Here is a 56,679-nt window from a genome sequence, read left to right on the forward strand (position 1 = left end):
CACGCCGTGGAGTTCCGGGGTGCCGCGGCCGCTCGGGCCGACGAAGCCGACGGCGTGCGAGTCGTCGACCATGACCATGGCGTCGTACTGGTCGGCGAGGTCGCAGATCTCGGCGAGCGGGGCGACGTAACCGTCCATGGAGAAGACGCCGTCGGTGACGATGAGGCGGCGGCGGGCGTCCTGGGTGTCCTTGAGCTGCTGCTCAAGGTCGGCGAGGTCACGGTTGGCGTAGCGGTGGCGGCGGGCCTTGGAGAGGCGGATGCCGTCGATGATCGACGCGTGGTTGAGGGCGTCGGAGATGACGGCGTCCTCGGGGCCGAGGAGGGTTTCGAAGACGCCGCCGTTCGCGTCGAAGCAGGAGGAGTAGAGGATCGTGTCCTCCTGGCCGAGGAACGTGGAGAGGCGCTGCTCCAGCTCCTTGTGGATCTCCTGGGTGCCGCAGATGAAGCGGACGGAGGCCATGCCGTAGCCCCAGCGGTCGAGGGCGTCCTTGGCGGCGGCCACGACCTCCGGGTGGTCGGCGAGGCCGAGGTAGTTGTTGGCACAGAAGTTGAGTACGTCGCCGGAGGGGACGGTCACGGAGGCGCTCTGGGGGGTGGCGATGACTCGCTCGGGCTTGTAGAGGCCGGCGCTGCGGATCTCTTCGAGGGTGGTGCGGAGGTCGTCGCGGACGGAGGTGTACATGGGGTGGGCTCTCCTTGCGGTGCGTGCGTGCGTGCGTGCGTGGGTGCGTGGGTGGTGGCGGTCCGGGCTTCCGCTGCGCGGGGCTTTCCCCTACCCGCCCCTTCCCGAACTGGGGCTCCGCCCCGGGCCCCGCTCCTCAAGCGCCGGAGGGGCTCCATGGGAGCCCGTCCGGCGATTGAGGACATGCCCGTAGGGCGTCCGGGGGGGCAGGGGCTAGCTGGTCCAGTCGAGGATGATCTTGCCGCTGCGTGCCGTCGCCGCCTCGTCGAACGCGGCGTCGAAGTCCTGGTGCGCGTAGCGGCCCGTGATGACCGGGCTGAGGTCAAGACCGCCCTCCAGCAGCACCGTCATCGCGTACCACGTCTCGTACATCTCACGGCCGTAGATCCCCTTGACGGTGATCATCGACGTAACGATCTTCGACCAGTCGACGGCGAACTCCTCGGCCGGCAGACCGAGCATGGCGATCCGCCCGCCGTGCGTCATGTTCGCGACCATGTCCCGCATCGCCTCCGGGCGGCCCGACATCTCCAGGCCGATGTCGAAGCCCTCCTTGAGGCCCAACTGCCGCTGCGCGTCCGCGATGTCCGAGTGTGCGACGTTGAGCGCCAGCGTCGCACCCGCCTTCCGGGCGATCTCCAGGCGCGACTCACTCACGTCGGTGATCACGACATTGCGCGCACCGGCGTGCCGGGCGACCGCCGCCGCCATGATGCCGATCGGGCCCGCGCCCGTGATCAGTACGTCCTCGCCGACCAGCGGGAAGGAGAGCGCGGTGTGCACGGCGTTGCCGAACGGGTCGAAGATCGCGGCGATGTCCAGGTCGACCTTCGCGCGGTGCACCCACACATTCGAGGCCGGCAGCGCGACGTACTCCGCGAAGGCGCCGTTACGCCCGACACCGAGCCCGATCGTGGAGCGGCACAGGTGCCGGCGTCCCGCGAGGCAGTTGCGGCACTTCCCGCAGACCAGATGGCCTTCGCCGCTCACCAGGTCCCCGACCGCGATGTCCGCGACGTCGGCGCCGACCGCCGCGACCTCGCCCACGAACTCGTGGCCGAGGACGAGCGGCGTGGAGACGGCCTGCTGGGCCCAGCCGTCCCAGGACCTGATGTGCAGGTCCGTGCCGCAGATGCCGGTACGGAGCACCTTGATCAGCACATCACCGGGGCCCGTATCCGGCTCCGGCACATCCATCAGCCACAGCCCGGGCTCGGCGTACTGCTTGACAAGTGCCTTCATGGCTGCGGCTCCAGGCGGGATGCTAGGCGATCAGTGGTGACATGGTGAACGCGTACCAATCTGTCTCGTCGTCGCCGCGCGGTCCATCGAGGTTTTCTTAACCGGGCCGACAGCGGAGCTTCACGCGGCCCCTACGCTGGCCCGATGACCGACCACGACGCCCCCGTACTCCTGCGCACCGATGGGCGCGCCGCGTACCTCACGCTCAATCGCCCCCGGGCCATCAACGCCCTGAACCACCCCATGGTGAACCGGATCGCCGGCGCCCTCGCCGCCTGGGAGCGCGACCCGGCGGTCGCGACCGTCGTGATCACGGGGGCGGGGGAACGCGGCCTGTGCGCGGGAGGGGACATCCGGTCGATCTACGAGGACGCGCGGAGCGGCGGCACCGCCTCGGCGGCGTTCTGGCGCGACGAGTACCGGCTCAACGCGCACATCGCCCGCTTCCCCAAGCCGTACGTCGCCGTCATGGACGGCATCGTCATGGGCGGCGGCGTCGGGGTCTCCGCCCACGGCAGCGTCCGTGTCGTCACCGAGCGTTCCCGGGTGGCCATGCCCGAGACCGGCATCGGATTCGTGCCGGACGTCGGCGGCACCTGGCTGTTGTCGCGGGCGCCGGGAGAGCTCGGTACGCACCTCGCGCTCACCGGGGCGGCGGTCGGCGCGGCAGACGCGTTGCTGTGCGGGCTCGCGGACCACTTCGTACCGGCGGACCGGCTGCCCGCCCTCCTCGCGGATCTCGCGACGGACGAGGCGCGGGAGGTGCTGGGGTGGTACGCCCGCCAGGCGCCGGAGGGGGAACTCGACGCGCACCGATCGTGGATCGACCACTGCTACGCGGCCCGCACGGTCGAGGAGATCGTCGACCGGCTCTTCGACTGCGGCGAACCGGCGGCGAAGGACACCGCCGAAACGATCCTCGCTAAGTCGCCCCTGGCGCTCAAGATCACCCTGACCGCGATGCGCGCGGCGGCGGAGCTCGGCACGCTGGCAGAGGTCCTGGAGCAGGAGTACCGCGTTTCGTGCGCGGCGCTCTCCTCGCCCGACCTGGTCGAGGGCATCCGTGCCCAGGTGATCGACAAGGACCGCGCCCCGCGCTGGTCCCCGGCCACCCTCGCGCAGGTGACGGCCGACGACGTGGCGCGCTTCTTCGGGCCCTCCATTTAATTCGTACGTATGTTTGGGTCGCGGTAGAATCGGCCCATGGCCGTACACCTCCAGGGCTCGCTCTTCGACCAGGGGGACGAGATCGCACTCGGTCCGCTGAGCGGGCTGCGCCGTACGGAACTCGGGCACGGCGCCTGGATCGACGTGCTCCCGCAGTGGGTATCGGGAGCGGACGCGCTCTTCGACGTACTGGCGCGCGAGGTCGACTGGCGCGCGGAGGAGCGCGTCATGTACGAGCGCGTGGTGGAGGTGCCGCGGCTGCTGTCGTTCTTCGGCGCGGAGGACCCGCTGCCGCACCCCAGCCTCGAAGAGGCCCGTACCGCACTGAGCGCGCACTACGCCGCCGAGCTCGGCGAGCCGTTCGTGACGGCGGGGCTGTGCCTCTACCGCGACGGGCGCGACAGTGTCGCCTGGCACGGCGACAGGACCGGCCGGGGCAGCAGCGAGGACACCATGGTCGCGATCGTCTCGCTGGGGGCGCCCCGGCAGCTGGCGCTGAGGCCACGGCACCGCGACTCGGCAACCGTGCACAAGCCACTCGGGCACGGCGACCTCATCGTCATGGGCGGCAGTTGTCAACGCACCTGGGAACACTCGATTCCCAAGACATCACGCGCCGTCGGGCCGCGCATCAGCGTGCAGTTCCGCCCACAGGGCGTCGGCTGAGCATCTTTTGCGGTGCCCTTGCCCCGGACGGACAATAAGAGCACGGAACCGTACCCTTCCACCTCTCCCGTCCGGGAGCGCTCATGGACCGAGACGACCTTGAGGCCGCGTTCTACGGGGAAGGTCCGTTTCCCGTTCCGTGGGCCACCGACTGCCCTGTGCGCTTCGACGCCTGGCTCGCGCTCGCCCAGCCGTCGCCGGACGGACCCGAGCGCCGCGAGGACCTGATCCTCGCGATCAACGAAGAGCACGGCGTACAGCGGGTCCTCCAGCACTTCAGAGAGCTGCACATGACTGACTGCCAGCCCGTCGCGGCCGGCAGCTTCGTGGCGGCGCGGCTGACGCTCGGTGAGGTGGTACGGGCGGTGCTTCCCATGACGAACCTCCTCAGCCTCGTCCGCCTCGCGAAGGAACTCGCGGAACAACCGGAGCCAACAGGCATGGAGGCCGCCCTCCTGGGGCACTACAAGAGCCCGCCGACCAGCGACGTCCACGACAACATCGAACGGCGCGAGGAACGCAGCCGGCACCTCATGTGGTTCCTCAACCTGCTGCGAAAGGTTATCGCCGCGTCACATCCGGAGCTGAGCCGCACGCCGGCGGACGAACCGGCCCTGACCGCGGCCATGGCCGACATGCTGGCGGCCGTCGCCCTGGAGTCGTCGGCGGCGCGGCCCGCGGACGCGCCGCCCAGAGGCGTCATCGACCGCAGGCAGCGACACCCGGTCACCTCCGTGACGACGAACCGTCAGGCCACGCCCGCGGTCGTCCGGTCCAGGTCCACGATCAAGGCCGACGCCGCCGAGCAGGTCTTCTCCGTCGACTGCGGCTCGATCGGCTGGGCCATCGTCGACAGTGGCATCGACGCCCGGCACCCCGCGTTCTACGACTGGGACACGGCCGCGACCCCCGCGCAGCAGCTGGCCTCACGCGTCAGCCGGGCCTTCAACTTCGTCGGCGTACGGGGAACCCTCTCCGCCGACGCGCTCGAGAACGGCCTCATCGACTGGTCCCGTGCCCTGTCGTACGTCGAAATGGAGCTCCCCACGCCGCAGAGTCGCGCGGTGCGGGCCGACATGCCGTACACCACCCCGGGCGACCATCACGGCACGCACGTCGCGGGGATCCTCGGCGCCTGGTGGCCCGACCGTGAATTCCGTGGCATCTGCCCGCGGATCCGGCTCTACGACTTCCGGGTCCTCGACGACACGGGTGAGGGCGACGAGTTCTCCATCGTTACGGCGCTCCAGGCCGTCCGGCACATCAACGAGCAGGCCGGCCGGTTCGTCATCGCCGGGGTCAACATCAGTCTTTCCGTACCGCATGACGTCGCGACCCACTCCACCGGATGGACGCCCGTATGCGTCGAATGCGACCGCCTGGCGCGATCGGGTGTCGTGGTCGTCGCAGCGGCCGGGAACGCCGGGTTCAGCGGGGCGATGCGCACGCTGGGCGCCGACTACCGCAGCATCAGCATCTCCGATCCGGGCAACGCGGAGTCCGTCATCACCGTCGGATCGACCCATCGCAGCAACCCGCACCGCCACGGCGTCAGTTACTTCTCCAGCCGCGGCCCCACGGGTGACGGCAGACCGAAACCCGACCTCCTGGCGCCGGGGGAGGACATCGACGGCCCCATTCCCGGAGGGGGCATCTCCGCGATGCACGGCACGAGCCAGGCGGCGGCGCACGTCAGCGGAGCCGCGGCGATGCTGCTGGCCCGCAACCGGGAGCTCCTGGGGCGGCCCGAGCGAGTGAAGCAAGTCCTGTGCTCGACGGCGACGGACCTCGCCCGCGAGCGGGATTTCCAGGGACACGGCCTGGTCGATGTCCTTCGAGCGATGCAATCCGTCTGAGGCAGCAGCCTGGAAGGCAGGCCGCCACCATGCTCACCTTCGATTTTCTCGACGCCCGTCACGGAGACTGCTTCCTCGTACGGTGGGGAACGCAAGAGGGCACGCCCGGCCGGCGCGTCATGCTCGTCGACGGCGGTCCCCCCGGCGTCTACGAGGCGTCGCTGCGCGACCAGTTGGCGCAACTGACGCCCGACAGCGACGGCACCCCGAGGATCGACGTCGCCTGCCTCTCCCATGTCGACGACGATCACGCCGCCGGGCTGCTCAGGCTGCTCGCCGAAATGCGCCGGGCACGAAAGGACGAGCTTCCCGAGCCGTTCACCGTCAAGCGGCTCTGGTTCAACTCGGTGGAGGAACTCGTCGACCGGCGGGCCCCCGGACTGAGCGCGTCCGTCCAGCCGCTCATCGAAAGCGCGATGACCAACAGTGGCGCCGTGAGAGCGAGTTACGGGCAGGGGCGCGCCATCCGGGACGAGGCGACGGCGCTGGGCCTGGCCGGAAACCCGCTGTTCGACGGGCCGCTGACCGAGGGCGCCGAAACGACGCTCGACGACCTCCACGTCACCGTCGTCGCCCCCGACGAGGTGGCCCTGGAACAACTGGAGAAGCGCTGGCGAGAGGCGAAGAAGCGCGGCGACCCCGAGGTCATCTCGGCGTCGTACACGGACGGCTCGGTGCCGAACCTGTCGAGCATCGTCCTGCTGATCAGGCACGACGGCCGCACCGCGCTGCTCACCGGCGACGCCCGCGGGGACCGCATACTCACCGGACTTCGTGACAGCGGCCTGCTCACCGACTCCGAGCCGCTCCACGTCGACCTGCTGAAACTCCCGCACCACGGCAGCGAACGCAATGTGGAACGCGACTTCTTCGAGAACGTGCGGGCCGACCACTACGTGGTGTCGGCCGACGGAATCAGGCACCACCATCCCCACGAGGACACCCTGAGATGGCTCGTCGAGTCCCGCGATGAGGACGATGAGTACGTCATCCACCTGACCAACGACATCGCCTTCGCCACCGACGCGCTCACCGCCCTGGGGAAGAGGCGGAGTTTCGAAGTCGACGTGCGGCCGGCCACGGATCCCGCGCTCGTCATAGAGGTAGGTGAAGAGTCATGAGCCCGGCCAAGGACCCCTCCCGCGGCACGTGGGTCGTGGACTCTCCCGCCGTGGGTACGGGTCTGCAGGCGCGGCCGTGCGGCGACACGCTCCGCCCCGCCGAACCGCCCGCCGCGGCGCGGCCGGTCGCGGTCACCCTCTCCGGAGGCGGCTTCAGGGCCACGCTCTCCGCACTGGGTTTCGTACGCCTGCTGGCCGGCGCCGGGCTGCTGCCCAGCCTGCGGTACGCCTCGTCGGTGTCCGGAGGCTCGGTCGCCAACGGGTTCCTCGCCACCGCCTGGCCGGGGCTGAGGGAGCGGGGCTTCACGGCGGAGGCGGTCGACGAACTCGTCGTGAATCCCGTCGTGGAGCGCGTCTCCTCCCGGTCGTTGAAGAGGGCGATCGTCCGGGGCCTGTGGCGGACGCTGGGCCCGACGAACCGCACCGAAGTCCTGGCCAGGCGTCTGGACGAGTGGTTCTTCGACGGGATCGAGCTGAAGGACCTGGACCCGTGAGTGCGCTGGATCTTCAACGCGGCGAACCTCACCACCGGCGCCCGGTTCACCTTCGAACGCGATGTCTTCGGCGACTACACGACCGGACTGGCCCCGACCTCGGCTGCCGGACCGGGGCTGAAGCTGAGTCTCGCCGTGGCGGCCTCGGCCGCCGTTCCCGGCGCCTTCCCGCCCGTGGTTCTGGACGCCGCCCACTTCCCGTGCGCCACGCACCCGCCCGCCCTGCTGGACGGAGGAACGTACGACAACACAGGCCTGGAGGCCATCGACAGCGAACGCTACCGGCACGCCTTCCTGCTCGTCCTCAACGCCGGAGGCCTCCTGCGGCCCGGCGTGTACGGCCGCATTCCGGTCATCCGCGACCTCGCCCGCGCGAACTCCCTGCTGTACCGGCAGAGCACCGCGCTGCGGACCCGGGCGATCGTCGAGCGCTTCCAGCGGGACCAACGTGGCGACGGACAGGGGGAACCGCCGTCACCCGGCGCCCGTCGCGGAGTCCTGGTCGGGCTGGCCACCGACTTCCCGGCGGACGGCTCGGAGCCGCTCGGTCAGTGGCGCGACGCGTTCGAGGAGCACCGGAGTTTCGACGGCCGGGACCTGGCGCTCGTGCCGACCGGCTCGACCCGGGCCTGTGCCGGGCGCTGGTCTACCGGGGCTGGTGGCTGGCGGGCGCCGGGCTCGCCGCCTTCCACCCACAGTTGCTGCCGGACCCGGCATCGCTCGTACCGCCCCCACTGTGACGGCCGTTGTTCAGTCGCGCTCGCGCGCCTCGATGCGGAAGTCGAACGCCGCCGTCCCCGGGTCCAGCGCCGTCGCCCCGCCGTCGACCGTGAGCGTCGCGCCGTTGACGTACGACGCGGCGGGCGAGAGCAGCCAGGCGATCGCCTCGGCGACCTCACGCGGTTCGCCGGGGCGCCCCCCGGGCAGCAACCGGGTCGCCTCCTCGTACGCCGCTTCGACGGCGCCCTCGCCCCCCTGGCCCTCCCCGAGGCCCGCCTCCTGCGCGAACCGCGCCATCCGCCGGTCGGCCATCTCGGTACGCACCCAGCTGGGGCACACCGTGTTGGCGCGCAGACCGTGGCGCCCGTAGTCGACGGCGAGGGAACGGCAGAGCTGAAGCAGAGCCGCCTTGGACGTGGCGTACGCGGCGTTGCCGACGCCGTTGCGCAGCGCGGCCACCGAGGCGACCGCGACGACCGCGCCCCGTGCCTGAAGCAGGTGCGGGAGCGCGGCGCGCAGGAGGAGGAAGGGGCCGTTGAGATTGGTGCGCATGACGGTCTCCCAGTCCTCGACCGACAGATCGCCCACGGCTCCCGAGCGCCCGATCCCGGCGTTGAGTACGAGCCCGTCGAGCCGCCCGTACGCGGTGATGGCCGCGTCCACGAGGTCGCGTACGGCGTCCGGGTCGGCGGTGTCGGACGAGTGCGCCAGGGCTCCGGTCTCCTCGGCGAGGAGCCGCAGCGGCTCCGGCCGGCGTCCGGAGACGACCACGTGGTGCCCGGCCTCACGGAGCAGCCGGGCGGTGGCCGCGCCGATGCCCGTACCCCCGCCGGTCACGATGACAACTCGCTGATCCGCCATGGTCGTTCGGCCCTTCGTCGTCGTCGCGCACGCTCCGCCTGATCATAGGCGGGCGGGCCGCTCCCGTGCGGATCCGGGCCGCTCCGGCATCCGATGGAGGCATTTCCCGCCGTACGCCCCGTGCCGGCCACCACCCGGCCGTACCGTGAGGACGTCTTCGTCGGAGATCTTGCCGCTGGGAGGGTACGCAAGCCCATGGAAGCTGTGGTTCCACGGCAGCGCGCCGTGTCCGGCCGGATTCCGCTCGCCGTAGTCGTGGTGGGCGGTGACGGCCTCGTCTCGCACTGGAGTTCCGGCGCGCACCGGCTCTTCGGCCACCGCAGACAGGACGCCGTGGGGGCCCTCGCCGCCGACCTGCTGCCGGTTTCCGGCGCTTTGACCGCGCTCTACGAGTACGACGACTTCGCCGACCAGCTCACGGCCGGGCGTGCCAAGTGCCCCCGGCCGGACGGTGGTTCGCAGCAGGGTGCCGATTCCGGTTCGCTGGACGTGCTGTGGTGGGCGTACCCGCTGGCCGGACCGGGGCCGGAGCGGCTGCTGGTGCTGGCCGCCGACGCCTCCCGGCTCGGCGACGACGGGGACCCGCACGAGCGGGTCGCTCCCGGTTTCGCGCTGCACACCGAGTTTCCCGGGGCGGGCCTGCTCGCCGAGCGGCTGCCCGACATCCTTCCCCACATGGGGCCGGCCACGGCGGGCCGGATCGTGTCGCAGGTGCTCGAACTGGGCTACCCGGTCCTGGAGATCAGCACGTACGAACGCGTCCCGGTGACACCCGACTGGGGCGTGCCGAAGCACCGCGAGCGCCGGACACGGACGGCCCCAGTGCGCGGCGGCGGCCCGGCGGACCTCGGAAGGCCACCCATTGACGCGGACCTGGACAAGGACCTCGACCTTGAGTACGCCGCCGTCCGGGAGCGGCTGGAGTTCCTCAACGAGGTGAGCGGCCGCATCGGCAGCTCGCTCGACCTGGCCCGGACGATCCGCGAGGTCACCAGCGCCGCCGTGCCCCGCTTCGCGGACTTCGCGGGCACCCACCTGCGGGTCCAGATCCTCGCCGGCGAAGGGTTCCCGGACGGTCCGCCGGACGTGAACACCGACTGGCGCCGGGTATGGGTCGAGCACAACGACGAGCCGGGCCGCTGGGACGACACCGTCCCCGTCGGGGAGGAGATGACCTTTCCCGAGCAGACCCCGTTCTTCCAGTGCATGGTGACGGGCGAACCGGTGCTCCTGCCCCGCATCGGCAACGACCTGAGCGAGCGCATCTCCGCCCAGTTCGAGAAGCGGGACCTGCGCCCCCTGATCGGCGGCCGGTCGCTGCTCGTCGTACCGCTCACGGCGCGCAGGGTGGTGCTCGGGTTCACGGTGCTGATGCGCCGCCCCGGCCGTGAGCCGTTCACCGACATGGACCGTCGAACCGGCGCCGAGCTCGCCGCCCGGGCCGGACTCGTCCTGGACAACGCGCGCATGTACGCGTACCAGCAGCAGGTCGCCGAGACGCTGCAGGAAAGCATGCTCCCGCAGGTCGAACCCCGCATGGCCGGCTGCGACGTCGCCACCCGCTATCTGCCGGGCACCGCGCTGGGCCGGGTCGGAGGCGACTGGTTCGACACCATCCGGCTCCCCGGCTCCCGTACCGCGCTGGTCGTCGGGGACGTGATGGGGCACGGGCTGAACGCGGCGGCCATGATGGGCCAGCTGCGCACAGCGGTACACACCATGGCCGTACTGGACATCCCGCCGGCGCAGCTGCTGCGCAAGCTCGACGATCTGGCTCACCAGCTCGGCGACCACTATCTCGCCACCTGCCTGTACGCCGTCTACGATCCGGTCGCGGGTGAGCTGCTGATCTCCAGTGCCGGGCATCTGCCTCCCGTTCTCGTACGCGCCGAGAGTGGCCGCGGCGAGCTGATCGACGTGCCCGGCGGCGCCCTGATCGGCCTCGGGGGCGTGCCGTTCGCCACCGCCCGGGTGAGTGTGTCGCCGGGCGACCGGCTGGTGCTGTGCACGGACGGGCTGGTCGAGGTGCGCGGTGAGGACATCGGAACCGGCCTGGCGGCGCTGTGCGAATCGGCGGCGCACCCGGCCGCCTCCATGGACGAGGCGTGCGACACCATCATCCGGGCGCTGGCCGTGTCGACGGCCGGGGAGAGTGGCGGGCGCAAGGACGACATCGCGCTGCTGATGGCCCGCCTGAACGGTATGCCACCCGAGGACATGACGACGTGGCAGCTGGCTCCGACGGCCGCCGACGTGCGGCGGGCCCGGCAGCTCGTGGACGCCCAACTGGCGCGGTGGGGGCTGCCGGAGCTGGCCGACACCACCCTGCTGCTGGTCAGCGAGGTCGTCACGAACGCGGTCCGGCATGCGGGAGGCCGTCCGGTGGGGCTGCGTCTGGTGCGCGCGGACACGTTGCTGTGCGAGGTCTCCGACGAGGAGCACACGCTGCCCGTACTGCGGGAGGCGGGTCCGGACGAGGAGTGCGGGCGCGGTCTGCGGCTGGTGAGCCGGCTCGCCGACAGGTGGGGGGCGAGTCACATGGGGCGCGGCAAAGTGGTCTGGTTCGAGCAGCCCCTGCCACCCGGAGCGCGCTCAGGCGTGCGCGACGGATGACTGCCGCGCGGGGTGTCGGGACGGCGGGGTGTCGGGGACGGCGGTATCGGGGTAAGGAACGGGCGCGAGGCCTGTCCGTTCCGTCTGTCCGTCTGTACGCACCACCGGGGGCATCCGATGACTCTTGCCGGACGATACGTGCACGCGTGGGAGAGCTACTGGGGGGACACCCCGGACACTCCCGGTGAAGCGATCTGGGACAGCGATCCGTCCCTGACGGCCGCACCCCACCTGGAGCTGTTCGCCCCGCACGTCGACGCGGCATTACCCGTGGTCGACGTCGGATGCGGGAACGGGACACAGACCCGTTATCTGGCACGCCACTTCTCGCGGGCGGTGGGCGTCGACATATCCCACGCGGCGGTGGCCCACGCGCGGCGCGCGGACACCGCGAACGCGGTCGAGTTCAGGCAGCTCAACGCGGCCGACCCGGCGGCCGTGCACGAGTTGCACAAGCGGCTCGGCGACAGCAACGTCTACCTGCGGGCCGTCATCCACCAGAGCGAGCCGCCGGACCGGCCCCTGATCGCGGCGGCGGTCGCGGAGCTGGTGGGGCAGCGGGGGCGTGCCTTCGTGGTGGAACTGACCGCCGAGGCGAAGACCGTACTGCGGGATCTCATGCGGGAGCCGGGCGGACCGCCGCCGAAGCTGGCACGGGTCTTCGCGCACGGACTGAAACCGGCGGAGTCCGAGGACCGCGAAATACCGCGACTTCTGCGCGCGTCGGGGCTCACCGTCCTGGTGGACGGCCGTATCACCCTCGCCCAGACGGAGTTCCGGGCGGACGGCACCCGCATAGAGCTGCCCGCGCAGTGGCTGATCGTGGGGCGTACTGGCTGAGAATGCCCTGCGGCTGCCGTTGCGTGGGCGTACCGCGGTTGTGCCGGCCCTGGGCACGGCGGATTCTGTAGGTGATGAACCGGGCTGGTGTGGCGCCATGAGTGCGTGGAACGCGGCGCAGAGTGCCGACTTCCGTGGTCCCCTCGACGTCACCAGGGCGGCCACGGCGGTCGTCGACGCCCGGGACACGGTCATCGGATGGAGTCCCGCGGCCGAGAAGCTGCTCGGTTACCGGCCGCACGAGATCGTCGGACAGCCCCTGCGGGTGATCCTGCCACCGCGGGCGGACTCCGTTGTGCCGCCGGGCGACGGCCCGCCCCTCGCGACACCGCTGCGGGGAAACGAGATCCGCGTCGCCCGGCACCGGGACGGGCACGAGCTGCTTCTCGCGACCGCGGTGTGTCCCCTGCCGGGCCCCGGCACGGCGGAGCGCGTCCTGGTCGCGACGGAGCTGAAGGATCTCCGGGCGTGGGAGACCCGTCTGGCCCTGTTGCACGGGCTGGCCACGCAGTCACCCGTCGGCTTGGCCATCTACGACACCGATCTGCGCCTGACCTGGTGCAACACGGCTTTCGAACGGGAGATCGGACAGCCGTTCACCGAGTTCAGCGGTTTGCGGGCCGACGAGCTCTACGCCGATGGCAGGTTCGTCACGCAGGGGTATCCACGCACGCTCGACGCGGTCATGCACCATGTGCTCGACACCGGCGAACCCATCCTCGACCTGCACTTCCTGGGCCGGCCCCCCAGCGACCCGGAATCGGACCACCTGTGGTCCTGCTCCTATTACCGGCTCCAGGACGCCGACGGGCACGTGTTCGGAGTGTGCGAGGACGCTTTCGACATCTCCGACCGCTACAAGGCCCAGCAGCGGCTGGCCCTGCTCGTCGAGGCGGGCCGCGGAATCGGCACCGCGCTCGACGTACTGGTCACCGCCGAGAAGATCACCGAGGTGGCGGTCCCGGAGTTCGCCGGCACGGTTACGGTCGACCTCGCGAAGGCGGTACTGGAAGGCGAGGTCCCGGCCACCGGCGGCTCGGGGGAGATGGCGCTGGTACGGGTCGCCCGCCGCTCGGCAGCGGGGGAGGCCGAAGAGGACGGCCCCGGCGGGCAGGGCGGACCCCCTGTGGCCTACCCGCCCGGTTCGCCGCAGTACCGCTGCCTCTCCTCGGGCGGGCTCGTGCTCGACGACACCACGCTGGTCGTGCCGTTGCGGGCCGGGGACAGCACCCTCGGCCTGGTCACCTTCGTCCGGGGCACCGACACGGCCACCTTCGACAGCGGTGAAATCGAGCTGGCCGACGAGCTGGTCGCCCGTACGGCCGTATCCATCGACAACGCCCGCCGCTTCACCCGTGAACGCACCGCGGCCCTCGCCCTGCAACGCCAGCTGCTGCCGCAGCACGTGCCGCGCCAGTCGGCGGTCGATCTGGCCTACCGGTACCTGCCCACGGACGACCTGTCAGGAGTCGGCGGCGACTGGTTCGACGTCATCCCGCTGTCCGGGACGCGCGTCGGACTCGTCGTCGGGGACGTGGTCGGTCACGGCCTGCAGGCGGCCGCCACCATGGGACGGCTGCGCACGACCGTACGGGCCTTCGCCCAGATGGACCTGGCTCCCGACGAGCTGCTGACGCGGCTGGACGACCTGGTGGGGCAGTCGGCGGAGGAGCAGTGGGGCGAGCTCGGCACGCTCGACGGCAACTTCGACGATGTGACCACCGGCGCGACCTGTCTCTACGCGGTCTACGACCCGGTCTCGCGACGATGCGTCATGGCCCGTGCCGGGCACCTGCCGCCGGCGGTGGTGGACCCGGACGGCCGGCTGTCCTTCCCGGATCTGCCGGCCGGCCCGCCCCTGGGGCTGGGCGGCCTGCCGTTCGAGTCCATGGAGATCGAGCTGCCGGTGGGCAGTCTGCTGGCCCTCTTCACCGACGGCCTGGTCGAAGCCCGCGACCGCGACATCGACCACGGACTCGACACCCTGGGACGGGTGCTCAGCGACCGGCACGCGTCGCTGGAGGAACTGTGCGACCGGGCAGTGTCGGAACTCGTACCGAACGGGCAGACCGCCGACGACACGGCCCTGCTGCTCGTCCGCACCCGCGAACTGGGCGCCTCGCAGGTCGCCGAATGGGAGCTGCCGGCGGAACCGGCCGCCGTCAGCCATGCCCGGGACCTGGCCACCGGGCAGCTTCACGACTGGGGCCTGCGGGAACTGTCGTTCGCCACCGAGCTCGTGGTCAGCGAGCTGGTCACCAACGCGGTGAGGTACGCCGCCGGGCCGCTGCACCTGCGCCTCATCCGCGACCATACGCTCCTGTGCGAGGTCGCGGACACCGGCCACACGTCACCGCACCTGCGCCACAGCGGGGAGGACGACGAGGGCGGACGCGGTCTGTTCATCGTCGCGCAACTCGTCCAGCGGTGGGGAACGCGCTACACCCGCTCCGGAAAGACCATTTGGACCGAACAGGCCTTCCCGCCGGCGGGGTGAGCCCGAAGAAGCGGGGCCGTTACGGACGAAGGTGTTTCTCCGCCTCGGCCTGCTCGACCAGCCCGGGATGACGTTCGCGGGCGTCGGGATCCGACATGTGCACCATGGACATCGACCACGGGACCGGGCACGGCGGGGCGTGATCCGGATCCGGGCACAGCAGCCTGGTGATGCGTTCCTTGATCTCATCTGCCTGCTGCTGAGTGGCATAAATACCCAGCCGCAATTCATGGACACCGGGGTCTTCAGACATCGCTCACCTCTGCCAACTGCGCTTGGACTGTTACTGATACAGACGGTCTCGCACTGCACAGTGTCACCGAACCGGCCCGCGACAAGCGCGGAATAATCGCTGGTGCCGTCTTCCGGGGCGGAGTTATGGTTCTGCTCGTTTGGTTCGTCGAGGAAGCAGGAGGTGAGGACATTGATGACTGTCACGGTGACGGGCACTGCCCGCATTCAGGAGTTCATCATCGTTGCCACCCCTGTGGTCTCCGGCTGACACCCACACTTCTTCCGCGCGCCGAGCGCGCTGCCGGGGCCACCCTTCGAAGGGTTCCCCTTGTCCAACGCTTCCCTCAACACGTCTCGTTCTCCTTCTTCTCCTTCGGACGCTCAGCACGCCCTCGCCTCCTACGGCTGGGACGAAGGCTGGGCTGCCGAGTTCGCCCCGTACGCCGCGCAGGGTCTGCTGCCCGGCCGTGTCGTACGGGTCGACCGTGGCCGCTGCGACGTCCTCACCACCGACGGCGTCGTCCACGGCGACACGACGTACGTGACTCCGCACGATCCGCTGCGGGTCATCTGCACCGGTGACTGGGCGGCCGTCGACCCCGTCGGCGACCCGCGGTTCGTACGGGCGTACCTGCCGCGCCGTACCGCGTTCGTACGCTCCACCTCCTCCACCCGTTCCGAGGGGCAGATCCTCGCGGCCAACGTCGACCACGCGATCATCGCCGTCTCACTCGCCGTGGAACTGGACCTCGGGCGGATCGAACGGTTCCTGGCCCTGGCCTGGGAGTCGGGCGCCCAGCCGCTGGTCGTCCTCACCAAGTCCGACCTCGTGCCCGACGCCACCGGGCTCTCGTACCTCGTCGAGGACGTGGAAACCACCGCGCCCGGCGTGCGGGTGCTGGCCGTCAGCTCCACGACGGGTGACGGCATCGACGTACTCACCGCGGTCGTATCGGGCGGTACGAGCGTGCTGCTCGGGGTGTCCGGTGCGGGAAAGTCGACGCTGGCCAACGCGCTGCTCGGCGAGGACGTCATGGATGTGCAGGCGACCCGCGAAGTCGACGGCAAGGGCCGGCACACCACCACCACCCGCAACCTCCTCGCCCTGCCCGGCGGGGGAGTGCTCATCGATACGCCCGGACTGCGAGGGGTGGGCCTGTGGGACGCCGAGGCCGGTGTCGGGCAGGTCTTCTCGGAGATCGAGGAACTGGCGGCCCGGTGCCGGTTCCACGACTGCGCCCATGAAAGCGAGCCGGGCTGCGCCGTGCTGGCCGCGCTGGAGGAGGGCTCGCTGCCGGAGCGCCGGCTGGAGAGCTACCGCAAGCTGCTGCGGGAGAACCGGCGCATCGTCGCCAAGACCGACGCCAGGCTACGGGCGGAGATGGGGCGCGAGTGGCGGCTGAAGTCGGCGGAGGGCCGCGCCAACTTCGCCGCCAAGCGCGCGGGGGGCCGGCGCTAGGCCCCCGGCCCTTCGGGGGGGTGGGGAAAAGCCCCGCCGGGCATCCCACCCCACCCCCTCGGACGCCGTGTCCGAATCCCGCCAGCCCGCCGCTGCCGCACACTGGATGGCGTGATGGACGAGGAGAGCATGTACGAGGCGGTGACCAGCCGCGACGCGCGTTTCGACGGCGAGTTCTTCTTCGCCGTCGCGACCACCGGCATCTACTGCCGCCCGAGCTGCCCCGCCGTCACCCCCCAGCGCAAGAACGTGCGGTTCTACCCCACGGCTGCCGCCGCCCAAGGCAACGGCTTCCGGGCCTGCCGCCGCTGCCGCCCCGACGCCGTACCCGGATCCGCCGACTGGAACGCCCGCGCCGACGTCGTCGGCCGCGCGATGCGGATGATCGGCGACGGCATCGTCGATCGCGAAGGCGTGCCCGGGCTCGCGGGCCGGCTCGGCTACAGCACCCGGCAGGTGCAGCGGCAGCTGACCGGCGAGCTCGGCGCCGGCCCCGTCGCACTCGCCCGCGCGCAGCGCGCGCACACCGCGCGCGTGCTGCTCCAGACCACCGGACTGCCCGTCACGGAGATCGCGTTCGCCTCCGGCTTCGCGAGCGTGCGGCAGTTCAACGACACGATCCGCCAGATCTACGCCCGCACCCCCAGCCTCCTGCGGACGGAGTCCGGAACCAAGACCGCGGGCACGGGCGCGGCCACGGGCACCGGCGCGGGGCCCGCCCTCGCCGCCGGGATCCCGTTGCGACTCGCCTATCGCGGGGCGTACGCGGCCAGGGAGATCTTCGACCTGCTGGCGAGCGAGGCCGTGCCGCGCGTCGAGGAGATGACCGGCGAGCCCGGCGCCCGCACCTACCGGCGCACCCTGCCCCTGCCGTACGGAACGGGCATCGCCGCCGTGGACGAGGCCCCGCACACCGGCTGGCTCGACGCCCGCATCCACCTCACCGACCTGCGCGACCTCACCACCGCCGTCCAGCGGCTGCGCGGGCTCTTCGACCTGGACGCCGACCCGTACGCCGTCGACGAGCGGCTCGCCGCCGACCCGGCGCTGGCGCCGCTGGTCGCCGCCCGCCCCGGACTGCGTTCGCCGGGCGCCGCTGACCCCGAGGAGTTCGCGGTACGGGCGCTGGTGGGCCGGGAGGCGATGGCGGGCCTCATCGAGGCGTACGGGAAGGTGCTGGACCAGCCGTGCGGCGCGCTGACGCACGTCTTCCCCGAGCCGGGCGCCCTCGCCGGGGCGGACGACACCGCGCTGCGGTCGCTGGCGGCCGCGCTCGCGGACGGCGTCGTACGCCTCGATCCCGGCGCGGACCGCGACGAGGCGGAGCGGGCACTGCGCGCGCTGCCCGGGATCACCGCGAGGACCGCGGGCCTGATCCGGATGCGGGCACTTGGCGACCCGGATGTGGCACCGGACGGAGAGGCGGGTGCCGGCGCCTGGCGGCCCTGGCGGTCGTACGCGGTGCGGCACCTCTGGACGGCGTAACGCGCAGGCCCTGAGTCAGTCCAGACCCCAGCTGTGGATCTTCTGCGGGTGAATCCTGATCAGCTCCTCGCTGAAGTGCGGCCCGAGCTCGTGCGCCCCGGTCAGCAGCTCGGCCTCACCCCGGATGTCCACCCCGCGCACTGCCCACGGCTTCAGGCTCACGATGTCGTCGACCACCAGCGCGACCCTCGGGTTCGCCTGGAGGTTGCGCCATTTCTTGGTCGTACCGAGGGCGTGGCCGCCGACCAGGATCGTCCCGTCGTCCTGCGGGAAGAAACCGACCGGGTTTGCCTGCGGCCGGCCCTTCGGGTCGACGGTCGCCATCCGTCCCAGGCGCTGCGTCTTGAGGTACGCGCGTTCGGCATCGCTGAATGCGGTCATGGCGTCAGCCTCACACGCGCGACCCACCCCGCACATCGGCACGACGGCCCAGGACTTTCGCCGGATCCGCGGGAATTTCAGCCCCAGATCTGCACACCCGCCCACGTGCCGACCACCAGCAGGCACGCGAACAGCTCCACGAGCACCGGGTAGCCGACGGCGCGCATGACGGTACGGGTGGAGGCCCAGCCGCCGCCGTGACTGCCGAGCCGCGCCCGCTCCACCCCGTAGATGCCCCCGATGAATCCCACGATCCCGCCCACCACCGGCAGCAGGAAGAACCCGGCGATCCCGGCGATCCCACCCACCATGAGCGTACGCGGCGGTGCGCCGGACTCCTGGGGGCGGCGGGCCGGGAGCAGGGGCTTGAGCGCCTGGTTGAGCAGCAGCAGTGCGGTCGCGCCGATCAGTACGCCCCAGGCGAGCACCGTCTTGTCCTCCAGCGCCCACCACAGCACGGCCGCCCAGACGATGGCCTGCCCCGGCACGCCGGGCACGAGCACGCCGAGCAGGCCGAGCAGCATGACGAGGCCGACCAGGAGGAGCTGCCACACGCCCATCTGTCCAGAGTGCGGGAACAGGGCTGTCACCGCAGGTCCAAGAGGCCGTCGGGGCGAACGGTGGACGAGGGCGGGCTTCTTGCCGTGCGCGCTGCGGCCAGGTCAGCGTCTGGCCACCCAGCCCCTTTCGTACGCGTGCCACCCGAGCTGCAGCCGCGTCGTCACGCCCGCCAGCTCCATCAGCCCCTTCACCCGCCGCTGCACCGTCCGCAGACCCAGCTCCAGCTGTTTGGCGACGCTCGCGTCCGTCATCCCGGCCAGCAGCAGCGACAGCACTTGGAGATCCGTGGCGTCGGGGCCCGGCGTGCCGTCCTCCGACGCCGTCCCGTCCGCCCCCAGCCGCAGCGGCAGCGCCTCCCGCCACACCGCCTCGAACAGCCCGGTCAGCGACTCCAGCAACCCGCTCGCGTGTACGACGAGAGCCGCGGGCTCCGCGCCGCGCCCCGTCAGCGGCACCATCGCGATGGTCCGGTCCGCGATGACCAGCTTCGTCGGAACGTCCTCCACCACCCGTACCTGCTCGTCGCGCCCCAGCGCCGCCGACAGCTCGACGATGCCGGTGGGCAGCGTGAGAACGTCCCGTTCGAGCACGACCCGGTACGTCACGCCACGCGCAGCCGCCCGCTCCTGCGCCTCGTCGTCCATGCCGCTGATCGCCGTCGGATGCCCCGTGACCAGCGCGCACACCTCCGCGGTCGCGCCGAGCTGAAGCTGTACGAAGCGGTGCGCCACCGCGCTCGTGCCCGTCACCACCTCGACCAGATCGTGCACCGCGGGCTCGGCCGCCTCCGCCCGGTACTCCTGCGCCAGCAGCGCCGCAGTCAGCTCCGCCTGCTCCAGCTCGTGCCGCTGCTGGGTCAGCAGCGCGCCCAGTGCGACGCCGGGCGGCGCGGCCACCCAGCGTCCCGTACGGGCCGACGACTGCGCCGCGAGCCCCTGCCGCTCCAGGCGGCGCAGCGCACGTTCCGTATCGGCCTCCGGCAACGTCAGCCGGTGCGCGAGGTCGGGGACCTCCGCGGCGCCGAGCGCGACAAGCGCGCGGTACGTCGACTCCTGGGCCTCGTCGAGACCAATGGCTCCCAGCACCCCTCCACACCCTCCCCGGACGCTTTGATTCCGCGCGTTTCCGCACCGTCGCCACGATCTTGCCCACCCGGTCATGGCGGGAAGCGGCCACGGCGTAAACCCGCCGTACGCATCATTCCCGCACCACCCGTCACTCTGCCAACGTGGCGCCACCGCAGATTGATCTCAGCGTTTCGGGGCACTCGGGTCGCACGCCGGGCGCCGCGCCGGCCGAAGAGCCGTCCGCCGGGCGTCCCTCCCGTGGGGGGTGGGGTCGCCCGGCGGACTTGTTTTTCCCGATGCCCCATTTTCGTACGGCCGTTGAGGTGGACAATAGGGGCATGAGCCAGCAGGGGGAGAGGCGCACCAAGGACGAGGACGCGTGGTGGAGCCGGCTGTACGACGAACAGCGCACCCCGGACACGGGTCCCGCGCAGCCGGACGACACCCTGGACACCCGTTTCGACTCCGCAGCGAACACATTGTCCCCAGCGGCGAAGAAGCGCCCTTCGGCGGTACCACCCCTGCCATCAGCACCACCCCCGGACCCACCCGCCCCTCCGCCACCGGAACCACCACTGCCGCCGACCCCTGAACCGCCCGCTCCCGCGCGACCGCCCCGGCCGCCCGTCATCGCCCCGCAGCGTGCCCCCTGGGAGCCGCCCGGCGTACCGCAAGTGCCGTCCGCCCGCCGGGAGTCGGCCCCGCCGCCGGCCGGTCCGCCTCCGCCGCGCTCCGTGACGGCCAACGAACAGCCGCCCTCGCAACCTGAGCCGGCCCCGTACGACCAGGCGCGTCGGCCCCGCGCCGGCTTCGTCGGGGATCGGGCGCCCACCTACGACGCCGAGCCCAGTGCCCTGCCCGCCGCCGACCCGCGCGAGCTCGGCGCTCTCGTGGCCGACACCGTGCTCGACGGCGCCCGGTACGGCACGTACACCCTGCGCGCCGCGTCCATCCGCGGCGACTCAGCCCGCTACCGCGGCGAACCCCGCCGCGACGCCCTGCTCACCGCCCGCTTCGGCCGCGCCGAGGACGCACTCGTCCTGGTCGCGGTGGCCGGCGGGGTCCGCGCCGCCGAGAACGCCCACCTGGCCGCCGCCGACGCCTGCCGCTGGATCGGCGAAGCCGTCGGCCGCAGCCACGCACGCCTCTCCGACGACATAAGGGCCGGCCGCAGGGGCGACCTCAAGTCCGGCCTGCACCGCCTCACCGACCGCAGCTACGGCAAGCTGCGCGCCCGCGCGTCCGAACTGGGCCTGGAACCGGAGGAGTACACAGCGAGCCTGCGCTGCCTCCTCCTGCCCGCCGACCCCGCATGCCGCACCAGGGTCTTCTTCGGCATCGGCGGCGGCGGTCTGTTCCGGCTGCGCGGCGGCGCCTGGCATGACATCGAGCCCCCGGTCCCCGAGCCCGCCGCCGTCACCGGCGCGCCCGTCGTCGGCTTCGGTTCGGTCCCGTCCGAGACCCCGGAGGGTGACCGCCTCACCATGGACCTCGGCATTACGACGCCCCCTTCCCCGTACGTCGAGAGCGTGCCGCCGCCCACCGAGCCCTTCCGCTTCCGCGCCTCGGTGGCCCGTCCGGGTGACACCCTCCTGCTCTGCAGCGCCGGCCTCGCCGACCCCCTGCGCGGCGAGCCCGCCCTCGCCAAGGAACTGGCCGAACGCTGGGCCCCCGCCGAACCGCCCGGCCTCGCCGAGTACCTCGCGGACGCCGGCCTGCGGGTGAAGGGGTACGCCGACGACCGTACGGCGGTGGCGGTCTGGGAGGCGTAGCGGCGTACCGCATGCGTTGATGGACTCGGCAGAGATCAGAGCAGCCTCAACCCCCTCGTCGACGCCGCGCCGAGATGGTGAGCGGCTTCGCTCTGTCGGCGAGCAGGATGGTGCTGGTCCGTACGAGTGGAATCGCGGGCCGGGGCGGGGCAGGCGCGGCGTGTCGCGGAAGGTTCATTGCGACCGGCTGCTAGCTACCCCCACTCCAGTCAGCGAAAGGGTCTGTGACGCCAGTGACGCGCATGTCTTTCCCCCGCCGCTTCAGCCGCGGCCGTATCTCCGCCGCGGCCGCGGCCGCCGTCGTCATCGCCACGCCCGCCGCGATCGCCGTAGTGCCTGACGCGGTGACCTCGGTCCTGGGTTCCGCCGCCGGGCCCGAGGTCGCGAAGGAGCCCCCCGCGGCCGACGCGGGCGCCCCCGCGTCCGGTACGCCGATCAGGGCCGGACTGCTCAGGCTGGACCTGGGCGCGGCTCTCGGCCCGGCGGGGCACGGCACGGCGGCGGCCCCTGTCGACGGCGCGGTCCAGCTGGACGCGGGCGGGTTCGGCCTCAAGGCCCGCGCGGGCAGCAGGATCGCCCACGGGGACAAGAAGCTGCTGGGCGGCCGGGTCATGCTCGACGGCGGCGTCCGGCTGTCGAGGGGAGACAGGGCGGTCGTCTTCGTCAAGGATGTGGCGGTGGACCTCAGGACCCACGTCGTTACGGCCACGGTGGGGGAGGGCGAGCCGGGTGCGCGGCTCGGCGTACTGGACGAGACCAGGACGAGGCTCCTCCCGCAGACGGCCCCCGGAGACGCGAACATCGCGCTGGGCGGACGGCTGGTGCTGGACCCGGCGGCGGGAGCACGGATCAATGAGGGCCTGCGGGCGGAGGTGTTCGGCGGCGCGGGTACGGGAGCGGGGGCGGCCGGCATCGGAGCGACGTTCGAGGCCGGCGCGGACCTGGACGTCGACCTGGCGTTCGCACTGGGCCTGGACACGGAACTCGGCCTCCAGCCCCACTCGACCGCTGGTGCGCCCGGGGCTCGCGTTTGAAAGTATCGGGGTCGGTATCCGTTCGACGCCTCGGCGGGCTCGCCTCCAGATCCGGATATTCCCCGCACGCCGCTTATTTGACTAATGGATATGAGTGCCATTGCGCGTGCGGGGCATGCATCCCGTGAACCAGTTCGAGAGAAGGGGTCGATCCGGCGTGCGGGTGGGGGCTATGACAGGGCAGAAGGCAAGCGGACGTGGTGCCACCGCGCGAGGACCGTCGCAAGTGCCGGGGGAGGCGGAGGCGGAGGCCGAATCGGACGGGGAGGGGGCACCCATTCAGCTGCGACGCAGACTGGGGCACGCGGAGCTCACAGCGGTTCCGGAGGTACGGCGCGCTCTGCGCGAACTGCTGCTGCGGCACCGGGAAACCCGGACCTCCACGGATGTCGCCGAGCTCCTGACCACCGAGCTGGTGACCAACGCCCTGGTCCACACGGAACACGACGCCGAGGTCACGGCCACCGTCGCCGCCTCCAGGCTCCGGGTAGAGGTACGGGACTTCGTCGCCCGCCCCCCGCAGCCGCGCACCCCGCCGGCCGACGAGGGTACGCACGGCAGGGGCCTCCTACTGGTCCAGGCGCTCGCGGACGCGTGGGGCGTACGGGCGCAAGGCGTAGGAAAAGTGGTCTGGTTCGAACTCGACATGGGCGGCGGCGGGCCGGCGTAACCGCCAGTCCCGCCGCCAGTTTCGCCGCCACGCCCGCTGCCAAGCCCGCGCGTGGCCTCAGCCGAATTGCTGCTCAAGGTCCTTGAGCTTGCGCTCCAGCGAGTCGAGCCGTGGCAGAGCCTGCGTGTCGTCCTCGGCGGTGAGGTCGACGGTCGACACCTTTTCAGCGCCTTTCACGGCCTGAAGGGAGGGCCTTTGTCGAAGCGGCAGTTGTCCGGGTTCTGATATGGCGGGCTCCGCGACCGCCTGCGGCGGCGCGGAGCCCGAACCGGCAGCGATGGCGGAGACCTCCACGACCTGCCGCCCGCCGCCCACACGACCGCGCCCCCAGGCCCGGTGCTGCCGGTTGATGGCCTTCAACTGGGCGCGCTCCAGCTTCTGGTGGTCGCGCCGGCGAATGCGGTTCTGTTCCTTCTCGCGTGCGTCCTCGCGCACCTCCTCCACCGCTTCGTCCAGCGTGCGCACGCCCTCCAGGAGCATCAGCGACCACGCACCGAAGGTCTCCCTGGGCGCCCGTAGCCACCGTACGATCCGGATCTGCGGCAACGGGCGCGGTACCAGGCCCTGCTCGCGCAGCGCGGCCCTGCGGGTCTGCTTCAGCGCCCGGTCGAACAGCACCGCGGCCGAGAGCGACATCCCGGCGAAGAACTGGGGAGCGCCGTCGTGGCCGAGGCCCCGGGGCGCGTGCACCCAGTTGAACCAGGCGGCGGCGCCGGCGAACAGCCAGACGAGGAGGCGCGAACCGAGCGCCGCGTCACCGTGGCTCGCCTCGCGCACCGCGAGCACCGAGCAGAACATGGCGGCGCCGTCGAGGCCGAACGGGACGAGGTACTCCCAGCCGCCGGTGAGGTTGAGGTTTTGCCGGCCGAAGCCGACCAGGCCGTGGAAGGAGAGTGCGGCGGCGACCGCGGCGCAGCAGAAGAGCAGCAGGTACGAGGCGATCCCGTAGATCGCTTCCTTCCGCCTGCGCCGCTCCTCCGTACGTTCCCACGAATCGTCGGCTGCGGCCTTGCCACCGGCGCGCTTGCCGCGCGCGAGCACCGCAACCGCCGCCAGGACCCCCGCCAGCATCACGCCACCCGGAAGCAGCCAGTCAAGCGATATGTCGGTCAGTCTCATGTGCGGTGTCCCTTGCATCGCGGTAGGGCGTATCGGGCGCCATATTGGCGGAATCGAAGTGGCCCAAAGAGGCTTTCGGTGCAAGAGGACGCCAAGGGAGTGCCAGGGCACGCGAATAGGTGCGATCTGGTCGAACCGCCGTACGCAGTCGGCCGGTTGAGTTCGATTTATGCCACCTGATCGGGTGGCGTGCCGGTGGCCGGCCTGGAGGTGCCCCTGCCGTCAGACCGTCGCGACAGCGGACGCCGCTGCCGCCGCGGCTTCCTCGCTCAGCTTCCGTACGCGCTCGGCGTCGCACGTACGAGGACAGGTCACGCAGGTGTCGTCCGGGCGCAGCGTGTAGAAGAGGCAGCAGCTCGCGCGGTCGCGGGTCGGCAGCGACTCACCGTTCGGTCCGGTCAGTTCGCGGAAGTCGGCCGTCCCGGCGTACGGCTTGGTCGTACCCGGCAGCAGCTCCTCCAGCTCCCGCATCGCGCGCCGCTCCTCGCCGAGCAGGTGCGCGATGTACCAGATCCCTTCCACGATCTCGTCCGTGGCGATGCCCCACAGCGCGCGCTTTCCGCGCCGCATCCGGGGCCCGAAGCCGTCGAGCACCGGACCGAGGTGCTGGGCGACGGCGTCCCGTACCTCACCGCGCAGGGCCTCCTCGTCCGGTACGACGCGGGCGCCGGGCAGGGCGGCGGCCGGGTCGCCCGGCAGGCAGGCGAATTCCCGCACGCGTACGGTCATGCGGCCCAGCGTCCGCTGGAACGCGACGTCCTCGACGGGCACGCGGGGTACCCGGCGGTGCAGAAACCACGGCACGGTGATCAGCAGGCAGGCGGGCCAGGCGTAGCGGTGGAGGCCGAAGCTGGCGACGACGTCGGGGCGGGCCTGCTGGCCGTAGTCGCGCAGAACCTGCGCGTTGTCCCAGGCCAGAAAGGCGTCGAGCGCGGCGCCGCCGGCCGCCAGCTCCGCGGCCCCGACCCAGCCGCCGCCTCCGGGCTGCGGCTCTCCGTCCGCCAGCTCGTGTACGCGCAGACCGGAGAAGACCTCCGTGAGGCGGGCGTAGGAGGCCGCGACGGGGGAGGCGGCGACGCCGGGGAAAAGAGCGGGGACGGTCATGCAGGGGACCACCGAATCGCGATCGTTTGCAGGTAAGCCTTACCTTACCCGATCAATGCGATGTTTGAACTGTTACCCGGCCCGCCTATCGTCCATATGGGACACAGCACCGGAGGAACCCGCATGGAGCAGCAGCAGGGCAGACCGCGCGAGGCGGCGTACGGACACGCCGCCACGCAGGTGCCGTCCGTGCGCGTACCGGAGCAGGCGCGGGGCGAGCAGGCGCGGGGCGAGCAGGCGCGCGGCGAGCACACCCACAGCGAGCCCCCGGCCCCTCGCCTCGTCCAGCGCCACTCGGTGCGCGGCCAGATCCTCGACGCCCTGCGCGCCGCCCTCGTCAGCGGCGAGCTGGTCCCCGGCGAGGTCTACTCCGGCCCCGCCCTCGGCGCCCGCTTCGGCGTCTCCGCGACCCCGGTCCGCGAAGCCATGCAGCAGCTGGCGCAGGAGGGCGCGGTGGAGGTCGTACCGAACCGCGGCTTCCGCGTGACGGTCCGCACCTCGGTGGAACTCGCCGAGCTCGCGGAAGTGCGGTCGCTCATCGAAGTCCCGGTCATGCTCCGCCTGGCCCGTACGATCCCGGTCGCCCGGTGGTGCGAGCTGCGCCCACTGGCGGAGGCCACCACGGCGGCGGCGGCGACGGGCAACCGGGCGGCGTACGCCGAATCGGACCGCGCGTTCCATCGCGCGATCCTCTCCCTCTCCGGCAACCGCCAGCTGGTCACGGTCGCCGACGACCTCCACCGCCGCTCCCAGTGGCCCCTGCTCACAGCGGACCCCCTGGGCCGCCGGGCGGACCTCCTCGCGGACGCCGCCGAACACCTGGCCCTGCTGGACGCGCTGGCGGCGCAGGACCTGACGGTGGTTCAGTCCCTGGTACGCGAACACTTCGCGGGCGCGGACCGCTGAGATCACACCGCCGCGGACGGTGACAACTGCGCCGCCAGCCACGTCGGTACGCCGCCCAGGAGCCGGAACAGGCGGCCCGCCTCCGCCCGCAGGCGAGTCGCCTCCGGCTCGGGTTCCGCGTCGGCGAGGGCTGCCAGGGCGGGGGCCGTGCCGACCAGGTAGCCCAGTTCCTCCCGTATCCGCAGCGACTCCGCGAAGCCGTGCCTGGCGTCCGCCAACTCGCCCTCGCGCAGGGACAGTCCGGCCAGATGGCGCCACGTGAACGAGAGCAGCAGTGTCTCGCCGTGCGTCGTCGCGCCCGCGTGAGAGCGACGGTAGGCGGCGCGGGCCGACTGCGGGGAGTCGGAGATGTGTTCGGCGATCAGGCCGCGCCGGAAGTCGAGGAGCGGGCGGCCCGGCGCCGTCGGGGCCAGCAGCGCCGCCGCTCTGCCGAGCGCGGAGCGCGCCTCGTCGGCGCGGTCGCGGGCGCCGAGCACCGTCGAGGCGTACGCCAGCTGGCCGCGCTCGCACGCCGCCGCGCCCCGCTCGTCGTCGCTCTGGGCAACCGCCTCCGCCGTACGCAGGGCGTCCTCGGCCTCCGCCCAGCCCCGCTCCGTGAACAGGCAGCGCTCTACGAGCAGCGATGCCCGCTGGAGCGCGGCGGCAGGGGTCGCGGCGGCGCCCCCATGTGGTTCGAGCAGGGCCGCGGCGTCGGTCCAGCAGCCACGCGAGCGCAGCCGCCATACCGCGGTCTGGAGTGGGCTTCCGTCCCCTGCGGTCGTTCCAGAACCGGACATGACGGTATGCGCCACATTGCCCTCCCCGAGCAGCACGTCATTGAGCTGTGAGTATCGGTTGTGCGGTTGTGGGCGAATCTCAGCACGGAATGGCACTCCGGGCCAAGAGCTCAGGTGAATGAATTCACAAACGGCCGGTCAGGGCGGCCACTTGGCTGAGAGTGGGGGCGCCCCGGGTTGACGCCGGGGGCCGGCCGGCTCCGCTGCGCCCCGCAGGACCCGCAGCGGCGGCCGGCTAGCTCATCCTCAGTGCGAGGAAGAAGTCCAGCTTGTCCTCCAGACGCGACAGGTCACGACCCGTCAGTTGCTCGATCCTGCCAACCCGGTAGCGCAGGGTGTTCACGTGCAGATGCAGCCGAGCCGCGCAGCGCGTCCAGGAACCGTCGCAGTCGAGGAACGCCTCCAGCGTGGGAATGAGTTCCGCGCGGTGCCGCCGGTCGTAGTCCCGCAGCGGATCCAGCAGCCGCGCCGTGAACGCCCGGCGCACGTCGTCCGGCACGAACGGCAGCAGCAGCACGTGCGACGCCAGCTCGTGGTGGCCGGCCGCGCAGACCCGGCCGGGCCGCGCCGCCGCCACCCGGCGCGCGTGCCGGGCCTCCTCCAGCGCCCCGCGCAGCCCCTCCGCCGAGTGCACGGCCGCGCTGACACCCAGTGTCAGTCGCCCGTCGTCGGCGAGGCCGCCCGAGAGCGGCTCGCGCACCGCCTCCAGGAGTACGTCGGCGTGCAGGCCGACCCGGGAGACCGACGGGCCCTCGGCCCCCTCCTCGCCGTCGCCGGCGTCCTCGACCGCCACCGCCGGCAGCGGTACGAGCGCGATCGCCTCGTCGCCCGCGTGCGCCACCGCGATCCGGTCCGAGGAGTCGGAACCGGCCACCGCCGGGTCGACCAGTATTTCCTCCAGCAGCGTCTGCGCGACCGGCCCGGACTGGATCGCGGCGGCCGGCCCGCCGGAGACGCCCGGGCCCGCCTCCAGCCAGTCGACCCGCGCCACGACCACCTGCCAGTGCGGCGCCGAGCCCAGACCCGGCAGCAGCACCGGTGCGGCGACCCGCAGGCGGGCCGCGATCTCGGCGGGTGCCGCGCCCGTCTGCACCAGCTCCAGGACCTCCTGGGCGAGGCGGCGGCGTACCGTACGGGCCGCGTCGCGCCGGTCGCGCTCGACGGCGATCAGCTGCGTCACCCCCTGGAGCAGGTCCAGACGGGCGGCGGGCCAGTCGCCCGCGTCCGCCTCCACCGCCAGCAGCCAGTCCGACAGCACGCTCTCGCGTACGTCGCGGGAAGCGGCGGCAGCCGCGGCGCCCCGCCCGGCGCTCCTGATCGGGAACAGTGAGTACGTCGTGCCCCGCACGGAGGCCCGGTGCGGCGCCCGGCGCCCCGTACGGCTCGCGGCCAGATGCTCGCCCGCGAGGACGGGACCGACGGCCGGCGGCAGCGGGTCACCGGCGCCCGCGATCTGGCGGCCGGTGGGCGACAGCACCCAGGCGCGCAGGTCCAGGTCGGAGGTCAGCAGGTCCAGCACCACCTCGGGGCCGCCACCCGCCGGGCCCGACGTCATCAGCCTGCGGTGCCGGTCGACGACCGCCGCCAGGTCACCGGCCCGTTCGCCGGACACCTGGCGCACCACGTACTCGGTGATGGTCGCGAAGGCGACGGCCTCGCTCACCGCGAACAGCGGCAGCCGGTGCCGTACGCACGCCTCGACCAGGTCGCTCGGGATCGCGCCCAGCTCCGCCTCGCCCGCCGCCAGCCCGACGACGCCCGCGCTCGCCAGGATGCGTACGAAGGGCTCGGAGTCCTCGGCGTCGCGCCGCCACGCCAGCCCGGTGAGCACCAGCTCGCCGCCGGACAGGTAGCGGCTCGGATCCCGCAGGTCGGTGGTCATCACACCGCGCACGGTGCGGTCGAGCTCTTCCTCGCCGCCGAGCAGCAGCAGGCCCAGCGCGTCGTTCTCCAGCAGTGCGCGCAGCCGCATGGGTGTTCGCCGCCGATCTGTCTCTTGGTGTGGATGGAGTGTGTTTGTGGGTTCCCGAAGAAAGCCGTGAGGTTGCCGAGGTTCGCCTTTCGTTCGAATCTACAAGACGTGAGCAGTCACCAGCCAACTCCTTCATGGTTTCGGTGACTGCACCAGGCGGAGCCCCGGCGGTGTACTTGGGCCAAGCCACGTGAACAGCAGATGAACGCCCAGAGCGACCCAGAACGGCTTAGAACAACCAGGCCGAAGGCCGACAAAGCCTGCGGTTGGCCGTCTCCAGCCCCAGCGATACGCGAACCACCCGATTGAGAAGAAGAGAGCCTCATGGACTTCCTTCGCCCCGCCAGCTGGGAGGAGGCGCTCGCCGCCAAGGCCGAGCACCCCACGGCTGTGCCCATCGCGGGCGGCACAGATGTCATGGTCGAGATCAACTTCGACCACCGCCGCCCCGAGTACCTCCTGGACCTGAATCGCATCGGCGAACTCCGCGAGTGGGAGGTGGGCGAGGAGACCGTACAGCTCGGCGCTTCCGTCCCGTACACCCAGATCATGGACCACCTGCGGGCGGAACTGCCGGGCCTCGCGCTCGCCGCCCACACCGTCGGATCGCCCCAGATCCGCAACCGCGGCTCGGTCGGCGGCAACCTCGGTGCCGCTTCCCCGGCCGGTGACTCGCACCCCGCCCTGCTGTCCGCGGGCGCCGAGGTCGAGGCCGAGTCGGTACGCGGTACGCGTCTCATCCCGGTCGAGGAGTTCTACACCGGTGTGAAGCGCAACGCGCTGGAGCCGGACGAGCTGATCAAGCGCGTCCACATCAAGAAGGCCGACGGGCCGCAGCAGTTCTCCAAGGTGGGTACGCGTAACGCCATGGTCATCGCGGTCTGCGCGTTCGGTATCGCGCTGCACCCGCAGACCCGCACGGTGAAGACGGGCATCGGCTCGGCCGCCCCGACCCCGCTGCGGGCCCGCGCCGCCGAGGACTTCCTGAACGCCGCGCTCGAAGAGGGCGGGTTCTGGGAGAGCGGCAAGATCATCACTCCCTCGATCGCCAAGCAGTTCGCGGACCTCGCGTCCGGCGCCTGCAACCCGATCGACGACGTGCGCGGTACCGCGAAGTACCGCCGTCACGCGGTCGGCATCATGGCCCGCCGCACGCTGGGCTGGACCTGGGAGCAGTACCGCGGCACCGGCCGCACGCTTGAAGGAGCTGCATAGCAATGCGCGTGAATTTCACGGTCAACGGCCGTAAGCAGGAAGCGGACGACGTCTGGGAGGGCGAGAGCCTGCTCTACGTCCTGCGCGAGCGCATGGGCCTGCCGGGCTCCAAGAACGCGTGTGAGCAGGGCGAGTGCGGCTCTTGTACGGTCCGCCTCGACGGCGTCCCCGTCTGCGCCTGTCTCGTCGCCGCCGGTCAGGTGGAGGGCCGCGAGGTCGTCACGGTCGAGGGCCTCGCCGACTTCGCCAAGCAGCGCGAAGAGGGCTGCGCGAGCGGTGCCTGCGGCTCCGGCGGTACGTCGCTCCAGGCCGCCCAGCAGTGGCAGGCCAAGGGGACGGACTCCCAGACCGGCGAAGGGGAAGAGCTCGCCCCCATCCAGCAGGCGTTCATCGACGCCGGCGCCGTGCAGTGCGGTTTCTGCACCCCGGGTCTGCTGGTCGCCGCCGACGAGCTCCTTGAGCGCAACGCCGAGCCGTCCGACGCGGACATCCGCGAGGCGCTCTCGGGCAACCTGTGCCGCTGCACCGGTTACGAGAAGATCCTGGACGCGGTGCGCCTCGCCGCCGCTCGCCAGGACCGCCAGGAAAGCGGGGTCTGATCCATGGGCGTCACAGGTACCCCCACCAGCATCAACCAGGGCACGAAGACCAAGGGCGGCATCGGCGAGTCCACGCTCCGCCCCGACGGCACCCTGAAGGTCACCGGCGAGTTCGCGTACTCCTCGGACATGTGGCACGAGGACATGCTCTGGGGCCACACGCTGCGCTCCACCACCGCGCACGCCGAGATCCGGTCGATCGACACGTCCGAGGCCCTGGCCATGCCCGGCGTCTACGCCGTGCTGACGTACGACGACCTGCCCACCGAGGTGAAGAACTACGGCCTGGAGATCCAGGACACCCCGGTTCTCGCCAACGGCAAGGTCCGTCACCACGGTGAGCCGGTGGCCATCGTCGCCGCCGACCACCCGGAGACGGCCCGCCGCGCCGCCGCCAAGATCAAGATCGACTACGTCGAGCTCCCCGTCATCACCGACGAGGCCTCGGCGACCGCGCCCGACGCGCTGCTGATCCACGAGGGCCGCGACGACCACCACATCGGTCACGTCCCGCACCCGAACATCGTGCACCGCCAGCCGATCATCCGCGGCAACGCCGACGAGGCCGCCAAGCGCGCCGACGTCATCGTCTCCGGCGAGTACACCTTCGGCATGCAGGACCAGGCGTTCCTCGGCCCCGAGTCCGGCCTTGCCGTACCCGGCGAGGACGGCGGCGTCGACCTGTACGTCGCCACCCAGTGGCTGCACTCGGACCTCAAGCAGATCGCCCCCGTCCTCGGCCTGCCCGAGGAGAAGGTCCGCATGACGCTCTCCGGCGTCGGCGGTGCCTTCGGCGGCCGCGAGGACATCTCGATGCAGATCCACGCCTGCCTGCTCGCCCTGCGTACGGGCAAGCCGGTCAAGATCGTCTACAACCGGTTCGAGTCCTTCTTCGGTCACGTCCACCGCCACCCGGCGAAGCTCTGGTACGAGCACGGCGCGACCAAGGACGGCAAGCTCACGCACATGAAGTGCCGGATCGTGCTGGACGGCGGCGCCTACGCGTCGGCCTCCCCGGCGGTCGTCGGCAACGCTTCGTCGCTGAGCGTCGGCCCGTACGTCGTCGAGGACGTCGACATCGAGGCCATCGCGCTCTACACGAACAACCCGCCCTGCGGTGCCATGCGCGGCTTCGGCGCCGTCCAGGCGTGCTTCGCCTACGAGGCGCAGATGGACAAGCTCGCGGCGAAGCTCGACATGGACCCGGTGGAGTTCCGCCGGATGAACGCCATGGAGCAGGGCACGCTCCTGCCGACCGGCCAGCCGTGCGACTCCCCGGCGCCCGTAGCCGAGCTGCTGCGCCGCATCAAGGCCATGCCGATGCCGCCCGAGCAGCAGTGGCTGGCGGCCGGCGAGCAGGCCGACGTACGCGCGCTGCCCGGTGGTCTGTCGAACACCACGCACGGCGAAGGTGTCGTACGGGGCGTCGGTTACGCGGTCGGCATCAAGAACGTCGGCTTCTCCGAGGGCTTCGACGACTACTCCACCGCCCGTGTGCGCATGGAGGTCATCAACGGCGAGCCGGTCGCGACCGTGCACACCGCGATGGCGGAGGTCGGCCAGGGCGGTGTCACCGTCCACGCGCAGATCGCCCGCACCGAGCTGGGCGTCACGCAGGTGACGATCCACCCGGCCGACACCCAGGTCGGCTCGGCGGGCTCCACGTCCGCGTCCCGCCAGACGTACGTCACGGGTGGCGCGGTCAAGAACACCTGCGAGAACGTCCGCGAGAAGGTCCTGGAGATGGGGCGGGCCAAGTTCGGCTCGTACCACCCGGCCTGGGCGACGGCCGAGCTGCTGCTCGAAGGCGGCAAGGTCGTCACCGACGGCGGCGAGGTGCTGGCCGACCTGGTCGACGTACTCGAAGGTGAGTCGGTCGACCTGGAGCTGGAGTGGCGCCACCGGCCGACCGAGGCGTTCGACCTGCGTACGGGACAGGGCAACGGCCACGTCCAGTACTCCTTCGCCGCGCACCGCGCGGTGGTGGAGGTCGACACCGAGCTCGGCCTGGTGAAGGTCATCGAGCTGGCCTGCGCGCAGGACGTCGGCAAGGCGCTCAACCCGCTGTCCGTGGTCGGCCAGATCCAGGGTGGAACCACCCAGGGCCTGGGCGTCGCGGTCATGGAGGAGATCATCGTCGACCCGAAGACCGCGAAGGTGCGCAACCCCTCCTTCACGGACTACCTGATCCCCACCATCCTCGACACGCCGACGATCCCCGTCGACGTACTCGAACTCGCCGACGAGAACGCGCCCTACGGTCTGCGTGGCATCGGCGAGGCCCCCACACTCTCGTCGACTCCGGCCGTCCTCGCGGCGATCCGGAACGCGACGGGTCTGGAACTCAACAGGACGCCGGTACGCCCCGAGCACCTCACCGGCACCTGATCACCTGAGTTCCACCGAAAGCTCCCCGGGCGGTGCCGTGCCTCCAGGAACGTCACACTTCCACCGCCTGACACCGCCCGGGGTCAGCAAGTGCCGCACCGCTCGCGGTTCTAGCAGCACCAGCAGTTCCTCAACCGCTCACAGATACACCCAGCAGAACCCCCGAATAACCCAGTTCGTCTCGGGCCGTTCCCCCGGGTCGTGCAGCCCTCGCAGCATCCCAAATCCCGCGTTTCCAATCTCCATGCGGGTGCCCCTTTGAACCTTGGGAGACAGGCACCATGACCCAGCAGTCCACAGAGCCGACGACCACGGCGGAGGACGCCGGCGCAGGTACGCGCCAGCCCGCCGGCCGTTCCTGGCTCGACCGGTACTTCCACATATCCGACAGAGGATCCTCGATCGCGACCGAGGTTCGCGGCGGCATCACCACCTTCATGGCGATGGCGTACATCCTCCTGCTCAACCCGCTGATCCTCAACGGCAAGGACGTGGCCGGCAACAGCCTCAGCCAGCCCGCCCTCATCACCGCGACTGCTATTGCCGCCGCTGTGACCACCCTGCTCATGGGCTTCTGGGGCAAGGTCCCGCTCGCCCTCGCGGCCGGTCTCAGCGTCTCCGGTGTGCTCGCCTCGCAAGTCATCCAGGTGATGACCTGGCCGCAGGCCATGGCCATGTGTGTGGCCTACGGCGCCGTGATCTGCCTCCTGGTGATCACCGGCCTCCGTGAGCTGATCATGAACGCGATCCCGCTCGCGCTCAAGCACGGCATCACCATGGGCATCGGCCTCTTCATCGCGCTGATCGGCCTCGTCAAGGCCGGCTTCGTGCACGAGAACCCCGCCTTCGGCGGCGGTCCCGTGACCCTCGGCCCGACAGGTGAACTGGCCGGCTGGCCCGTCCTGATCTTCGCGGTCACCCTGCTGCTGATCTTCGCGCTGCAGGCCCGCAACGTCCCCGGCGCCATCCTGATCGGCATCGTGGCGGGCACCGTCCTCGCGGTGGTCCTCAACGCGATTGCCGACATCCCGTCGAAGGCCTGGTCCTTCCGCGCGCCCGAGCTGGAAGGCAGCGCGGTCTCGGCCCCGGACTTCTCACTCTTCGGCGAAGTGTCCTTCAGCGGCTTCGGAGAAGTCGGCTACATCACGGTCACCATGATCGTCTTCACCCTGGTGCTGGCGGGCTTCTTCGATGCCATGGCCACCATCATCGGTGTCGGCAGCGAGGCCAAGCTCGCCGACGACAAGGGCCGCATGCCCGGCCTGTCCAAGGCGCTCTTCATCGACGGCGCCGGCGGTGTCATCGGCGGTGTCGGCGGCGCCTCCGGCCAGACCGTCTTCGTCGAATCGGCGACCGGTGTCGGTGAGGGTGCCCGTACGGGTCTCTCCTCCGCGGTCACCGGCGCGTTCTTCGCGGCCTGCCTCTTCTTCACCCCGCTCACCGCGATCGTGCCGGCGGAGGTCGCCTCCGCGGCCCTGGTCGTCATCGGCGCGATGATGATGCAGAACGCCAGGCACATCGACTGGAGCGACCGCGCCACCGCGATCCCGGTGTTCCTGACCGTGGTCCTGATGCCCTTCACCTACACCATCACCACGGGTGTGGCCGCCGGTGTCATCTCCTGGGTCGTCATCAAGGTGGCGCAGGGCAAGGCCCGCGAAGTGAGCGCCTTCATGTGGGGCCTGACCGCGATCTTCGTCGTGTACTTCGCGATCCATCCGATCGAGTCCTGGCTGGGCGTCGGATAGCCCCCCGAGCCCGCCCTCCCCACCCCGTAAGGAGACAGTCATGCTGGACATCGCCGAAGAACTCAACCGGTGGGTCGAGCAGGGTCGTGACTTCGCCGTGGCCACGGTCGTGGCGACACACGGCAGCTCGCCCCGCCAGCCGGGAGCGGCCCTCGCGGTCGACTCCGACGGCACGGCGATCGGCTCTGTCTCCGGCGGGTGTGTGGAGGGCGCGGTCTACGAACTGTGCCAGCAGGCGCTCCAGGACGGCGAAACCGTCCTGGAGAGCTTCGGCTACAGCGACGAGGACGCGTTCGCCGTGGGTCTGACCTGCGGCGGCGTGATCGACATCCTCGTCACTCCGGTACGCGCGGACTCTCCCGGCGGGGAGGTGTTCGCGGCAGCGCTGGCCACCGCCGCACGTGGGGATGCGGCGGCGGTCGCGCGGATCACCGACGGGCCGGCCGAAGTCATGGGCCGCGCTCTGCTCGTCCGCCCCGACGGTTCGTACGACGGCGTGCTTGGTGGGCACCCCGAACTGGACCGTACGGCGGCGGGCGAGGCCCGCGCCATGCTCGACGCCGGACGGACCGGCACCGTCCTCATCGGTGAGGACGGCTCACGCTGCGGCCGGCCGCTGACGCTCCTCGTCGAGTCGAGCGTCCCCGCCCCGCGCATGATCGTCTTCGGCGCCATCGACTTCGCCTCCGCGCTGGTGCGCGTAGGCAAATTCCTGAACTACCACGTGACGGTGTGCGACGCCCGTCCCGTCTTCGCCACCGCAGCCCGTTTCCCCGAGGCCGACGAGATCGTCGTCGAGTGGCCGCACCGCTACCTGGAGTCGACCGAGACCGACGGCCGTACGGTGCTCTGCGTCCTCACCCACGACGCCAAGTTCGACGTCCCGCTGCTGGAACTGGCGCTGCGGCTGCCGGTCGCGTACGTCGGCGCGATGGGCTCCCGCCGCACCCATGAGGACCGCAACAAGCGGCTGCGGGACGTCGGCGTCACAGACCTCGAACTGGCCCGCCTGCGCAGCCCCATCGGCCTCGACCTCGGCGCCCGTACGCCCGAGGAGACCGCACTGTCGATCGCCGCGGAGATCGTCGCCGTACGGCGCGGCGGCAGCGGCGTGTCGCTGACCGGCGCGCACACCCCGATCCACCACGAGGGTCCTCGGACGCCGACGGGGCGGATAGGTTCCGTGGCCTGACGGGGGTACGGACGTACAGTGTCCGGCGTGAGTGATCCCCTGCGCCGCGCCCGCGCCCGGACGCGCATCCTGGCGGCAGTGGCCGCGGGCCTGACGCTGTGCGCGGGGCTGGGAGTCCGGGGCGTGGCGGACGGGGACGTCGCCAAGTACACGGGGGACGCGCTCTACACCGTCCTCCTCTGCACGCTCGTCGTGCTGCTCGCGCCCAGGACCCGTCCGCCGCGGGCGGCCGCCGTCGCGCTCGCTCTCAGCTGGGCCGTCGAGTGCGCCCAGCTCACCGGCGTACCAGATGCCCTGGCCGAGCGCGGCATCGTCGCCCGGCTCGTGCTCGGCTCGACCTTCAACGCGCCCGACCTGCTCTGGTACGCCGTCGGGGCGGGCCTTTTCCTGCTCATATGCACCGTGGTGCCCCGGCCGGGCGGCCTGCGTCACTCCTAGTGACCGCGCCTGCCGCCGGACACGCCTTCGACCACTGAACTCGACGAGGCCGTGCCGGGTTGTGGGAGCGCTCCCGCTCCCGTCGCCGCCCGCGACCCTGGAGCGAACCTGTGCGCAACACAAGACCTGTCCTCCGTACCGCACTCCCTCTGACCCTGACCACCGGCCTGGCTGCGGCGTTGCTTCTGGGCTCGCCGCCCGCCACCGCCACCGAAGACCCGGTCGACGCCGTCGCCGCCAGCCTCTACGCCCCTGCCGCCAACCCGGCCGCGTACCACCAGGCCGACGAGCTGGAGCGGGCCAAGCAGCGGCGCGAGGCCGCAGGCCTTCGGGCCATGGCCCGGGCCCCGCACGCTGTCTGGCTCGCCGGCCGGACCCCGGACGAGGTCAGGAACGAGACACGCGGTGTGGTCCGCGACGCCGCCCGGCGCAAGGCGACGCCGACGCTGGTCCTCTACAACGTCCCCGGCCGCGACTGCTCCCTCTACTCGGCGGGCGGCCTGCGCGACTCCACCGAGTACCGGGCCTGGGTCGGCGCCGTGGCGGAGGGCATCGGCGACAGCCGGGCGATCGTCGTCGTCGAACCGGACGCGCTGGCGCTGGTGCCGGCCGACTGCCCCAGCAGCAGCAGCGGCGGAAAGGACGGGAAGGACGCGAAGGACGCCGAGAAGGCGAAGGACGCCGCGACCGCCGCACGTTACGCCCAGGTCGCCGACGCCGTCACCACCCTCGGCACGCTGCCCCACGCGAAGGTGTACGTCGACGCCGGGCATCCGGCCTGGCACACGGTGGACAGCATCGTGCCCCGGCTGATCAAGGGCGGCGTCCAGCGCGCCAGGGGCTTCTCGGTGAACGTCTCCAACTACAGCACCGACGACGCCAACGCCTGGTACGGCAGGCTGATTTCCTCCTGCCTCGCCTACGTCGACACGGGCGGGAAGGCGTCCGCCTGCCCCACGCAGAAGTGGAAGCGCGCCGATGCCCAGCGCTGGCTCGACCGGCACGCGCACTTCGCCCCCGACCGTATGAAGCACTTCGTCACCGACACCAGCCGTAACGGCCAGGGCCCGTGGACCCCGCCCGCCGGTAAGTACAAGGACGCGCAGGACTGGTGCAACCCGCCGGCCCGCGGCCTCGGCGCCCGCCCCACCACCCGCACCGGCGACCCGCTCAACGACGCGAACCTGTGGATCAAGACCCCGGGGGAGTCGGACGGCGAGTGCCTGCGCGGCACGAAGGGCCCCAAGGACCCCGAGCGCGGCACGATCGACCCGAAGGCGGGCGTCTGGTTCCCCGACCAGGCGCTCGAGCTGGTCCGGCTCGCGAACCCGGCGATCATGCCGCGCTGAAGAACCGGTCGTTCGTACAGCTCTGACTGGCATGGCAGGCGTTGCCGCCGCGCTTCTCGTGGACGCAGGAGAAGCGCGACGGCATGCCGGACTTACCGTTCTCGCGCAGACCTTGGCGGAGGCCGCCGCTCCATTCGGAGACGGCAATTCCATTACCCCTTTGCATGCACCGAGATTTGCAATTCAACTAACTCGCTATTCAACTATCCTTGCCTGCCGCTTCATAACTTCGATTCAACAAAATGTTGACACCCTTCTGTCTTCGTCACTAGGTTGGTGATCGACCAACACGGGGGTCCACCAAGCAGTTTGACTGACTGTGAGATTTCCTGGCGCGACTTCAGCTTTCTGCGTCGCGCGGGATTCCCCCGGAACTGACACGGAGGGATGAGATGCGTCTCAAGCGCGTAATTGCGACGGGTGCGGCCGCTGCCGCCATAAGTGTGGGAATGCTTGCTACGGCTGGCCCGGCTCACGCAAGTGCGAAAAGTTGCAGCAACAGTCTCGTTACAAAGGCATGCGTCTCTGTAAAGGGTTCTGGCCTCATGGTCAGGGAAGTCAAGGCGTACGGCGATTGCACTCAGTACCCGGGTTGCACCCCCAATCCGCGTGCGGTGGTCGCTACGAAGTTCAGGCTCGAGATCAAGGAACCGGGGCGGCCTGTCTACAAGAAGACGTCACCCACCAGGAACTACAAGGCAAATGAAGTGGGCATCAGGATTACGCCCAACAGGAACTACAGGCACAACACCAAGGTCTGTGTCACCTCGTGGCGTAATACTGACAAGGTGGGTACGGCCTGTGTGACGGTCCACCGCTAATCGCGGCGTCGGACTGTGCGACCCCTGGTGAACCCGGCCGGGGTTGCACAGTCCGACGGTGGTTCTGGCAGGTTGGTGCCAGGCTCGTGGCGGTGCGGAGGCCGTCCGGCAGACTCGGGGCATGCCGAGCGATCGTGGGCGGGCGATACGAGTGCTGCGCCGCGCGGTCGAGCTCGGTGTGACGAGTTCCTGCGTAGCTGTGGTGAGCAGGGCGTCGCGTTCGTGGCCTTCTATGCGATCGCCGGCGCCGGGCGCGAGGCCGGCGCGAGTGGCGCGGACACCGACGCGGTGCGTGACGTCGCGCGCGCCCATGGGGTGAGCGCGGCGCAGGTCCGGCTGGCCTGGACGCTGCAACAGGCCCGCACGTGCTGGCCATCCCCGGCACCGGCAATCCGGACCACCTCGACGAGAACGTGGCCGCCGGTGCGCTGAGGCTCTCCGCGGACGAACTGGCCGCCTCGGCTCACACCGGTACGCCTGAGGTGAGCTCCCTGCGCAACCGCATGAAGGAACGCGGGCGGTTGAGGGCGAGCGCGCCGGTCACGGTGCCGTCGGGTCGCTCGTAGACGGCGAGAAAGCTGCGTTCCCCGGGCGAGCCGTCGGTTATGCGCACGGTGCTGTCCGGGAGGCGCCGGCCGGCGAACTGGATGCGCACGCCGTACTGGTCGGACCAGAAGTACGGGAGTGGGCGGGCCGTCTCGACCGTGCGCCCCGCGAGCAGATTGCGTACGGCGACGGCCGGCTGCTCCGTGGCGCTGGTCCAGTGTTCGGTGCGGGTGCCTCCCACCCGCGCCACATCGCCCACCGCCACCACCTGCGGCAGCGTGGTGACACCGCCGTCGTCGCACAGCACTCCGTCGTCGACGGCGAGCGCGGAGCCCTCGAGCCAGCGGGTGTTGGGCACGGCGCCGATGCCGACGACGACCACTTCGGCGGGCAGGAGCCGGCCGTCGTCGAGCTGTACGCCGGTCACCGCGCCGGTGCCGCGCAGCGCGGCCACTCCGGTGCCGGTGATGAGCCGTACGCCCCGGTCGGCGTGCAGCGATGCGCAGATTGTGGCCATGGCTTCGCCGAGTTGGGGCAGGAGTGGCAGTGGCGCGGCCTCCACCACGGTCACGTGATGGCCCAGCGCGACGCAGGAGGAGGCGACCTCGGAGCCGATGAAGCCTCCGCCGACGACCACGACGCGTACCGCCTGGCGCCCGGTCAGTGCGGCGCGCAGGGTCCGCGCGTCGTCAAGGGTGCGCAGGGTGTGTACGCCGCCCAGTGCGGCGCCGGGGAGCCGGCGCGCGGCGGCTCCGGTGGCCAGGACCACGCCGTCGGCGGCGACCGTACGGCCGGTGTCCAGGTGGAGGGTGCGGCCTCTGACGTCGAGGCGCCGGGCGCGTACGCCCAGCAGCCACTCGGCGTCCAGGTCCGCCTCCTCCTCCGGGTCGGAGAGGGCGAGTTGGTCTTCGTCCATGGCGCCCGTGAGGAACTCCTTGGAGAGCGGAGGCCGGTCGTACGGGCGGTGGATCTCATCGCCGATGATCACCAGCCTGCCGTCGTACCCCTCGCCGCGCAGCGCCCGCGCCGCGTACAGGCCGGCGAGCGAGGCTCCCACGACGGCTACGGTCCTCACGCGACGCTTCCTTCCCTCGCCGCTTCCGCATCGGCCGGCACCTGGACATGGACGAAACCGCTGTCGTCGACCGACACCCGGTGGGTGCGGACCGGGCGGCGCGCGGGCAGGCAGCTGGGCTGCCCGGTCCGCAGGTCGAAGGCGGCGGCGTGCAGCGGGCATTCGACGAAGCAGCCCTCCAGCCAGCCCTCGGAAAGCGAGGCGTCCTGGTGGGAGCAGGTGTCGTCGATCGCGTAGAGCGCGCCCCCGGTGCGGAACACCGCGATCGGCGGCTCGGTGGAGAGACGGACGGACTCGCCCTCGGGCAGGTCGTCGAGGTGGCAGACAGGAATCACCAGAGCCCCCTGAGTTCGCTCTTCGGTAACATGATGTTCCAGATGGCGCATCAAGGCGCGTGATGCGCAACAGATGCGGAACACAATCCGGATCGGGAGCCGCTGCGTCAAGGGCCCCCATGGAAGTCGGCCGGGAATCGGCCGCCAGGTGGTGAGAGCGGACACATGGCGAGCAAGGGCACGAAGGGCATCAAGGTCACTACGGAGGAGCCGGACGACGCGAAGCGGGCCAAGGGAGGCGCGAGTTCCGTTCAGTCGGTGGACCGCGCGGTGAGCGTGCTGGAGATCCTGGCGAGGCTCGGCGAGGCGGGGGTCACCGAGATCGCCGAGGAGTTGGACGTACACAAGTCGACCGCGTTCCGGCTGCTCGGTGTGCTGGAGAACCGGGGTCTGGTCGGTCAGGCTAAGGACCGGGGGAAGTACTACCTGGGCGCCGGGGTGCTCAGACTCGCGGGCGCGGCGGCGGGACGGCTCGACATCTCGCAGGAGAGCGCGCCCGTGGTGCGTGAACTGGCCGACGAGGCGGGGGAGACCGTCAACATCGCCGTGCTGGACGACGATGCGGCGGTCAACGTCATGCAGGCGCGCGGCGCGGCGTCGGTCACCGCGCAGAACTGGCTCGGGCGGCGTACGCCCCTGCATGCCACGTCCAGCGGGAAAGTGCTGCTGGCGGGGCTGCCGACGGCGATGCAGGAGATTTTTCTGGCGCGCCGGCTGCCGAGATTCACCGAGCACACGGTCACGTCGGCCGCTGAGTTGAGGGCGCAGCTCGCGGAGATCTCGTCGGAGGGGTACGCCGTCGTGGCCGAGGAGATGGAGGTCGGGCTGAGCGCGGTCGCGGCGCCGGTGCGGGCGCACGACGGGCAGGTGATCGGGGCGGTCAGCGTGTCCGGGCCGGTGTACCGGATGGACGAGGCGCGGCTGGAGGAGCTGGCGAAACTGGCGGTCGACGCGGCGAGGGAGCTGTCGTACCGCATGGGGTACCGGATCTGACTTCTTGTCACCCTGGCGGTCCCCAAACGCCGGACGGGCTGAAAGTTGCCGTAAGCGGCAGCATCAGCCCGTCCGGCGTTTGAGGACACCGGCGCTCTGCCCCCTGACCACTCCGCCCCCTTGACGGGCCGCCGATCGCGTTCCCAGTATGTCTCTCATCGCGCAACCAGTCGTGCAATGCGCAACAAAAGGAGGGGTCGGATCGTGCCTCATGAGGTCCGTGCGGTAGTCGCCACCAAGAGGGGCGCCCCCGTCGAAATACAGACGATCACCGTCCCCGATCCCGGTCCGGGAGAGGTCCTGATCGGTGTCCAGGCCTGCGGGGTCTGCCACACCGATCTGCACTACCGGGAGGGCGCCATCAACGACGACTTCCCCTTTCTGCTCGGCCACGAGGCCGCCGGCATCGTCGAGGCCGTGGGCGACGGCGTCGCCGAACTGGCCCCCGGCGACTACGTCGTCATCGCCTGGCGGGCCCCCTGCGGCGACTGCCGTTCCTGCCGCCGCGGCCGGCCCTGGTACTGCTTCGACAGCCGCAACGCCACCCAGCCCATGACGCTGCTCGACGGCACCCCGCTCACCCCCGCCCTCGGCATCGGCGCCTTCGCGGAGAAGACGCTCGTCGCCGCCGGCCAGGCCGTGAAGGTCAGCCCCGCCGCCCGCCCCGAGGCCGCCGGCCTCATCGGCTGCGGCGTCATGGCCGGGTACGGCGCGGCCGTCAACACCGGGGGCGTCGGCCGCGGCGACACCGTCGCCGTCATCGGCTGCGGCGGCGTCGGCAACGCCGCCATCGCCGGAGCCGCGCTCGCCGGAGCCCGCCGGGTCATCGCCGTCGACATCGACGACGCCAAGCTCGACGGCGCCACCCGCTTCGGCGCCACCCACACCGTCAACTCCCGCGGCACGGACGCCGTCGAGGCCGTACGCGAACTCACCGGCGGCTTCGGTGTCGACGTCGCGATCGACGCGGTGGGGCGCCCCGAGACGTACCGCCAGGCGTTCTACATGCGCGACCACGCCGGGGTGCTCGTCCAGGTCGGCGTCCCCGAGCCGGACATGCGGCTCGACATCCCGCTGATCGATCTCTTCTCGCGCGGCGGCGCGCTCAAGTCGTCCTGGTACGGCGACTGCCTGCCCAGCCGGGACTTCCCGATCCTCATCGACCAGTACCTCAGCCGCAAGCTCGATCTCGGCGCGTTCGTCAGCGAGACGATCGGCCTCGACGACGTCGAGGAGGCCTTCGCCAAGATGCGGCGCGGAGAAGTGCTCCGCTCGGTGGTGGTGCTCTGATGGCGCCGACGGTACGAGCCGTTCCGCGCGTGGTCGTCATCGGCGCGGGCATCGTCGGCTGCTCGCTCGCCGACGAACTCACCGCCCGCGGCTGGACCGACGTAACCGTCCTCGAACAGGGACCGCTGCCCGCCCCCGGCGGCTCCACCTCGCACGCGCCGGGGCTCGTCTTCCGAACCAACCCGTCCAAGTGCCTGACGGATTTGGCCAGTTACACCGTTGAGAAGTTCAGTGCCCTGCGGGTGGACGGGCGGGCCTGCTTCGACCCCGTCGGCGGTCTCGAAGTCGCCACCACCCCCGCCCGCCTCGCCGACCTCCACCGCAGGGCCGGCCTCGCCGCCTCCTGGGGCGTCGAAGGGGAAGTCGTCGGCCCCGACGAGTGTCTCAAGCTCTGGCCCTTCCTCGACCCGGACCTCGTGCTCGGCGGTTTCCACACCCCCGGCGACGGCCTCGCGCGCGCCCTGCCCGCCTCCCGCGCGCAGCTGGAGCGGGCCACCGCGCGCGGCGCCCGCTTCCTCGACCGTACGACCGTCACCGGCATCGAGCAGCGCGGCGGCCGCGTCACCGGCGTCGTCACCGACCAGGGCACCGTCCCCGCCGACCACGTCGTGTCGGCGGCCGGGTTCTGGGGGCCGGTCGTCGGACGCATGGCGGGCGTCGGCATCCCCCTTCTGCCGCTGGCCCACCAGTACGCCCGCACCACCCCGCTCGACGAGCTCGCGGGCGCGGTACAGGACGCCACCCGGCCCATCCTCCGCCACCAGGACCGCGACCTGTACTTCCGCGAGCACGCCGACCGCATCGGCATCGGCTCGTACGCCCACCGGCCGCTGCCCGTCGACCCGTTCACCGTGCCGCGCTACGACGACGCCCCCGTCATGCCCTCTTCGTACCCCTTCACCGAGGACGACTTCGCCCCCAGCTGGGAAGACGCCAAGGCCCTGCTGCCCGCCCTCGCCGCCTCCCGCGTCCACGAAGGCTTCAACGGCGTCTTCTCCTTCACCCCCGACGGCATGCCCGTCCTCGGCGAGACCCGCGAACTGCGCGGGTTCTGGCTCGCCGAAGCCGTCTGGGTCACTCACTCCGCCGGTGTCGCCAAGGCGCTCGCCGAGTGGATGACCGAGGGCCGGCCCTCCATCGACCTGCACGAATGCGACCTGACGCGCTTCGAGACCGCGCAGCGCTCACCGGCGTACGTCGAGGAGCGAGCGGCGCGGCAGTTCGTCGAGGTGTACGACATCATCCATCCGCTCCAGCCACCCGAGCACCCCCGCCCCCTGCGCGTCAGCCCCTTCTACGCCCGACAGCGCCGGCTCGGCGCCCACTTCCTGGAGGGCGGCGGCTGGGAGCGCCCGCACTGGTACCAGGCCAACGCGCCCCTCGCCGAGACGATCACGCTCCCCACCCGCGACGACTGGTCCGCCACGCACTGGTCCCCGATCGCCGCCGCCGAGGCGAAGGCGACGCGCGAGAAGGTGGCGCTGTACGACATGACGCCGCTGCGGCGCCTCGAAGTCACCGGACCCGGCGCCCTCGACTTCCTTCAGCGGACCACCACCAACAACCTGGCCAAGAAGCCCGGTTCGGTCACGTACACCCTGCTCCTCGACGAGGCGGCGGGCATCCTCTCCGACCTCACCGTCGCCCGCCTCGCCGAGCACCACTTCCAGATCGGCGCGAATTCGCCCGCCGACCTGGATCTGCTGCTCCGCCGAGCCCCCGACGACGTACAGATCCGCGACATCACCGCGGGCACCTGCTGCATCGGCGTCTGGGGTCCGCTCGCCCGCGACCTCGTCCAGCCACTCACCCGCGACGACCTCTCCCACCAGGGCCTCGGCTACTTCAAGGCCCGCCAGACCCACATCGGCCACGTCCCGGTCACGGCGATGCGGCTGAGTTACGTCGGCGAGCTCGGCTGGGAGCTCTACACCACCGCCGACCTGGGGCTCAGGCTCTGGGACACCCTCTGGGAGGCCGGACAGCGGCACGGTGTCGTCGCGGCCGGGCGCTCGGCCTTCAACAGCCTGCGCCTGGAGAAGGGTTACCGGGCCTGGGGCCAGGACATGACCGCCGAGCACAACCCGTACGAAGCGGGCCTCGGTTTCGCCGTCCGCATGAACAAGGGCGACTTCACCGGGCGCGCCGCCCTCGAAGCACACGTGGCGCGCGGTGAGCCGGCCCGTAAACTCACCGCCCTCACCCTCGACGACCCCACCGCCGTCGTCCTCGGCAAGGAGCCGGTGTCCATCGACGGGGCCGGGCGCCCCGCCGGCTACGTCACCAGCGCCGGCTACGGCTACACGCTGGGCCGGTGCATCGCGTACGCCTGGCTGCCGCCGCTGGCCCCCGGCACCCCCGTCCACATCGCCTACTTCGGCGAGAAGACGGCCGCGACCGTCGCCGAAGAGCCCCTCTTCGACCCGCAGATGACCCACATCCTCAAGTGAGCGAGGTCTCGCGAGATGCCACCCACCTTTGACGTGATCGTCGTCGGCCTCGGCGGCATGGGCAGCGCCGCCGCCCACCACCTCGCCGCGCACGGCGCGCGCGTGCTGGGCCTGGAGAAGTTCGGGCCGGTCCACAACAAGGGGTCCAGTCACGGCGGTTCGCGCATCACCCGGCAGTCCTACTTCGAGGACCCGGCGTACGTACCGCTCCTTCTGCGCTCGTACGAGCTCTACGAGCAGCTGGGGCGCGACACCGGCCGCAACGTCGCCACCCTCTGCGGCGGCGTCATGGTCGGGCGCCCCGAGTCCCGCACCGTGGCCGGCTCGCTGCTCTCCGCCCGGCAGTGGGACCTGCCGCACGAGATGCTCGACGCTGCCGACATCCGCCGGCGCTTCCCGACCCTCACCCCCCGCGACGACGAGGTCGCGCTCTACGAGGAACGGGCCGGTCTCGTCCGCCCCGAGAACACCGTCGCCGCCCACCTCCAGCTCGCCACCCAGCTCGGCGCCGACCTGCACTTCGAGGAGCCGATGACCCGCTGGGAGGCCCTCGAAGGCGGCCGGGGGGTTCGCGTGCACACCGCGGAGAACACGTACACGGCCGGACACCTCGTCATCTGCCCCGGCGCGTGGGCGCCCCAGCTGCTCACCGACATCGGCGTGCCGTTCACCATCGAGCGGCAGGTCATGTACTGGTTCCAGCCCACCGGCGGCGTTGAGCCCTTCCTCCCCGAGAACCACCCGATCTACATCTGGGAGGACGCGCAGGGGGTGCAGGTCTACGGGTTTCCGGCGATCGACGGCCCGCACCTCGGTGCCAAGGTGGCGTTCTTCCGCAAGGGCACCGTGTGCACGCCGGAGACGATCGAGCGGACGGTGTACGACGACGAGGTGGCCGCGATGGCGACCCACATGTCACGCCACATCCCCGACCTGCCCGGAGCCTTCCTCAAGGCCGCCACCTGCATGTACTCCAACACCCCCGACGAGCACTTCGTGATCGCCCGGCACCCGGCGCACACCGATTCCGTCACCGTCGCCTGCGGATTCTCCGGGCACGGCTTCAAGTTCGTGCCCGTCGTCGGCGAGATCGTGGCCGACCTGGCGCTGAGCGGCGAGACCAAGCACCCCATTGAGCTGTTCGACCCCCGCAGGCTCCCCGCCGCGCCCGCAGCCCGAGCCGAGAGGCAGCCCGTGTGATGACTACCGCCACCAGCCTGATCGCGACCCTGCCCGGCCACTTCTACACCGACCCCGAGATCTTCCGCAGCGAGCAGGAGCGGATCTTCGAATCGCTCTGGTACTGCGCGGTGCGCAGCGCCGATCTCGGCCGTCCCGGCGCGTTCCGTACGGTCCGGGCGGGCCGGGAGAGCGTACTGATCACGCGGACCCGGACCGGCGAACTGCGCGCCTTCCTCAACGTCTGCCGCCATCGCGGCGCGCGGCTGTGCACCGAGAGCGCGGGGGAGGTGCGGCGTAACCTCCAGTGCCCGTACCACGCCTGGACCTACGGCCTGGACGGCACACTCGTCGCCGCCCCCAATCTCCAGAAGATGCCGGACATCGACCGTACGGAATACGGCCTGGTGAAGGTCGCGCTGCGGGAATGGCTCGGGTACGCCTGGATCTGCCTCGCCGACGAGCCGCCGTCCTTCGAGGACACGGTCATCGGCGATGTCGTGGAGCGGCTCGGCGACACCGTGACGATCGAGCGGTACGACACCGAGGGCCTGACCCTGGGGCGCCGCATCAGCTACGACGTCGCGGCCAACTGGAAGCTGATCGTCGAGAACTTCATGGAGTGCTACCACTGCGCGACGATCCACCCCGAGCTCACCGACGTACTCCCGGAATTCGCGGACGGCCTGGCGGCTCAGTACTACGTCGGGCACGGCGCGGAGTTCAGCGAGGAGGCACAGGGTTTCACCGTCGACGGCAGCGCGGGCTTCGGCCGGCTGCCGGGCATCACCGACGCGCAGGACCGCCGCTATTTCGCGGTCACCATCAGGCCGCAGGTCTTCGTGAACCTGGTGCCCGACCACGTCATCGTCCACCGGATGTTCCCGCTGGCCGCAGACCGCACGGTGGTGGAGTGCGACTGGCTGTACGCGCCCGGGGTCGTCGCCTCGGGAGCCGACCTCGACAAGTCGGTGGAACTGTTCCACCGCGTGAACACCCAGGATTTCGACGCCTGCGAACGGACCCAGCCGGCGATGGCCTCGCGGGCGTACCGCAAGGGCGGTGTCCTCGTCCCGGCCGAGCACCACATCGGGGCGTTTCATGACTGGGTGACCGAAATGCTGGGGAAGGCGGCTGCGCAACGAAATCCGTAGGTCTAGTCCTCTTGGATAGGGCATTGGCGCGTTACGATCACGACTTTTCGAAAGAATCCGCACTCAACCCCTTGTGTTGGCCCGGTGACCATGTGCAAGATCTCTCCTGCCCGAGGCAGGCATTGCACGCAACACGTACGTCACCGGAAAGGCATAACCGTTGAGCAAGAGGCCGGGATCCGAAGGGGGCGGCCTGCGGGCGGGAGCCCTGGGAACTTTCGACTCCGTCGTCATGGCGGTCGCGGGCTGCGGCCCGGCCTACACCGTCGCCGCGACGATCCCCGCGCTCGTGCTCGCCGTCGGCGTCGCCAGCCCGGCGGTGCTCCTGTACTGCGCGATCCCGATGATCGGCATCGCGCTGGCCTTCCGGCACCTGGGACGACTCGAAGTCAACGCCGGAGCCACCTACGCCTGGGTGGCCCGCGCGCTCCACCCCTTCCTCGGATTCCTGAGTGGCTGGGCGCTGGTGGTGGCCACGACGGTCTTCCTCGTCTCCGCCACCCTGCCCGCCGGCACGGCCACGCTCGCGCTCATCGACCCCGAGCTGGCCGGACGCACCGCACTGGCCACCACCGTGGGCGTCGGCTGGTTCCTGCTCATGGCGGCCGTGGTCGCCCTCGGCGCGCGGATCAGCCCGTACGCCCGGACCGTCCTCACCGGAACCCAGCTCGTACTGCTCCTGCTCTTCGCCGTCGTCGCCCTGACGAAGGACGGGAACGCCGCCGACTTCTCGCTCTCCTGGTTCGGCTTCAGCCACTTCGACGAGTCGCACACCTTCGTGGCGGGCGCACTCATCGCCGGCGTCAGCTACTGGGGCTGGGACGTGACCAGCAACCTCAGCGAGGAGACCCGCAACAGCCGCCGGACCTTCGGGCTGGGCGGACTCATCGGCGTACTGGTGTCACTGGTCGTCTTCGTGGTCTTCACCATCGCCGCCAACGTCCTCATCGGCTCCGACGCGGTGCGTGACAATCCCGCGGGCTTCCTCTCCGTCCTCGGCGAGGCCGTCTGGCCGGGCTGGGGCGGGCGGCTGCTCGTGCTGGCCGTGATGCTCTCCATGATCGCCACGCTGGAGACCACCCTTCTGCAGGCGACGCGGACGCTCTTCGCGATGGGGCGCGACCGTACCGTCCCCGCTGTGTTCTCGCGCACCCACCGGGAGTGGCAGACGCCCTGGGTGGCCACGGCCGCCGTCGCGCTCGTCGCGCTGCTGCTCATCCTGATCTCCGCCACGGCCGGCTCCGGCGCCCAGTTCGTCAAGGACGCGGTGAGCGGCATCGGTCTGCACATCGCGTTCTACTACGCCCTCGCCGGACTCTCGGCCGTCGTCGCGTACCGGCGGATGCTGCTCAAGTCCGTGGGCAACCTGGTCTTCATCGGACTGTGGCCGCTCGGCGGAGCACTCTTCATGATCTGGATCTTCGCCACGTCCGTCCCGGAGCTCAGCGGCAGCGCTCTCGCCATCGGGCTCGGCGCCCTGGCCCTCGGCGTGGTGCCGATGCTCCTGTCCTGGTTCCAGGGCAGCTCGTACTACCGGCCGAGGCCGCTGGACCCCGAGCAGGCCGACGCGGCGGACGAGTTCTACGGAGGGCCGGGGATGGAGCCGGCGCCGGCGGCCGCCCAGCGCCGGGACGAGATCCTCACCGACTTCTGACGACCGCTTCTGATCCCGTACCCGGTCCGTATCCGGTCCGTACCCGCGTCCTCTCAGGGAGGGAACCCGCCCATGGCAGCCTGGCTGCGCCGCCGTTCCGGAGCACCGCTCTACGACCAGGCGTTCGGTGACCGAGCCCTCGCGGAGGGCTGCCAGGACATGGTGATGGGCCGCTGGGAGGGCGCCCGCGACCTGCTCGCCGAGCGGCCCCGCGACGACTGGGACCGGCGCGCGCACCGCCTGCGCCTGCTCGCCGACGCGGCGGCGAACCGGCGCACCGTGGACGTCTGGCAGGCCTCCGACCCCGCGAACCCGGACGCGGCCGTGCTGCGCGCCGAGACCGAGGTGATGCGGATGTTCGCCGGTGCGCGCACCGGGACGCTGCCCGGCAAGGAGAGCCTGGACCGGGCGGCCCGGATGTGCCTCCAGGCGTCCGACCTGGCCCCCGAGGACCCGCATCCGTACGTCTCGCTGGTCGCGCTCGGCAGGCTGTACGAGGGGGGCGACCCGTACATCGGCCAGTGGTGGAAGGAGCTCAGGGACCGGGACCTGTACCACCGGGAAGGGCACCACCAGGCACTGCGCTACCTCTCCGCCCGCTGGCACGGCTCACACGGCGAGGCGAACAACTTCGCTTGGGAAGCCGCGTCGTACGCCCCGCCCGGCTCGTCGCTCGCGATCCTGCCGCAGGTGGCGAGGGCGGAGCAGTACCGCTACCAGACGGAGGCGGAAGGCAGGACGGCGATCGGCCTCGCCTTCCACTGGAACGGGGAGCGGGCGCGCTGGGACCTGCGGACCGCCCTGGAGAAGTGGATCAACCACCGGACCGTCCCGCAGGCGCAGGACGTCGCCGACCTCAATTACCTGGCCCACGGTCTGGTCCATGCGGGGATGGAAGGGGAGGCCACCGCCATTTTCGGCCTCCTGGACAATCGGGCCACCCGGATCCCGTGGTCGTACAGCGGCGACGCGGAGAGCCTGTTCGTCCGCTGGCGGGACAAGGTGACGGCCTGATGGATACGGTCTGTCCTAACTCGCGAGGTGGGCATAACGTAGAGGTATGGGCAGCAACGCGCGTGAGACCAAAACGCAGGCCCGACACGTCTGTCCGGTCTGCAAGCACCCCGTCACGTCGGTAATCAAGCGGCACAAGTCGCTCGGAGTCTTTGTGCCTGTCTGGCGCCCGGGCCCGTGCCGGAACCCCGACTGTTCCGCGTACGTGCCTGAAGGGCGGGGCGGGGAGAGCGAGAAGTCCGAACCGCACTCCTGACCACGTCCGGTAGCGGTCCGGGCGCGCTTTGGGCTGCCCTTTGGGGCGCCTGCTGAATTCCCGCTCGAATTGATCTGTGGGGTTCTCGCGGATACACCTCCTGGAGTGGTGAGCGAGCTGAGCGTGGGCCAGTGGGAGCGCTCCCAAAATTCCTTGCCGACGGGAAAGTGTCAAGGGTTCGCGGGTGAATTGAGCTGTCGAATTAATTCGACAGCTCAATCTCGGAAAACCTGGCAACCTTTTCTGTTCTCCGTGGCGACTCGGTGCTAGCTTCCAGCCCACCAGTGGGAGCGACACCGCGTACGGCGGGGCACCCGGAACCACGCATCGGGTTGCCCTGACGCCTGCGCGCCCTCGACTGAGAGGTACACGCAACCATGAGCCGCACCACCACGACTTCCCGGCGGCACACCGCCCTGATCGCGGCCTGCGCCGTGATCGCGGCGGCCGGAGGTACCGCCGCCGCCATGACCACCCCGGCCGGCGCCGCCGCTCCCGGCTGCACCGTCGACTACAAGATCACCAACCAGTGGGGCGCCGGCTTCGGCGCCGCTGTCACCGTCACCAACACCGGTGACGCGGTGAGCAGTTGGAAGCTGGAGTGGTCGTACGCCGGCGACCAGAAGGTCACCCAGGGCTGGAACGCCGAGATAGCCCAGACCGGGGCCGCCGTCACCGCCAAGAACGTCTCGTACAACGGCACTCTGGCCACCGGAGCGTCCGCCTCCTTCGGCTTCAACGCCTCGTACAGCGGCAGCAACGCCGTGCCGGCCACGTTCAAGCTGAACGGCGTGACGTGCAACGCCGGTTCGGGCGGCCCGACCGATCCGCCGGACCCGACGGACCCGCCGGACCCGACCGACCCGCCGGCGGGCCGCGTCGACAACCCGTACGCCGGCGCCAAGGTCTATGTGAACCCCGAGTGGTCCGCCAAGGCCGCCGCCGAGCCGGGCGGCAGCAAGATCTCCAGTCAGCCGACCGGTGTCTGGCTGGACCGGACCGCCGCCATCGCCGGGGCGAACGGCTCCATGGGTCTGCGCGCCCACCTCGACGAGGCCCTGAGACAGAAGGGGACCGGCGAGCTGGTCGTCCAGTTGGTCATCTACAACCTGCCGGGCCGCGACTGCGCGGCGCTCGCCTCCAACGGCGAACTGGGCCCGGCCGAGATCGACAAGTACAAGACGCAGTACATCGACCCGATCGCCGCGATCCTCGCCGACCCCAAATACGCCGGACTGCGGATCGTGAACACCGTCGAGATCGACTCGCTGCCGAACCTCGTCACCAACACCACACCCCGGCCGACCGCCACCCCCAACTGCGACACCATGAAGGCCAACGGCAACTACGTCAAGGGCGTCGGGTACGCGCTGAACAAGCTCGGCGCGGTCCCCGGTGTCTACAACTACGTGGACGCCGGCCACCACGGCTGGCTCGGCTGGGACGACAACTTCGGTGCCTCGGCCGAGCTCTTCAAGCAGGCGGCGACCGCCGAGGGTTCGACGATCGGCAAGGTGCACGGCTTCATCGTCAACACCGCCAACTACAGCGCGTTGAAGGAGGACCACTTCACCATCGACGACAGCGTGAACGGGGTGTCCGTACGCCAGTCGAAGTGGGTGGACTGGAACCGGTACACCGACGAGCTGTCGTACGCCCAGGCCATGCGCGCCAAGCTGGTCTCGCTCGGTTTCGACTCCGGCCTCGGCATGCTGATCGACACCTCCCGCAACGGCTGGGGCGGCACGGCCCGGCCCACCGGCCCCGGGGCGCGGACCACCGTCGACACCTTCGTCGACGGCGGCCGTTACGACCGGCGTATCCACCTCGGCAACTGGTGCAACCAGAAGGGCGCGGGCCTCGGTGAGCGGCCGCGGACGGCCCCGGCCGCGGGCATCGACGCGTACGTCTGGATCAAGCCGCCGGGCGAGTCCGACGGGTCGAGCACGGCGATCCCGAACAACGAGGGCAAGGGCTTCGACCGGATGTGCGACCCGACGTACACCGGCAATCCCCGCAACAACAACAACATGTCCGGGGCACTGCCCAACGCCCCGCTCTCCGGGCACTGGTTCTCGGCCCAGTTCCAGGAGCTGCTGAAGAACGCACACCCGGCGCTGTAGCCGCCAACTGCGGGAAGGGGCACGGTGCAAGGCGCTGTTCTACGCCGCCGCGTGGAACAGCGCCGCCGCCTCGCCCCGTGATCCGACCCCCAGCTTGGTCAGGATCTTCGCGACATGGAACTTCACCGTCGACTCGCTGATGTGGAGTTCCTGCGCGATCAGGCGGTTGCGGTGGCCGCGCGCGAGTCGTGTCAGCACCTCCAGTTCACGCGCCCCCAGCGAGGTCAGCGGATCGGTGCCGGCTGCCGGGGCGGTTGCGTCGGGCGTCGTCAGCGGAATGGCCGCGGTGACCGTCGTTCCCCAGCCGGGCACCGCGTCCACGTCGAGACGTCCGCCCAGGACGTCCAGCCGGTCGGAGATCCGCGCCGGACCCAGAGCGCACATGGACAGCGCGCCGGGCCCGTCGTCCCGTACGGTCGCGCGCAGTTCCTGCTCGGTGACCTGCCAGCCGACATGAACCCGGGTCATCGCCTCCTGCTCCAGCACGGTCAGCAGCACCGCGCGTACGATCGCCCGCGCCGCGTGCGCCACGTCGGCGGCCACCCTGCGGACCGAGTCGGGAGGTCCAAGTTCCAGCCGGACGGGGCTGTGGCGCAGCAGCGGCCGCAGCGCGTCCGCGAGCCGGGCGAAGGCCTCGTCGGCCCGTTCCTCGGCCACCGCCTTGTCGCGGTCGGCCTCGGCCCGCAGTTCGATCAGCGCGGTCACGGCCAGCTCGGTCGCGGTGGCGCGCGCGGCCGCGTCGTCGAGGTTACGGCTGCGCAGCACCCCCAGGAGCCCGGTCAGCGCGGCCGAATGCGTCTCGCCCAGCTCGGCCATGACGCGGGCCCGCGTGTCGGCGGCGGCGCGTGAGCGGGCCAGGGCGCCGGGGGTCGCCTCCGACGCGAACCGGTCGAAGTGGGCCGCCACCAGGGACCAGAGGGCCTGCGTGACGGCGAGGGCGCTCTCGTCGACCGGCGCGGCGTCGTCACCGCGTACGAGAACGAGGAGCGCGCCCCGTGGGGTCGCGTCGGTCATCACGGCGACCACGGACCGCTCGGCCCCGGCGATCTGGGCCGTGCCCTGCCACGGCTGCCCGGGCACGCCGGCGACGAACAGCGGTTCCAGATCCGCCGCGCTGATCCGCGCGGCGAAGTCCGCGTCGCCTGCCGTCTTGAAGGGTGAATGGGCGCAGTGGGTGGACAGTTCGGCGGCGGCCAGATGCGGGACCAGCTCCGCCAGGGTGGCGGACAGCCGGGGCAGGATCTCGCCCAACGGCTGGCGGATGACGTCGTGTCCGGCGGTCAGGGCGGCCAGAGGCGTGGCCCCCGGCGTGAGCGCCCGGGCAGCGGCAGCGGTGGCCGGCGTGGGCAGGAAGGCCACGGACCCGGTGAGTGTCAGCTCCATCCGGCCAGCGTAGCCAGGGTTGTGCTGCGAGCGGCTGGTCTTCAGAACAGGTCGGACTAGTCGAAAGGCGGGCCGGATCAGACACCCCGCAGGCACAGGCTTGAGCCATCAACCGATCAGCGTCAGCGGGGAGTCAGTCATGGAAGCGATCGTGTACGAGACGTTCGGCGGCCCGGAAGTGCTGCGCCACGGACAGGTGGAGAAGCCGGAGCCCGGCGCGGGCGAAGTCCGGGTCAAGGTGGTGACGGCCGGAGTGAACCCCGTCGACTACAAGAGGCGGTACGGACTGGTCGAGGAGTTCTACCCAACGACGTTCCCGGCCGTCCCCGGCCTGGAGTTCGCCGGGATCGTCGACGCGGTCGGAGACGGCGTCACGCACGCCGCCGTCGGTGACGAGGTCCTCGGGTGGACGACTACGGGCGCGTACGCCGAATACGCGCTGGCCGGTCACATCGCCGCCAAGCCCGCCGGACTGTCCTGGGAGCGCGCGGCGTCCCTGCCGGTGGCGGGGGAGACGGCCCAGCGCGTCCTCGGCCTGCTGCGGGTGAAGGACGGCGAGGTGCTGCTGCTGCACGGTGCGGCGGGCGTGGTCGGCTCGGTCGCGGTACAACTGGCGGTGGCCGCGGGCATCACGGTCGTCGGCACGGCGTCCAAGGCCAACCACGAGTATCTGCGGTCGATCGGTGCGATTGCGGTTCAGTACGGGGACGGGCTCGCCGAGCGCGTACGGGCTGCCGCACCCCAGGGCGTGGACGCGGTCTTCGACGCCGCCGGCCAGGGCGTCCTGCCGTACTCGATCGAGCTGCTCGGCGGCTCGGCCGACCGTGTCGTCACCATCGCCGACCCGAACGCGGCCGACCACGGCGTCGTCTTCTCGGGCGGTGGTACGGACCCGGAGGCCGTCCGCGCCGGGCTGGCCGAGCACGCCCGTCTCGCCGCCGAGGGCCGGCTGGACGTACGGATCGCCGAGGTGTTCCCGCTGGCGGACGCGGCGAAGGCGCAGGAGCTGAGCGAGGCGGGGCACGCCCGGGGCAAGCTCATCCTCAAGCCGTGACGTGACGGGACCAGTCGCCGAGGTAGGTGCCGCGCGTGTGTGCGCGGGCCTCTTCCGTCGTCAGCTGCGGCCGCTCGGCGGGAGTGATGACGCGGGAGCCGGGGCCGTTGTTGCGGTACTCGGCGAAGCGCTGGTCCTGCCACGGGTGGGCGTCGCGCATGTTGGCGTACGGAACCGCGGCGTCGATGCCGGGACCCAGCCAGGTGTCACGTACGACCAGGGAGGGCCGGGCCGTGAGATCGGAGCTCGGCACCCACGGGCGGGCGAGCTTGTACGCCCGGTCGGGTGCGGCGCTGGTGATGCGGCAGCGGGTGGCCAGGTAGCCGAGCGCGGTGGCCCTTGCCGTGGAGGGCGCGAAGACGAAGCCGTACGGGGTGAAGCCGACGTCCCGGTCGAGGGTGTGGAAGCGGCAGCTCTCGAAGACGGCGGTGGCCCGGCCGAAGACGAAGTCCACGTCACCCTCGATGTGGCAGTGGGCGTAGTACTGGCGGGCCGTGACGGTGAGCGAGCGCGTATCGGCGTACAGGGTGTCCTGGTGGCCGAGGAAGCGGCAGTGGTGGAACGCGCTGCGGTCACCCAGCACGCGGATCGCGACCGCCTGTGTGCCGGAGGTTATGTCGGGGTGGTCGGCGCGCAGCCAGTCGTTGGCGAAGGTGATCCGGTGGGCGGTGAAGCCGTCGGCCTGGACGAGCGTGGTGGCCGAACCCGCGGTGCCGTGGGGGGTGCCGTCGGGCTTGAGGGTGCCGGCGGCGTTGTCGTACACGATGACCGTCTCGCGGGGGTCGGCCGCGGCGCCGAGGAGGGTGAGACCGGTGCGGTCGGCGGGGAAGGTGACTGTTTCGCGGTACGTGGCGGGGGCCAGGACCAGGGTCCAGGCGGGGCCGGTGGTTGCGGCGATGGCTGAAGTCACGGTGGGGTGGTCGCCGCGACCGTGTGGGTCGACGTAGAGGGTACGGGTGTTGAGGCGGCGCGTCGGGGAACCGTACGGGCCGAAGGGGTGTGGGGTGGCGGTAGCGGGCGCGGCGGCCATGAGGGGGAGTGCGGCGCCCATGCCTGCGGCGGCGGCTGTGAGGAGTGCGGTGCGGCGGGTGGGGTGGGGTGCGGGCATGCGGTGTCCTTGGT

The 56,679-nt window shown here is 71.2% G+C and carries 45 protein-coding genes and 1 pseudogene (1 of these 46 running past the window's edge); 31 read left to right on the forward strand and 15 right to left on the reverse strand.

What is annotated here, in order from left to right; all coding sequences use genetic code 11:
* Together J7E96_RS24465 and tdh are read right to left on the reverse strand one after the other, a co-directional pair.
* Nucleotides 1-684: the 5' portion of a glycine C-acetyltransferase gene (locus J7E96_RS24465; protein ID WP_215133825.1), read on the reverse strand. The gene continues 498 nt to the left of window position 1, outside the view; only the first 684 of its 1,182 coding nucleotides appear in the window; the start codon lies at nucleotides 682-684; the stop codon falls past the left edge of the window.
* Nucleotides 685-897: 213 nt separating this feature from the next.
* Entirely contained in the window at nucleotides 898-1,926 is a 1,029-nt protein-coding gene (gene tdh / locus J7E96_RS24470) for an L-threonine 3-dehydrogenase (RefSeq protein ID WP_215133826.1), read from the reverse strand.
* A 144-nt stretch (nucleotides 1,927-2,070) separates the two neighbouring features.
* On the opposite strand from tdh, the gene J7E96_RS24475 reads away from it, so the two are divergent.
* The 5 genes from J7E96_RS24475 to J7E96_RS37645 all read left to right on the forward strand — a co-directional run bounded on the left by J7E96_RS24475 (nucleotide 2,071) and on the right by J7E96_RS37645 (nucleotide 7,230).
* Complete coding sequence (locus J7E96_RS24475) at nucleotides 2,071-3,093, forward strand: enoyl-CoA hydratase/isomerase family protein (protein ID WP_215133827.1); 1,023 nt, start codon at nucleotides 2,071-2,073, stop codon at nucleotides 3,091-3,093.
* 36 nt (nucleotides 3,094-3,129) lie between these two features.
* Entirely contained in the window at nucleotides 3,130-3,759 is a 630-nt protein-coding gene (locus tag J7E96_RS24480; protein ID WP_215133828.1) for an alpha-ketoglutarate-dependent dioxygenase AlkB, read from the forward strand.
* Nucleotides 3,760-3,842: 83 nt separating this feature from the next.
* On the forward strand, nucleotides 3,843-5,615 hold the full coding sequence (locus J7E96_RS24485; RefSeq protein ID WP_215133829.1) for a S8 family serine peptidase: 1,773 nt from the start codon (nucleotides 3,843-3,845) through the stop codon (nucleotides 5,613-5,615).
* Nucleotides 5,616-5,644: 29 nt separating this feature from the next.
* Complete coding sequence (locus tag J7E96_RS24490; protein ID WP_215133830.1) at nucleotides 5,645-6,736, forward strand: ComEC/Rec2 family competence protein; 1,092 nt, start codon at nucleotides 5,645-5,647, stop codon at nucleotides 6,734-6,736.
* On the forward strand, nucleotides 6,733-7,230 hold the full coding sequence (locus tag J7E96_RS37645; RefSeq protein ID WP_251070355.1) for a patatin-like phospholipase family protein: 498 nt from the start codon (nucleotides 6,733-6,735) through the stop codon (nucleotides 7,228-7,230). The genes J7E96_RS24490 and J7E96_RS37645 overlap by 4 nt, the downstream gene beginning before the upstream one ends.
* 750 nt (nucleotides 7,231-7,980) lie before the next feature.
* Here the strand turns inward: J7E96_RS37645 and J7E96_RS24500 are convergent.
* On the reverse strand, nucleotides 7,981-8,811 hold the full coding sequence (locus J7E96_RS24500; RefSeq protein ID WP_215133831.1) for an SDR family NAD(P)-dependent oxidoreductase: 831 nt from the start codon (nucleotides 8,809-8,811) through the stop codon (nucleotides 7,981-7,983).
* A 195-nt stretch (nucleotides 8,812-9,006) separates the two neighbouring features.
* Between J7E96_RS24500 and J7E96_RS24505 the strand changes: the two genes are divergently transcribed.
* The 3 genes from J7E96_RS24505 to J7E96_RS24515 all read left to right on the forward strand — a co-directional run bounded on the left by J7E96_RS24505 (nucleotide 9,007) and on the right by J7E96_RS24515 (nucleotide 14,761).
* Complete coding sequence (locus tag J7E96_RS24505) at nucleotides 9,007-11,424, forward strand: SpoIIE family protein phosphatase (protein ID WP_215133911.1); 2,418 nt, start codon at nucleotides 9,007-9,009, stop codon at nucleotides 11,422-11,424.
* A gap of 117 nt (nucleotides 11,425-11,541) precedes the next feature.
* A complete protein-coding gene (locus tag J7E96_RS24510; RefSeq protein WP_215133832.1) occupies nucleotides 11,542-12,264 on the forward strand; it encodes a methyltransferase domain-containing protein in 723 nt (240 codons plus the stop codon).
* Between the two features lie 97 nt (nucleotides 12,265-12,361).
* The gene (locus J7E96_RS24515; RefSeq protein ID WP_215133833.1) at nucleotides 12,362-14,761 is read left to right on the forward strand and encodes a SpoIIE family protein phosphatase; all 2,400 of its coding nucleotides are present in this window, start codon (nucleotides 12,362-12,364) and stop codon (nucleotides 14,759-14,761) included.
* A 19-nt stretch (nucleotides 14,762-14,780) separates the two neighbouring features.
* Here the strand turns inward: J7E96_RS24515 and J7E96_RS24520 are convergent, their stop codons facing one another.
* Nucleotides 14,781-15,014 (reverse strand): hypothetical protein, encoded by a 234-nt coding sequence (locus J7E96_RS24520; RefSeq protein WP_215133834.1) that lies wholly within the window; start codon nucleotides 15,012-15,014, stop codon nucleotides 14,781-14,783.
* A 309-nt stretch (nucleotides 15,015-15,323) separates the two neighbouring features.
* On the opposite strand from J7E96_RS24520, the gene rsgA reads away from it, so the two are divergent.
* Nucleotides 15,324-16,454: a ribosome small subunit-dependent GTPase A gene (rsgA, locus tag J7E96_RS24525; protein ID WP_251070356.1), complete on the forward strand. Its 1,131-nt coding sequence runs from the start codon at nucleotides 15,324-15,326 to the stop codon at nucleotides 16,452-16,454.
* Between the two features lie 114 nt (nucleotides 16,455-16,568).
* On the forward strand, nucleotides 16,569-17,939 hold the full coding sequence (locus J7E96_RS24530; RefSeq protein WP_215133914.1) for a DNA-3-methyladenine glycosylase 2 family protein: 1,371 nt from the start codon (nucleotides 16,569-16,571) through the stop codon (nucleotides 17,937-17,939).
* Between the two features lie 15 nt (nucleotides 17,940-17,954).
* On the opposite strand, the gene J7E96_RS24535 is transcribed toward J7E96_RS24530, so the two are convergent.
* The 3 genes from J7E96_RS24535 to J7E96_RS24545 form a co-directional block, all read right to left on the reverse strand.
* Nucleotides 17,955-18,320 (reverse strand): PPOX class F420-dependent oxidoreductase, encoded by a 366-nt coding sequence (locus J7E96_RS24535; protein ID WP_215133835.1) that lies wholly within the window; start codon nucleotides 18,318-18,320, stop codon nucleotides 17,955-17,957.
* 77 nt (nucleotides 18,321-18,397) lie between these two features.
* Entirely contained in the window at nucleotides 18,398-18,880 is a 483-nt protein-coding gene (locus J7E96_RS24540) for a DUF456 domain-containing protein (RefSeq protein ID WP_215133836.1), read from the reverse strand.
* A 102-nt stretch (nucleotides 18,881-18,982) separates the two neighbouring features.
* Nucleotides 18,983-19,966, reverse strand: coding sequence for a helix-turn-helix domain-containing protein (locus tag J7E96_RS24545; protein ID WP_215133837.1), 984 nt, complete (start codon nucleotides 19,964-19,966; stop codon nucleotides 18,983-18,985).
* A gap of 320 nt (nucleotides 19,967-20,286) precedes the next feature.
* On the opposite strand from J7E96_RS24545, the gene J7E96_RS24550 reads away from it, so the two are divergent.
* The 3 genes from J7E96_RS24550 (at nucleotide 20,287) to J7E96_RS24560 (ending at nucleotide 23,424) form a co-directional block, all read left to right on the forward strand.
* Nucleotides 20,287-21,720 (forward strand): protein phosphatase 2C domain-containing protein, encoded by a 1,434-nt coding sequence (locus J7E96_RS24550; RefSeq protein WP_215133838.1) that lies wholly within the window; start codon nucleotides 20,287-20,289, stop codon nucleotides 21,718-21,720.
* Between the two features lie 242 nt (nucleotides 21,721-21,962).
* A complete protein-coding gene (locus tag J7E96_RS24555) occupies nucleotides 21,963-22,754 on the forward strand; it encodes a hypothetical protein (protein ID WP_215133839.1) in 792 nt (263 codons plus the stop codon).
* A 226-nt stretch (nucleotides 22,755-22,980) separates the two neighbouring features.
* Nucleotides 22,981-23,424 (forward strand): ATP-binding protein, encoded by a 444-nt coding sequence (locus tag J7E96_RS24560; protein ID WP_308296114.1) that lies wholly within the window; start codon nucleotides 22,981-22,983, stop codon nucleotides 23,422-23,424.
* Nucleotides 23,425-23,481: 57 nt separating this feature from the next.
* Here J7E96_RS24560 and J7E96_RS24565 read toward each other — a convergent pair whose 3' ends face one another.
* Together J7E96_RS24565 and J7E96_RS24570 are read right to left on the reverse strand one after the other, a co-directional pair.
* Nucleotides 23,482-24,543 (reverse strand): DUF2637 domain-containing protein, encoded by a 1,062-nt coding sequence (locus J7E96_RS24565; RefSeq protein ID WP_215133841.1) that lies wholly within the window; start codon nucleotides 24,541-24,543, stop codon nucleotides 23,482-23,484.
* Nucleotides 24,544-24,765: 222 nt separating this feature from the next.
* On the reverse strand, nucleotides 24,766-25,647 hold the full coding sequence (locus tag J7E96_RS24570) for a (2Fe-2S)-binding protein (protein ID WP_215133842.1): 882 nt from the start codon (nucleotides 25,645-25,647) through the stop codon (nucleotides 24,766-24,768).
* Between the two features lie 123 nt (nucleotides 25,648-25,770).
* On the opposite strand from J7E96_RS24570, the gene J7E96_RS24575 reads away from it, so the two are divergent.
* Nucleotides 25,771-26,553, forward strand: a complete 783-nt coding sequence (locus J7E96_RS24575; protein ID WP_215133843.1) for a GntR family transcriptional regulator — start codon at nucleotides 25,771-25,773, stop codon at nucleotides 26,551-26,553.
* Nucleotides 26,554-26,555: 2 nt separating this feature from the next.
* Here the strand turns inward: J7E96_RS24575 and J7E96_RS24580 are convergent, their stop codons facing one another.
* Together J7E96_RS24580 and J7E96_RS24585 are read right to left on the reverse strand one after the other, a co-directional pair.
* Entirely contained in the window at nucleotides 26,556-27,329 is a 774-nt protein-coding gene (locus tag J7E96_RS24580; protein WP_215133844.1) for a hypothetical protein, read from the reverse strand.
* A 235-nt stretch (nucleotides 27,330-27,564) separates the two neighbouring features.
* Nucleotides 27,565-29,301, reverse strand: a complete 1,737-nt coding sequence (locus J7E96_RS24585) for a PucR family transcriptional regulator ligand-binding domain-containing protein (protein ID WP_215133845.1) — start codon at nucleotides 29,299-29,301, stop codon at nucleotides 27,565-27,567.
* 324 nt (nucleotides 29,302-29,625) lie between these two features.
* Here J7E96_RS24585 and J7E96_RS24590 point away from each other — a divergent pair, with 324 nt between their 5' ends.
* The 8 genes and pseudogenes from J7E96_RS24590 to J7E96_RS24625 all read left to right on the forward strand — a co-directional run.
* Nucleotides 29,626-30,516, forward strand: a complete 891-nt coding sequence (locus J7E96_RS24590; protein ID WP_215133846.1) for a xanthine dehydrogenase family protein subunit M — start codon at nucleotides 29,626-29,628, stop codon at nucleotides 30,514-30,516.
* A 2-nt stretch (nucleotides 30,517-30,518) separates the two neighbouring features.
* Entirely contained in the window at nucleotides 30,519-31,115 is a 597-nt protein-coding gene (locus J7E96_RS24595) for a (2Fe-2S)-binding protein (RefSeq protein WP_215133855.1), read from the forward strand.
* A gap of 3 nt (nucleotides 31,116-31,118) precedes the next feature.
* Nucleotides 31,119-33,503, forward strand: a complete 2,385-nt coding sequence (locus J7E96_RS24600; RefSeq protein WP_215133857.1) for a xanthine dehydrogenase family protein molybdopterin-binding subunit — start codon at nucleotides 31,119-31,121, stop codon at nucleotides 33,501-33,503.
* A 281-nt stretch (nucleotides 33,504-33,784) separates the two neighbouring features.
* Nucleotides 33,785-35,251, forward strand: coding sequence for an NCS2 family permease (locus tag J7E96_RS24605; RefSeq protein WP_215133859.1), 1,467 nt, complete (start codon nucleotides 33,785-33,787; stop codon nucleotides 35,249-35,251).
* A 40-nt stretch (nucleotides 35,252-35,291) separates the two neighbouring features.
* Complete coding sequence (locus J7E96_RS24610) at nucleotides 35,292-36,443, forward strand: XdhC/CoxI family protein (protein WP_215133861.1); 1,152 nt, start codon at nucleotides 35,292-35,294, stop codon at nucleotides 36,441-36,443.
* Between the two features lie 27 nt (nucleotides 36,444-36,470).
* Nucleotides 36,471-36,881 carry a DUF2809 domain-containing protein gene (locus tag J7E96_RS24615; RefSeq protein ID WP_308296117.1) on the forward strand — a complete coding sequence of 137 codons (411 nt, stop codon included), beginning with the start codon at nucleotides 36,471-36,473 and terminating at the stop codon, nucleotides 36,879-36,881.
* A 110-nt stretch (nucleotides 36,882-36,991) separates the two neighbouring features.
* Complete coding sequence (locus J7E96_RS24620; protein WP_308296118.1) at nucleotides 36,992-38,230, forward strand: glycoside hydrolase family 6 protein; 1,239 nt, start codon at nucleotides 36,992-36,994, stop codon at nucleotides 38,228-38,230.
* Between the two features lie 1,001 nt (nucleotides 38,231-39,231).
* Nucleotides 39,232-39,617, forward strand: a pseudogene (locus J7E96_RS24625) (aldo/keto reductase); the annotation flags it as partial.
* Here the strand turns inward: J7E96_RS24625 and J7E96_RS24630 are convergent.
* Both J7E96_RS24630 and J7E96_RS24635 read right to left on the reverse strand, forming a co-directional pair.
* Entirely contained in the window at nucleotides 39,515-40,672 is a 1,158-nt protein-coding gene (locus J7E96_RS24630; RefSeq protein WP_215133863.1) for an FAD-dependent oxidoreductase, read from the reverse strand. The pseudogene J7E96_RS24625 and the gene J7E96_RS24630 sit on opposite strands and share 103 nt — an antisense overlap.
* Complete coding sequence (locus J7E96_RS24635; RefSeq protein WP_215133865.1) at nucleotides 40,669-41,007, reverse strand: bifunctional 3-phenylpropionate/cinnamic acid dioxygenase ferredoxin subunit; 339 nt, start codon at nucleotides 41,005-41,007, stop codon at nucleotides 40,669-40,671. The genes J7E96_RS24630 and J7E96_RS24635 overlap by 4 nt, the downstream gene beginning before the upstream one ends.
* A 165-nt stretch (nucleotides 41,008-41,172) precedes the next feature.
* Between J7E96_RS24635 and J7E96_RS24640 the strand changes: the two genes are divergently transcribed.
* From J7E96_RS24640 to J7E96_RS24675, 8 genes are all read left to right on the forward strand, one after another.
* Complete coding sequence (locus tag J7E96_RS24640) at nucleotides 41,173-42,000, forward strand: IclR family transcriptional regulator (RefSeq protein WP_215133867.1); 828 nt, start codon at nucleotides 41,173-41,175, stop codon at nucleotides 41,998-42,000.
* A 204-nt stretch (nucleotides 42,001-42,204) separates the two neighbouring features.
* Nucleotides 42,205-43,290 carry an S-(hydroxymethyl)mycothiol dehydrogenase gene (locus J7E96_RS24645; RefSeq protein WP_215133869.1) on the forward strand — a complete coding sequence of 362 codons (1,086 nt, stop codon included), beginning with the start codon at nucleotides 42,205-42,207 and terminating at the stop codon, nucleotides 43,288-43,290.
* Nucleotides 43,290-45,740 carry an FAD-dependent oxidoreductase gene (locus J7E96_RS24650; protein ID WP_215133871.1) on the forward strand — a complete coding sequence of 817 codons (2,451 nt, stop codon included), beginning with the start codon at nucleotides 43,290-43,292 and terminating at the stop codon, nucleotides 45,738-45,740. Before J7E96_RS24645 ends, J7E96_RS24650 begins: the two co-directional genes overlap by 1 nt.
* A 15-nt stretch (nucleotides 45,741-45,755) precedes the next feature.
* Nucleotides 45,756-46,940 (forward strand): N-methyl-L-tryptophan oxidase, encoded by a 1,185-nt coding sequence (gene solA, locus J7E96_RS24655; RefSeq protein ID WP_215133873.1) that lies wholly within the window; start codon nucleotides 45,756-45,758, stop codon nucleotides 46,938-46,940.
* The gene (locus tag J7E96_RS24660; protein WP_215133875.1) at nucleotides 46,940-48,073 is read left to right on the forward strand and encodes an aromatic ring-hydroxylating dioxygenase subunit alpha; all 1,134 of its coding nucleotides are present in this window, start codon (nucleotides 46,940-46,942) and stop codon (nucleotides 48,071-48,073) included. The genes solA and J7E96_RS24660 overlap by 1 nt, the downstream gene beginning before the upstream one ends.
* A 232-nt stretch (nucleotides 48,074-48,305) precedes the next feature.
* Nucleotides 48,306-49,727 (forward strand): APC family permease, encoded by a 1,422-nt coding sequence (locus tag J7E96_RS24665; RefSeq protein ID WP_215133920.1) that lies wholly within the window; start codon nucleotides 48,306-48,308, stop codon nucleotides 49,725-49,727.
* Nucleotides 49,728-49,799: 72 nt separating this feature from the next.
* Nucleotides 49,800-50,741: a hypothetical protein gene (locus J7E96_RS24670; protein WP_215133877.1), complete on the forward strand. Its 942-nt coding sequence runs from the start codon at nucleotides 49,800-49,802 to the stop codon at nucleotides 50,739-50,741.
* A gap of 633 nt (nucleotides 50,742-51,374) precedes the next feature.
* Nucleotides 51,375-53,120, forward strand: a complete 1,746-nt coding sequence (locus tag J7E96_RS24675; protein WP_215133879.1) for a glycoside hydrolase family 6 protein — start codon at nucleotides 51,375-51,377, stop codon at nucleotides 53,118-53,120.
* A gap of 39 nt (nucleotides 53,121-53,159) precedes the next feature.
* Here the strand turns inward: J7E96_RS24675 and J7E96_RS38275 are convergent, their stop codons facing one another.
* A complete protein-coding gene (locus J7E96_RS38275; RefSeq protein WP_215133881.1) occupies nucleotides 53,160-54,503 on the reverse strand; it encodes a LuxR C-terminal-related transcriptional regulator in 1,344 nt (447 codons plus the stop codon).
* Nucleotides 54,504-54,642: 139 nt separating this feature from the next.
* Between J7E96_RS38275 and J7E96_RS24685 the strand changes: the two genes are divergently transcribed.
* Complete coding sequence (locus J7E96_RS24685; protein WP_215133883.1) at nucleotides 54,643-55,557, forward strand: NADP-dependent oxidoreductase; 915 nt, start codon at nucleotides 54,643-54,645, stop codon at nucleotides 55,555-55,557.
* Here the strand turns inward: J7E96_RS24685 and J7E96_RS24690 are convergent.
* A complete protein-coding gene (locus tag J7E96_RS24690; RefSeq protein WP_215133922.1) occupies nucleotides 55,547-56,665 on the reverse strand; it encodes a pectinesterase family protein in 1,119 nt (372 codons plus the stop codon). The two genes, J7E96_RS24685 and J7E96_RS24690, sit on opposite strands and share 11 nt — an antisense overlap.
* Nucleotides 56,666-56,679 lie beyond the last annotated feature (14 nt).

The organism is Streptomyces sp. ISL-96 (genome assembly GCF_018614035.1).
Lineage (GTDB): Bacteria > Actinomycetota > Actinomycetes > Streptomycetales > Streptomycetaceae > Streptomyces.

Excerpts from the sequence above, each read along its gene's own strand:
- tdh (WP_215133826.1), bottom strand. The coding sequence starts at position 1,926 with ATGAAGGCACTTGTCAAGCAGTACGCCGAGCCCGGGCTGTGGCTGATG.
- J7E96_RS24475 (WP_215133827.1), top strand. The coding sequence starts at position 2,071 with ATGACCGACCACGACGCCCCCGTACTCCTGCGCACCGATGGGCGCGCC.
- J7E96_RS24480 (WP_215133828.1), top strand. The coding sequence starts at position 3,130 with ATGGCCGTACACCTCCAGGGCTCGCTCTTCGACCAGGGGGACGAGATC.
- J7E96_RS24485 (WP_215133829.1), top strand. The coding sequence starts at position 3,843 with ATGGACCGAGACGACCTTGAGGCCGCGTTCTACGGGGAAGGTCCGTTT.
- J7E96_RS24490 (WP_215133830.1), top strand. The coding sequence starts at position 5,645 with ATGCTCACCTTCGATTTTCTCGACGCCCGTCACGGAGACTGCTTCCTC.
- J7E96_RS37645 (WP_251070355.1), top strand. The coding sequence starts at position 6,733 with ATGAGCCCGGCCAAGGACCCCTCCCGCGGCACGTGGGTCGTGGACTCT.
- J7E96_RS24500 (WP_215133831.1), bottom strand. The coding sequence starts at position 8,811 with ATGGCGGATCAGCGAGTTGTCATCGTGACCGGCGGGGGTACGGGCATC.
- J7E96_RS24505 (WP_215133911.1), top strand. The coding sequence starts at position 9,007 with ATGGAAGCTGTGGTTCCACGGCAGCGCGCCGTGTCCGGCCGGATTCCG.
- J7E96_RS24510 (WP_215133832.1), top strand. The coding sequence starts at position 11,542 with ATGACTCTTGCCGGACGATACGTGCACGCGTGGGAGAGCTACTGGGGG.
- J7E96_RS24515 (WP_215133833.1), top strand. The coding sequence starts at position 12,362 with ATGAGTGCGTGGAACGCGGCGCAGAGTGCCGACTTCCGTGGTCCCCTC.
- J7E96_RS24520 (WP_215133834.1), bottom strand. The coding sequence starts at position 15,014 with ATGTCTGAAGACCCCGGTGTCCATGAATTGCGGCTGGGTATTTATGCC.
- J7E96_RS24530 (WP_215133914.1), top strand. The coding sequence starts at position 16,569 with ATGGACGAGGAGAGCATGTACGAGGCGGTGACCAGCCGCGACGCGCGT.
- J7E96_RS24535 (WP_215133835.1), bottom strand. The coding sequence starts at position 18,320 with ATGACCGCATTCAGCGATGCCGAACGCGCGTACCTCAAGACGCAGCGC.
- J7E96_RS24540 (WP_215133836.1), bottom strand. The coding sequence starts at position 18,880 with ATGGGCGTGTGGCAGCTCCTCCTGGTCGGCCTCGTCATGCTGCTCGGC.
- J7E96_RS24550 (WP_215133838.1), top strand. The coding sequence starts at position 20,287 with ATGAGCCAGCAGGGGGAGAGGCGCACCAAGGACGAGGACGCGTGGTGG.
- J7E96_RS24555 (WP_215133839.1), top strand. The coding sequence starts at position 21,963 with ATGTCTTTCCCCCGCCGCTTCAGCCGCGGCCGTATCTCCGCCGCGGCC.
- J7E96_RS24565 (WP_215133841.1), bottom strand. The coding sequence starts at position 24,543 with ATGAGACTGACCGACATATCGCTTGACTGGCTGCTTCCGGGTGGCGTG.
- J7E96_RS24570 (WP_215133842.1), bottom strand. The coding sequence starts at position 25,647 with ATGACCGTCCCCGCTCTTTTCCCCGGCGTCGCCGCCTCCCCCGTCGCG.
- J7E96_RS24575 (WP_215133843.1), top strand. The coding sequence starts at position 25,771 with ATGGAGCAGCAGCAGGGCAGACCGCGCGAGGCGGCGTACGGACACGCC.
- J7E96_RS24580 (WP_215133844.1), bottom strand. The coding sequence starts at position 27,329 with ATGTCCGGTTCTGGAACGACCGCAGGGGACGGAAGCCCACTCCAGACC.
- J7E96_RS24585 (WP_215133845.1), bottom strand. The coding sequence starts at position 29,301 with ATGCGGCTGCGCGCACTGCTGGAGAACGACGCGCTGGGCCTGCTGCTG.
- J7E96_RS24590 (WP_215133846.1), top strand. The coding sequence starts at position 29,626 with ATGGACTTCCTTCGCCCCGCCAGCTGGGAGGAGGCGCTCGCCGCCAAG.
- J7E96_RS24595 (WP_215133855.1), top strand. The coding sequence starts at position 30,519 with ATGCGCGTGAATTTCACGGTCAACGGCCGTAAGCAGGAAGCGGACGAC.
- J7E96_RS24600 (WP_215133857.1), top strand. The coding sequence starts at position 31,119 with ATGGGCGTCACAGGTACCCCCACCAGCATCAACCAGGGCACGAAGACC.
- J7E96_RS24605 (WP_215133859.1), top strand. The coding sequence starts at position 33,785 with ATGACCCAGCAGTCCACAGAGCCGACGACCACGGCGGAGGACGCCGGC.
- J7E96_RS24610 (WP_215133861.1), top strand. The coding sequence starts at position 35,292 with ATGCTGGACATCGCCGAAGAACTCAACCGGTGGGTCGAGCAGGGTCGT.
- J7E96_RS24640 (WP_215133867.1), top strand. The coding sequence starts at position 41,173 with ATGGCGAGCAAGGGCACGAAGGGCATCAAGGTCACTACGGAGGAGCCG.
- J7E96_RS24650 (WP_215133871.1), top strand. The coding sequence starts at position 43,290 with ATGGCGCCGACGGTACGAGCCGTTCCGCGCGTGGTCGTCATCGGCGCG.
- solA (WP_215133873.1), top strand. The coding sequence starts at position 45,756 with ATGCCACCCACCTTTGACGTGATCGTCGTCGGCCTCGGCGGCATGGGC.
- J7E96_RS24660 (WP_215133875.1), top strand. The coding sequence starts at position 46,940 with ATGACTACCGCCACCAGCCTGATCGCGACCCTGCCCGGCCACTTCTAC.
- J7E96_RS24665 (WP_215133920.1), top strand. The coding sequence starts at position 48,306 with ATGGCGGTCGCGGGCTGCGGCCCGGCCTACACCGTCGCCGCGACGATC.
- J7E96_RS24670 (WP_215133877.1), top strand. The coding sequence starts at position 49,800 with ATGGCAGCCTGGCTGCGCCGCCGTTCCGGAGCACCGCTCTACGACCAG.
- J7E96_RS24675 (WP_215133879.1), top strand. The coding sequence starts at position 51,375 with ATGAGCCGCACCACCACGACTTCCCGGCGGCACACCGCCCTGATCGCG.
- J7E96_RS38275 (WP_215133881.1), bottom strand. The coding sequence starts at position 54,503 with ATGGAGCTGACACTCACCGGGTCCGTGGCCTTCCTGCCCACGCCGGCC.
- J7E96_RS24685 (WP_215133883.1), top strand. The coding sequence starts at position 54,643 with ATGGAAGCGATCGTGTACGAGACGTTCGGCGGCCCGGAAGTGCTGCGC.
- J7E96_RS24690 (WP_215133922.1), bottom strand. The coding sequence starts at position 56,665 with ATGCCCGCACCCCACCCCACCCGCCGCACCGCACTCCTCACAGCCGCC.